The organism is Calditrichota bacterium (assembly GCA_013112635.1).
Classification (GTDB): Bacteria; Calditrichota; Calditrichia; order Calditrichales; family J004; genus JABFGF01.
The window spans coordinates 403701-461371 of record JABFGF010000003.1 but is presented as its reverse complement, the minus strand read 5'-3'; the positions used below and the strand labels follow the sequence as shown (position 1 = coordinate 461371).

Annotated in this window: 42 protein-coding genes and 1 pseudogene (2 of these 43 cut by a window edge); 25 read left to right on the top strand and 18 right to left on the bottom strand. The window is 38.3% G+C overall.

Annotation, left to right across the window (positions count from 1 at the left end):
* Together mfd and HND50_11145 are read right to left on the bottom strand one after the other, a co-directional pair.
* On the bottom strand, window positions 1–3236 hold the 5' portion of the coding sequence (gene mfd / locus HND50_11150) for a transcription-repair coupling factor (protein ID NOG45784.1). The gene continues 73 nt to the left of window position 1, outside the view; the window shows 3236 of its 3309 coding nt (coding positions 1–3236); its start codon is at window positions 3234–3236; the stop codon falls past the left edge of the window.
* Window positions 3237–4091 (bottom strand): hypothetical protein, encoded by an 855-nt coding sequence (locus tag HND50_11145; GenBank protein ID NOG45783.1) that lies wholly within the window; start codon window positions 4089–4091, stop codon window positions 3237–3239.
* A 345-nt stretch (window positions 4092–4436) separates the two neighbouring features.
* On the opposite strand from HND50_11145, the gene HND50_11140 reads away from it, so the two are divergent.
* The 7 genes and pseudogenes from HND50_11140 to HND50_11110 all read left to right on the top strand — a co-directional run bounded on the left by HND50_11140 (window position 4437) and on the right by HND50_11110 (window position 12441).
* A complete protein-coding gene (locus HND50_11140) occupies window positions 4437–6914 on the top strand; it encodes an ATP-dependent Clp protease ATP-binding subunit (protein NOG45782.1) in 2478 nt (825 codons plus the stop codon).
* A gap of 108 nt (window positions 6915–7022) precedes the next feature.
* Window positions 7023–8402, top strand: coding sequence for a glucose-6-phosphate isomerase (locus HND50_11135; GenBank protein NOG45781.1), 1380 nt, complete (start codon window positions 7023–7025; stop codon window positions 8400–8402).
* A gap of 66 nt (window positions 8403–8468) precedes the next feature.
* Window positions 8469–8867: a VOC family protein gene (locus HND50_11130; protein NOG45780.1), complete on the top strand. Its 399-nt coding sequence runs from the start codon at window positions 8469–8471 to the stop codon at window positions 8865–8867.
* A 158-nt stretch (window positions 8868–9025) separates the two neighbouring features.
* On the top strand, window positions 9026–10204 hold the full coding sequence (locus HND50_11125) for a trans-2-enoyl-CoA reductase family protein (protein ID NOG45779.1): 1179 nt from the start codon (window positions 9026–9028) through the stop codon (window positions 10202–10204).
* A 61-nt stretch (window positions 10205–10265) separates the two neighbouring features.
* Window positions 10266–10674: pseudogene (locus HND50_11120) on the top strand (hypothetical protein).
* Window positions 10675–10773: 99 nt separating this feature from the next.
* A complete protein-coding gene (locus HND50_11115) occupies window positions 10774–11805 on the top strand; it encodes a beta-lactamase family protein (GenBank protein NOG45778.1) in 1032 nt (343 codons plus the stop codon).
* 48 nt (window positions 11806–11853) lie between these two features.
* On the top strand, window positions 11854–12441 hold the full coding sequence (locus tag HND50_11110) for a hypothetical protein (protein NOG45777.1): 588 nt from the start codon (window positions 11854–11856) through the stop codon (window positions 12439–12441).
* A gap of 32 nt (window positions 12442–12473) precedes the next feature.
* Here the strand turns inward: HND50_11110 and HND50_11105 are convergent, their stop codons facing one another.
* Complete coding sequence (locus tag HND50_11105) at window positions 12474–13112, bottom strand: tyrosine-type recombinase/integrase (GenBank protein ID NOG45776.1); 639 nt, start codon at window positions 13110–13112, stop codon at window positions 12474–12476.
* A gap of 329 nt (window positions 13113–13441) precedes the next feature.
* On the opposite strand from HND50_11105, the gene HND50_11100 reads away from it, so the two are divergent.
* The 8 genes from HND50_11100 to HND50_11065 all read left to right on the top strand — a co-directional run bounded on the left by HND50_11100 (window position 13442) and on the right by HND50_11065 (window position 19369).
* Window positions 13442–14371, top strand: a complete 930-nt coding sequence (locus HND50_11100) for a hypothetical protein (GenBank protein ID NOG45775.1) — start codon at window positions 13442–13444, stop codon at window positions 14369–14371.
* Between the two features lie 178 nt (window positions 14372–14549).
* Window positions 14550–15194 (top strand): hypothetical protein, encoded by a 645-nt coding sequence (locus HND50_11095; protein NOG45774.1) that lies wholly within the window; start codon window positions 14550–14552, stop codon window positions 15192–15194.
* 110 nt (window positions 15195–15304) lie between these two features.
* Entirely contained in the window at window positions 15305–15718 is a 414-nt protein-coding gene (locus tag HND50_11090; GenBank protein ID NOG45773.1) for a hypothetical protein, read from the top strand.
* On the top strand, window positions 15715–16377 hold the full coding sequence (locus HND50_11085; GenBank protein NOG45772.1) for a DUF2867 domain-containing protein: 663 nt from the start codon (window positions 15715–15717) through the stop codon (window positions 16375–16377). The genes HND50_11090 and HND50_11085 overlap by 4 nt, the downstream gene beginning before the upstream one ends.
* 191 nt (window positions 16378–16568) lie before the next feature.
* Window positions 16569–17081, top strand: coding sequence for a phospholipase (locus tag HND50_11080; protein NOG45771.1), 513 nt, complete (start codon window positions 16569–16571; stop codon window positions 17079–17081).
* A gap of 26 nt (window positions 17082–17107) precedes the next feature.
* Entirely contained in the window at window positions 17108–17479 is a 372-nt protein-coding gene (locus HND50_11075) for a nuclear transport factor 2 family protein (protein NOG45770.1), read from the top strand.
* Window positions 17480–17489: 10 nt separating this feature from the next.
* The gene (locus HND50_11070) at window positions 17490–18398 is read left to right on the top strand and encodes a radical SAM protein (GenBank protein ID NOG45769.1); all 909 of its coding nucleotides are present in this window, start codon (window positions 17490–17492) and stop codon (window positions 18396–18398) included.
* Window positions 18395–19369 carry an NAD(P)-dependent alcohol dehydrogenase gene (locus tag HND50_11065; protein NOG45768.1) on the top strand — a complete coding sequence of 325 codons (975 nt, stop codon included), beginning with the start codon at window positions 18395–18397 and terminating at the stop codon, window positions 19367–19369. Before HND50_11070 ends, HND50_11065 begins: the two co-directional genes overlap by 4 nt.
* Window positions 19370–19390: 21 nt before the next feature.
* Here HND50_11065 and HND50_11060 read toward each other — a convergent pair whose 3' ends face one another.
* The 3 genes from HND50_11060 to HND50_11050 are packed head-to-tail and all read right to left on the bottom strand — an operon-like array spanning window position 19391 to window position 20904.
* On the bottom strand, window positions 19391–20311 hold the full coding sequence (locus tag HND50_11060) for a creatininase family protein (protein ID NOG45767.1): 921 nt from the start codon (window positions 20309–20311) through the stop codon (window positions 19391–19393).
* An 8-nt stretch (window positions 20312–20319) separates the two neighbouring features.
* On the bottom strand, window positions 20320–20613 hold the full coding sequence (locus HND50_11055; protein ID NOG45766.1) for a HigA family addiction module antidote protein: 294 nt from the start codon (window positions 20611–20613) through the stop codon (window positions 20320–20322).
* Between the two features lie 9 nt (window positions 20614–20622).
* A complete protein-coding gene (locus HND50_11050) occupies window positions 20623–20904 on the bottom strand; it encodes a type II toxin-antitoxin system RelE/ParE family toxin (GenBank protein ID NOG45765.1) in 282 nt (93 codons plus the stop codon).
* A gap of 113 nt (window positions 20905–21017) precedes the next feature.
* Between HND50_11050 and HND50_11045 the strand changes: the two genes are divergently transcribed.
* On the top strand, window positions 21018–22991 hold the full coding sequence (locus HND50_11045; GenBank protein NOG45764.1) for an ABC-F family ATP-binding cassette domain-containing protein: 1974 nt from the start codon (window positions 21018–21020) through the stop codon (window positions 22989–22991).
* Window positions 22992–23060: 69 nt separating this feature from the next.
* Here HND50_11045 and HND50_11040 read toward each other — a convergent pair whose 3' ends face one another.
* Both HND50_11040 and HND50_11035 read right to left on the bottom strand, forming a co-directional pair.
* Window positions 23061–25208 (bottom strand): glutamine synthetase type III, encoded by a 2148-nt coding sequence (locus tag HND50_11040; protein ID NOG45763.1) that lies wholly within the window; start codon window positions 25206–25208, stop codon window positions 23061–23063.
* Between the two features lie 17 nt (window positions 25209–25225).
* Window positions 25226–25714 carry an Lrp/AsnC family transcriptional regulator gene (locus HND50_11035; protein ID NOG45762.1) on the bottom strand — a complete coding sequence of 163 codons (489 nt, stop codon included), beginning with the start codon at window positions 25712–25714 and terminating at the stop codon, window positions 25226–25228.
* Between the two features lie 225 nt (window positions 25715–25939).
* Between HND50_11035 and HND50_11030 the strand changes: the two genes are divergently transcribed.
* Window positions 25940–26248, top strand: a complete 309-nt coding sequence (locus HND50_11030; protein NOG45761.1) for a thioredoxin family protein — start codon at window positions 25940–25942, stop codon at window positions 26246–26248.
* Between the two features lie 20 nt (window positions 26249–26268).
* Here the strand turns inward: HND50_11030 and HND50_11025 are convergent, their stop codons facing one another.
* The 4 genes from HND50_11025 to HND50_11010 all read right to left on the bottom strand — a co-directional run bounded on the left by HND50_11025 (window position 26269) and on the right by HND50_11010 (window position 30386).
* Complete coding sequence (locus HND50_11025) at window positions 26269–26694, bottom strand: acyl-CoA thioesterase (protein NOG45760.1); 426 nt, start codon at window positions 26692–26694, stop codon at window positions 26269–26271.
* A gap of 68 nt (window positions 26695–26762) precedes the next feature.
* Window positions 26763–29273, bottom strand: a complete 2511-nt coding sequence (locus HND50_11020; protein ID NOG45759.1) for a serine/threonine protein kinase — start codon at window positions 29271–29273, stop codon at window positions 26763–26765.
* A 109-nt stretch (window positions 29274–29382) separates the two neighbouring features.
* Complete coding sequence (locus HND50_11015; GenBank protein NOG45758.1) at window positions 29383–29700, bottom strand: GIY-YIG nuclease family protein; 318 nt, start codon at window positions 29698–29700, stop codon at window positions 29383–29385.
* 119 nt (window positions 29701–29819) lie between these two features.
* A complete protein-coding gene (locus HND50_11010) occupies window positions 29820–30386 on the bottom strand; it encodes a sigma-70 family RNA polymerase sigma factor (GenBank protein NOG45757.1) in 567 nt (188 codons plus the stop codon).
* A 142-nt stretch (window positions 30387–30528) separates the two neighbouring features.
* Between HND50_11010 and HND50_11005 the strand changes: the two genes are divergently transcribed.
* From HND50_11005 to HND50_10975, 7 genes are all read left to right on the top strand, one after another.
* Window positions 30529–31287 (top strand): hypothetical protein, encoded by a 759-nt coding sequence (locus HND50_11005; GenBank protein ID NOG45756.1) that lies wholly within the window; start codon window positions 30529–30531, stop codon window positions 31285–31287.
* 53 nt (window positions 31288–31340) lie between these two features.
* The gene (locus tag HND50_11000) at window positions 31341–32066 is read left to right on the top strand and encodes a hypothetical protein (protein NOG45755.1); all 726 of its coding nucleotides are present in this window, start codon (window positions 31341–31343) and stop codon (window positions 32064–32066) included.
* Between the two features lie 45 nt (window positions 32067–32111).
* Window positions 32112–33392 carry a T9SS type A sorting domain-containing protein gene (locus HND50_10995; GenBank protein ID NOG45754.1) on the top strand — a complete coding sequence of 427 codons (1281 nt, stop codon included), beginning with the start codon at window positions 32112–32114 and terminating at the stop codon, window positions 33390–33392.
* 22 nt (window positions 33393–33414) lie between these two features.
* Window positions 33415–35619: a T9SS type A sorting domain-containing protein gene (locus HND50_10990; protein NOG45753.1), complete on the top strand. Its 2205-nt coding sequence runs from the start codon at window positions 33415–33417 to the stop codon at window positions 35617–35619.
* Window positions 35620–35661: 42 nt separating this feature from the next.
* Entirely contained in the window at window positions 35662–37593 is a 1932-nt protein-coding gene (locus HND50_10985) for a S8 family serine peptidase (protein ID NOG45752.1), read from the top strand.
* A gap of 229 nt (window positions 37594–37822) precedes the next feature.
* On the top strand, window positions 37823–39718 hold the full coding sequence (locus HND50_10980; protein NOG45751.1) for a T9SS type A sorting domain-containing protein: 1896 nt from the start codon (window positions 37823–37825) through the stop codon (window positions 39716–39718).
* Window positions 39719–39875: 157 nt separating this feature from the next.
* Window positions 39876–40337, top strand: coding sequence for a hypothetical protein (locus HND50_10975; protein NOG45750.1), 462 nt, complete (start codon window positions 39876–39878; stop codon window positions 40335–40337).
* A gap of 19 nt (window positions 40338–40356) precedes the next feature.
* Here the strand turns inward: HND50_10975 and HND50_10970 are convergent, their stop codons facing one another.
* Window positions 40357–41358 (bottom strand): glycosyltransferase family 2 protein, encoded by a 1002-nt coding sequence (locus tag HND50_10970; GenBank protein ID NOG45749.1) that lies wholly within the window; start codon window positions 41356–41358, stop codon window positions 40357–40359.
* Between the two features lie 112 nt (window positions 41359–41470).
* On the opposite strand from HND50_10970, the gene HND50_10965 reads away from it, so the two are divergent.
* A complete protein-coding gene (locus HND50_10965) occupies window positions 41471–42241 on the top strand; it encodes a hypothetical protein (GenBank protein ID NOG45748.1) in 771 nt (256 codons plus the stop codon).
* Window positions 42242–42278: 37 nt separating this feature from the next.
* Here HND50_10965 and HND50_10960 read toward each other — a convergent pair whose 3' ends face one another.
* The 5 genes from HND50_10960 to HND50_10940 form a co-directional block, all read right to left on the bottom strand.
* On the bottom strand, window positions 42279–44792 hold the full coding sequence (locus HND50_10960) for a choice-of-anchor B family protein (protein NOG45747.1): 2514 nt from the start codon (window positions 44790–44792) through the stop codon (window positions 42279–42281).
* A 312-nt stretch (window positions 44793–45104) separates the two neighbouring features.
* A complete protein-coding gene (locus tag HND50_10955) occupies window positions 45105–53705 on the bottom strand; it encodes an FAD-binding protein (protein NOG45746.1) in 8601 nt (2866 codons plus the stop codon).
* 213 nt (window positions 53706–53918) lie between these two features.
* Window positions 53919–54920, bottom strand: coding sequence for a hypothetical protein (locus HND50_10950; protein ID NOG45745.1), 1002 nt, complete (start codon window positions 54918–54920; stop codon window positions 53919–53921).
* Between the two features lie 79 nt (window positions 54921–54999).
* Window positions 55000–55677, bottom strand: coding sequence for a hypothetical protein (locus tag HND50_10945; GenBank protein ID NOG45744.1), 678 nt, complete (start codon window positions 55675–55677; stop codon window positions 55000–55002).
* A 359-nt stretch (window positions 55678–56036) separates the two neighbouring features.
* On the bottom strand, window positions 56037–57671 hold the 3' portion of the coding sequence (locus HND50_10940) for a T9SS type A sorting domain-containing protein (protein NOG45743.1). It continues 660 nt past the right edge of the window; the window shows 1635 of its 2295 coding nt (coding positions 661–2295); its start codon lies beyond the right edge, outside the window; its stop codon occupies window positions 56037–56039.

Below are 57671 nucleotides of genomic sequence, written 5' to 3'. Positions count from 1 at the left end.
ATTTGAACGCCAAGATCTTTCTGGTTTAGAAAATTCACTTTAGTCAATTTATGATTCATAATTTCAGGGATGGTTTCATTAAAAAAGCGATCATCTTCCTGGGCTTGATCAGCAAATATTATTTTTAATTTAGGACCGTTCAGAATCAAACGCTTTGCATACATATATCCGGCAAGAACTTTTAACTTTATCGCTTCTAAAAAAGCACCTACTTCATCTGGCAACTCTCCAAACCTGTCACGCAACTCCAAACGCATCTGATCTACCGAATCTACTTCCCTGAAATTCACCAGTCGATGATAAATAGAAACCCTTTCCAGTTCATTGTGGATGTAATTTTCAGGAATGAGCAGGTCAAAATCTAAGTCCAGCTTTGGATCAGTAAATGTTTTTTCCGATAAATCAATTGTATCTTCCGCAACCGTATCAAGCCCTTTTCGTAATTCAGCAACAGCTTCGTCTAATATTTTACAATACAAATCAAAACCAACAGTTTGTACAAATCCACTTTGCTGTTTGCCGAGTAAATTCCCTGCTCCGCGTATTTCCAAATCACGCAAAGCAACTTTATATCCTGAGCCAAGCTCTGTAAAATCCTGGATTGTACGCAGCCGTTTACGAGAAAGTTCAGTAATTTTATCCATACCCGGAACCACGAGATAAGCATAGGCCTGTTTATCGGATCGGCCAACCCGACCACGCAGTTGATATAACTGGGAAAGCCCGAATTTATCAGCGCGGTTTATTAAAATTGTATTAACATTTGGGATATCCAGGCCATTTTCAATTATCATTGTTGCCACGAGGATATCGTATTTCTGATGCATAAAGTCGAGCATCACTTTTTCCAATTGTTTCTCAGGCAGTTGGCCATGGCCGACAGCAATTTTTGCCTCAGGCACAATTTCAGCTATAGCCTCTTTTATGGCTAAAATCGATTCAACACGATTATGCACAAAATATATTTGTCCACCTCGTTGCATTTCGCGTTTTATAACATGATGAATTTTTGCATCATTCCATTGAATAATTTCCGTATGTACCGGAATTCGGTTTCGAGGCGGCGTTTCAATTTGAGAAAAATCTCGTGCTCCCATTAAAGCCATATGCAATGTACGCGGGATTGGTGTGGCGGTCATTGAGAGTATATCCACCGAAAGACGGTACTTTTTTAATTTTTCTTTATGCTTAACCCCGAAACGCTGCTCTTCATCCACAACCAAAAGGCCAAGATCCTTAAATTGAATGTCATTGGAAAGAAGCCTGTGCGTAGCAATAATTATATCAACGCGGCCTGCTGCAAGCCCTTCCAAAATAAGGCGTTGTTGTTTGGCGCTTCGAAAGCGGTTTAACATTTCCACTTTTACGGGAAAGGCAGTAACACGTTTTTTAAAAGTCTCAAAATGTTGAAAAGCCAGGATGGTTGTCGGGACAAGAATGGCTACTTGTTTGCCGGCCATTACCGCTTTAAAAGCAGCACGCAAAGCAACTTCCGTTTTGCCAAAACCAACATCGCCGCATAATAGGCGATCCATTGGTTCAACATCTTCCATATCTTTTTTTACAGCCTGGATTGATGTGATTTGATCTTCTGTCTCTTCAAACTCAAATGAAGCTTCCAGCTCTTTTTGCCAATGATTGTCTTCTTCAAAGCTAAACCCACTTTGTGCTTTACGCCCGGCATAAATTTGGATCAGCTCCGCTGCAACCTTTTTAAGCGATTCTTTGGTTTTTGTTTTTGTGCGTTCCCATTCGGCAGTACCAAGTTTGCTTAACTTTGGTGTTCCACCTTCTTCTGTGCTAAACTTTTGTACTCGATTTAAACGGTCAACCGTTACAAACAAATTGTCCCCATCGCGGTAAACAATTTTGAGACACTCTTTTTTAACAGTGCCATAATTGATGACATCCAGACCCATATACTGGCCAATACCATAATCAATATGCACCACATAATCATACAGACTTAACCCGCCAAGCTGCCTGAGATATGCCCCGCTTTTGAAACTGCGATAAGCCTTGTGACGCTTAAATCTTTTAAAAATTTCATGATCGGTCAATATTTCAAAATCGAGCTCATCCAGAACAAAACCACCATGCAATGTACCAACAGCATATTTTGCATTGAGGACAATATCCTCTTCTTCGATAATCTCCTGCAGGCGGTTGGCCTGTTCCACACTGTGGGATTGGATAATAAATTGCCGGCCATTTTGTAATTCAACTTTTTTGGTCAGGTACTCCAGAAACAGCTTTATAGAACCATTAAAATCGGGGTGGGCTCCAGTTTTAAAATCAACCTTTTTGAATGAATCATTGGCAACAAGGTTTGTATTAAGCTGCTTAAAAGTATTGAGCTTCTCCTGCAAAAACTCCGGAGTGCAGTACATTTTTCCTGGTTCTTCAAAAGTTAGTTTTAGTGATTCATCCTGTTCAAAAGTATGAACAGCCTGATCATAAAAGCGACGTACCAGTTCATAAAATTGATCCGAGTCTTCAAAAAAGAGTGTTGTATTTTGAGGCAATAAATCGTGTAAAAAAACATCTGCGTTGTGTTCGGTCAAATGCGGCAGGATGGCAAATTCCTCAATATTGCCGGTAGTGCGTTGTGTTATTACATCAAATGTGCGGATCGATTCGATCACATTACCAAAATATTCCAGACGAACAGGCTCTTCATTATTCCAGGCAAAAATATCGATTATGCCACCTCGTACGCTAAACTCACCGACCTGTTCAACAATGTCTACACGTTCAAAACCGGCTGTATCAAGCTGAGAAATAAGATCGTCAAATGCGAGCGTTAAACCTATTTTTGTATAAACCTGGTTATCGACAAAAGTTTCGGGCAACGGCAGTTTTTCAAGAAGCGATTCATAAGTGCAAACTGCAATCCACTGATCAGCCTCCAAAAAAACCTGCATTGCTTCCAGACGCATGCTAACCAGCTCCGGTCTTGGATTGGAAGTTTCATACGGTTCAAGAAACAATCCCGGGAGAAAAGCAAGTTTATCGTGTGCTTTTAAAAACTCCAGGTCATCGTGCATTTTTTCTGCAGATTCCAGCGAATTTGCAATATAAAGCAACGGCGCCCCAGATTCCTTGGCGACAAACTCATTGACAAAAGCACCAAACGATCCTTGTACATTTTTTAAATGAATAAAAGAAGATTTTAGGGATGAGGCTAACTTTTGAAATCCTGAGATAGAGAAAATTTTAGATTTTATTGCATCCATCTAGTTGGCTTGAGGCGTTTCACCTGTTTTGGGGATTTTATTATACATTTTGGATAGCTCATCAAAATAGCGGCCGTTGGTGTAGCTTTTTTTCATTTGCTCATAATACAATTTAAAAACATCATAACGCCCTAAACTAAAAAAAGAAGCAGCCATTAAAAAACCAAGCGATTCCATATCAAAAAAATTGGGATTTAACTTAGTTACTTTTTCACAGATGTTTACAGTTTCCAGATAATCTTTCTTTTCAAAAGTTATATAAGCCAAACCATAATAACCGTTTGATTGTGTTATTGGGTCGTCTGAATTTTCAACCATCAAATTGAAGATCTTTTCGCTTTCCTCAATTTTCTGCTGATAATAATTATTGAAGCCTTTAAAGAAAAGAAGTGAAAGCCAGTAATCTTTAGCATTATTTAGAAAATAATCTTCAACCTGGTCAAGCTCTTTTTGCGATTCTGCATAATTCTGATTACGGAATTCCAGTTTGGCCAGCTCGTAATAAATATATTTTTGCTTGTCAGATTCGTTATCAATTTCTAAGGATTTCTTCAGAAACTCACGGCTTTTATCATCGTTTGCCAAATAGGAGTAACTAAATCCCATCAGGCGGTACAAATCTTCCCGCATGGCATACTGCACATCAAAGGAAAGAACGTTCTCAGCTGCATCAATAACCTGTTCAAATTTTTCAAGCTTATAAAAAGTCCAGCACAGTTCGGCCCAGATAAGCGCAGTTTCTTCCACGCTTTTTGTTTGTTTTAAACCTTCCAGATAAACCCGCGAAGCTTCTTCAAATTCGCCGGAATCGTATAATGTCCGGGCATTGGTAATTAATTTTTGTGTCTCGCTCATTTTGTTTTCTTTTTTTGTTAATAAAATAGGCGTGAAGTTTAGGGAAAGTTTACCGCAATGGCAAGTTGTTTTAAGGAATCCTCAAAGGTTTCTTCTGAGCTGCCGATAACAAGAATTATGATTAATAAAAATCAACGATTTATTGTTGTCCAAATCAAAGATATTTAAAAAGTTTACGAGATTTTATCCTATAAATAACAGTAACGGGAACTATTATTCGTTAATAAATTTTAATACTTAAAAGTGATACTTCCGGGATGGGTTCTCTATTGACACATGTCCCTAGCAACACTAAATTAAATTTGTGTTACCAGCACTATACCAAAAAGTAACCAGGAAAAAAGAATGGGAAACAATTTTACCAGCCGCGTTCAAAAAGTAATTCGCTATTCCAAAGAAGAAGCCATGCGCCTTGGGCATGATTATATCGGCACGGAGCATTTAACTTTGGGTGTTATAAAAGAAGGCGAAGGCATTGCCATAAAAATACTAAAGAACCTTGGCTGCGATCTTGAAAAATTAAAAAAGGCCATTGAAGACGCCACAGCTCCATCGGGCGGAACAATGACCATTGGCAATCTGCCGCTTTCTAAGCGCGCAGAAAAAGCCCTTAAAATGACATACATTGAAGCCAAAAACTTTAATAATGATGTGATTGGTACTGAGCACCTGATCCTTTCAATCTTAAAAGAAAAAGATTGTCTGGCTGCGCAAATTCTGCAAACCTTTAATGTAGATTATGCTGCCGTTTACAGCGAGCTTGAAAATATTCTTGCAGGAAAGCCATCTACTCCTCCTGCTCCAAAGCAAGCATCGGCAAAGAAAACCAAGACACCGGCACTTGATCATTTTGGCCGTGATTTAACCCAAATGGCCGTTGATGGAAAACTTGATCCGATTATTGGTCGTCAAAAAGAAATTCAACGTGTTGCCCAGGTTTTAAGCCGTCGCAAAAAAAATAATCCCGTTTTGATTGGTGAACCAGGCGTTGGTAAAACTGCCATTGCCGAAGGGCTTGCCATCCGTATTATAGAAAAGAAAGTATCCAGGGTTTTACATAATAAACGTGTTGTAGCATTGGATATGGGTTCAATTGTTGCCGGTACAAAATACCGCGGACAATTTGAAGAACGAATGAAAGCCTTGATGACTGAGCTTGAAAAAGCGCTCGATGTTATTCTGTTTATCGATGAGCTGCATACAATCGTTGGTGCAGGCGGCGCATCGGGTTCTCTGGATGCATCAAATATGTTTAAACCGGCCTTGGCCCGTGGCGAGCTGCAGTGTATTGGTGCCACAACTCTTGATGAATACCGTATGCATATCGAAAAAGATGGCGCTTTGGAACGTCGTTTCCAAAAGGTAATGGTTGAACCTACTTCTCCTGAAGAGACGCTTGAGATTTTACATACTGTAAAAGACCGCTACGAAAAGCATCATAATGTGACTTACAATGATTCTGCAGTTGAGTCTATCGTAAAATTAGCTGACCGTTATATCAGCGATAAAAACTTTCCTGATAAAGCGATTGATGTTTTGGATGAAGGCGGATCACGTGTTCATATGGAAAACATAATCGTGCCAAAAGAAATTTTAGAATATGAAGGTGAGATTGAAAGAATTCGCGGTGAAAAAGAATCGCTGGCAAAGCTTCAGGATTTTGAACGCGCTGCCAAACTGCGCGATATGGAACGCAATTTAACTGAGCAACTTGAAGCCGCCCGTCAAAGATGGGAAGTTGAAGAAGAAAGCCGCGTAGCTGCCGTAACAGAAGATGATATCGCAGCTGTTGTTGCCATGATGACCGGCGTACCAACTCAGCGAATCGCCTTGAACGAATCTGAAAAATTATTGGATATGAATGAAATCCTTAAAAAAGAAATCGTTGGCCAGGACGATGCTATTCATACAATTACAAAAGCAATCCGTAGGGCAAGAGCCGGTTTGCAAGATCCTAACAGGCCAATTGGTTCATTTATTTTTCTTGGCCCGACAGGTGTTGGAAAAACATATCTTGCAAAACAGCTTGCACAATTTTTATTTGAAAACTCAAACGCGCTTATCAGGATTGATATGAGCGAATACATGGAAAAATTTAATGTATCACGTCTTGTTGGATCTCCTCCGGGATATGTTGGTTATGAAGAAGGTGGATTACTGACAGAGAAAGTGCGTCGTCATCCTTATTCTGTTATTTTACTTGATGAAATTGAAAAAGCACATCCAGATGTATTTAATATTTTACTACAAGTTATGGATGAGGGACATTTAACAGATTCCTCCGGGCGCAAAGTTGATTTTAAAAATACGATATTAATCATGACATCGAATATTGGCGTGAAACACCTTAAAAATACCAGTGGTTATGGTTTTACCAATAATGATGATTCCAAATTTGAAAACATGAAAGGCAAAGTTACAGAAGAACTGAAGAATGCCTTTAATCCTGAGTTTTTAAATCGTGTCGATGATGCTGTTGTCTTTAAGCAACTTGATGAAAAAGAATCAATGACAATAATTGATATAACATTGAAAGAAGTTGTAGTTAAGCTTAAAGAAAAAAATCTTCAGTTTCAGCTTTCAGACGGTGCAAAGAAATTTCTTGTTGAGCAAGGCTTTGACCCAATGTATGGTGCACGTCCATTGAAAAGAGCTATCCAAAAGCATCTGGAAGATCCGATTGCTGATGAGCTGCTAAAAGGTACATTTAAGGAAGGCAGCACCATTCAGGTTAAAATGAAAGGTAAAACAGAACTGGCTTTTTCTGAAGTCGAATCTAAAGAAAAAAATGAAGAACCTGAAAGCGATATTCTGAAAAACTAAGAATAAAAAATATATAGAAAAGGCTGTTTCAAAAGCTGTTATTTTTAATCAAATATAATATGCTGGCTTTTGGAATAGCCTTTTTTTATGAGAAATTCAAGGAAAACAATGAACATAAAATTAGACTATTCAAACTTAATCAGCACAAATATTGGTGATGAACATGGAATCGACTTTGAAGTATTAAAGCAACTAGTAGAAACCGGTTCTGCAGCTGCTGCTGCTCTGGAAAAGAAAATTGAAGATGATACTCTGGGATTTTATAAGCTGCCGGATAACAGTGAACTTGTTGAAGAAATTGAAACTTATGCTTCCTCTGTGCGGGAACGTTTTACGCATTATGTCCATGTTGGCATTGGTGGCTCAGCGCTTGGGCCAATAGCTTTACAATCCTCGCTCAGAAACACATATTATAACAATCAGGATTCCCCTAAAATGTATTTCCCGGATAATGTTGATCCGGATTGGCTCGCTGAGTTGATGGAAGAGATTGATGTAAAAAAGACATTGTTTCATGTTGTTTCCAAATCTGGCGGAACGGCTGAAACGGCCGCAACAATGCTTTATATAATGAGTTTCTTAAAAGAGAAATTAGGCGAAAATTTCTACAAAAACCTTTTATTTACAACTGATCCGACCAAAGGCCTGTTAAACCAGATTGCCCTTGAAAACGCAATAAAATGTTTCCGAATTCCACCAAATGTTGGTGGCCGTTTTTCAGTTTTATCACCAGTAGGGCTTATACCTGCAGCCATAGCCGGAATTGACATCAAAAAATTAATGGCCGGTGCAGCAGAAATGTGCGACTTGTGCCGCGAGCAGGACGTATTAAAAAACCCGGCTTTCATTTTTGCTGCCACACACACAATTCTGATGAAAAAAAATAAAAACATCAGTGTGATGATGCCATACAGTAATAAGCTTAAGGATATTTCGGATTGGTATGGTCAGATTTGGGCAGAAAGCATCGGTAAACGTTTTGACAATCAAAACAATGTTGTGGAAGTTGGCCAGACACCCGTAAAAGCTCTCGGCGCGACAGATCAGCATTCCCAGGTGCAGCTATATGTAGAAGGCCCAAATGATAAGGTGGTAACTTTTCTTGAAGTTGAAAAATTTAAAAATAATCACCTGCTACAAAATCATTTTCCTTATATAAAAGATTTTGATTACCTGGCAGGAAAAAGTTTAGGCAATCTCTTAAACTCAGAAAAACACGCCACGGAAATCGCCCTTACAAACAACAACCGTCCAAATCTCACTATTAAAATTTCTGAAGTTTCCGAAGAAAATGTGGGTGCGCTTATTTTCTTTTTTCAGGCAGCAACTGCTTTTGCAGGTGAGCTGCTTAATATTAACGCTTTTGACCAACCCGGTGTAGAAGAAGGAAAAATCGCCACTTATGCGCTTATGGGACGTGAAGGCTACGCAAAGAAAAAAGAAGAAATTGAAACGGCAGCGGCTAAAAAAAAGCTATTCATAATTTAAAGAATTAAGTATTAACGATTCCATCGCTTGAAGTGATGGAATCGATTTTATCCTCAAATAAAATCCATGAAACAAAATCTTGCCCATATTGCCCTGGTTGTAAATGATTACGATGAGGCAATTCAATTCTATACTGAGAAACTGGACTTTGAACTTATCGAAGATTCCAGGTTAAGCGAAACAAAACGTTGGGTTGTTGTCAGCCCTCCTGGTTCTAACGGGTGTTCCCTTTTGCTGGCCAAAGCAGGTGATGAAAATCAGACAGCTTCAATTGGCAATCAAACCGGTGGACGGGTTTTCCTTTTTTTACACACAGATGATTTTTGGCGCGATTACAATAAAATGATCAAAAAAGATATTAATTTCGTTCGCGGACCAAATGACGAAGAATATGGCACCGTGGCGGTCTTTGAAGATCTCTATGGTAATCTGTGGGATTTGATTGAGCCTCGTAATTCAAAGTGACAGTCTTTTAGCACCATTCCCAATTATACATGGATGCTGAATCAAGTTAAGCATGACGGTAGTAATGTTTTAACTCCTCCTAAGTTTTTACTTTTTGGCATTTACAGCCGATTTTCCTATATTTCGCCTTTTTAAAATTTAACAAGGAATATTCTATTATGGTTATCAAACCGCGTATCAGGGGCTTTGTATGTTTAACAGCGCATCCGGTCGGATGTGAAGCCCATGTAAAAGAACAAATCAATCATGTCACTTCCAACGGGCCAATTAAAAATGGGCCTAAAAATGTACTGGTAATCGGTGCTTCTACCGGTTATGGATTGTCCTCGAGAATTACCGCAGCTTTTGGTTCCGGTGCCTCCACGCTGGGTGTATTTTTTGAAAAAGAGCCTAAAGATAAAAAAACAGCAACTGCAGGGTGGTATAATTCTGTTGCTTTTGAAAAACTTGCCAAAGAAAAGGGGTTAAAATCAGTCAGCGTAAATGGCGATGCTTTCTCCGACGAAATAAAAGACAAAGTTGTTGATATCTCTAAAAATGAATTTGAACCATTTGATCTTGTGGTTTACAGTATTGCTTCTCCACGACGGACACATCCTAAAACAGGTAAAGTATATTCGTCAGTTTTAAAACCAATCGATAAGGCATATGATGGGAGAACTCTCAACACAGATAAAGTTGAAATCCAGGATGTTCATTTGGAAGCGGCAACCGATGAAGAGATTGAGGGAACTGTTGCTGTTATGGGCGGCCAGGATTGGGAAATGTGGATGGAACGCCTAAAAGATGAAGGTTTGCTGGCTGAAGGATGCCAAACCGTCTCTTACACCTATATCGGCACAGAACTAACTTGGGCGATTTACTGGGAAGGTGCCATCGGCAAAGCAAAAGATGACCTTGATAAAACATCTGCCAGGCTAAATAAATGGCTGGAGCCGATGGGCGGCAAATCTTATGTTTCGGTGATGAAAGCTTTGGTTACACAGGCCAGTTCTGCTATTCCGGTTGTACCGTTGTATATTTCTGTTCTGTATAAAATTATGAAGGCCAAAGGAAATCATGAAGGCTGTATAGAGCAAATCGACCGCATGTACCGAGACAGGCTGTATTCCGGAAATCCGCAGGTTGATAAAGACGGCCGTTTAAGATTGGATGACTGGGAAATGGAAGATGATGTGCAGGCGAAAGTAAATGAAGTCTGGCCGCAAGTAAAAACCGAAAATATAAATGAACTGACCGATTTTGCAGGCTATAAAGAAGAATTTTTAAGATTGTTTGGATTTGGGTTTGATGGAGTTGACTATGACGAAGATGTAAATCCTAATGTAAAATTTTAATTATGTAAACATAATATCAAACAGACAAAATTTTACATAATAAATAAAAGAGTTTATTACAATGGAACTCTCTTCAAAAGCTAAAGACATTTATTCACAAATCAACCAGGAAACCACAAAACTTGGAGATTTGCGAAAAATTGCCAAGGACATTAAAAAAGGCCATGAATTAGCTTTGGAGCTGTGGTCTACAGGTGGATTCTCAGCTCGCCTGTTAGCAACCTTAATTATGGACAAAAAACTTATCACTAATAAGTTCATAGACCAAATCGATGAAGACATACAAAACCATAATTTGGATGAAAGGAATCAATTGGCCGATTGGCAAATGGCAAGAGGAATATCGTACCCGATGTATTGCCATAGGTGAAGAAACTGGCCTTTACAAAAACGAAATAGTTCTAAAAGGCTGTACGCCGAGTTATTTACCTAAATTTATTTCAATTGAAGTTGCGAAATTGAAAAAGTAATAGTATTAAAAAGATTCCAAAAAGATAAAACTAACACACCCTACATTTTCAGAAACCAAGTTAGGCAATTTAATAAAACCGCACACCACTCTGAAAAGCATGAAGAAGGAACAAACTAAATTACTATTTAGAATGGCATTGCTGATTGGAACCATAATTTCTATGTTTTATGTACCGTGGATTTTGGTGTGGGCATGGATAATACCGCTGCCGGAAACTATCCAAGAAGAAGTAAACGAAGCCATTGATCGTGGATTTGATGGAATTATTGTTTATGTTGACGAGGCCGGCAAAGCACCTGCCTTTTATGCAGCCGGCTGGCACGACCGAAAAAACAAAATACCTGCCGACCCGAAAGCCTTATTCAAAATTGCCAGTATTAACAAGTTATATGTTGCTGTTTCAATCACTAAATTGGCAAAAGACAAACGTTTGTCTTTAGATGAAACGTTAGCCAATTATCTTCCGGAACTTGTAGGTAGAATTGAAAATGCGGAAAAAATTACCTTGAAAATGATGGTTCAGCACCGGAGTGGTATTCCCAATTTTACAGATAATCCTGCTTTTTGGGAAAACGAACAGGAAAATAGCAAAAAAGCCCTTGAATTTGCCCTCGATTTACCGGCAAGTTTTGAACCTGATAATGGATATGAATATTCAAACACGAATTATTTGTTGCTTCGTAAGATTATTGACAATGTATTAGGATATAGCCATCAACTGTATATCAAGGAGAAAATATTGATACCACTCAAGCTGAATAACACTTTTTTTTCGCTTAACGAAGTCGATTTAGATGATGTAATGAGTGGATATTATGTTGGATATGATGAAGATTTTAAAGCAAATGAATACGGAATGTTAGCTACAGCAGAAGATGTTGGCATATTCTTGCGAGCCTTAAACGATGGTTCAGTATTTGATGAAGGAGAACAGGAAATCTATCCTTATGTCTACGACCATGGCGGTCTGGTCATTGGCTATCAAAGCCTTGCAGAATACCACAAAGATGTAGACGCTGTAGTCGTTCAGTTTATTAATACAACTGATTTTAATGGATATGAATGGAACTTATCGGAAATTATAATTAACCGTATAGTAAAAATATTGAGAAGTAAAAGAAACCCATAACTATGTAATCAAATCTATTAATCAAAAACAGAGTCAATAAGGAAACCAATGCACAGAAAACACCTTTTATTACTATTTCTTTTTAGCTGCAGCATAACTACTGGTTTTTGCCAGGAACACGAAACGGTCCTGACTTTACCGGAGAACTGGAAAAGTGAAATAATCCCCTTTCCATTGGGCTTTGCCCAAGATATTGATTTAGAAGGGTTTGAAGATTTACGTTTCGCACCAAATTGGTCTGACTCCACCAGCGAGAATTTTTGGACCTATATGTTTGTATGGTACATTGAAAAGGAAAGCGCAATGACCGAAAATAAACTTACTGCCTACTTTAATAGTTATTACGACGGTCTTATGGGGGTCAATTTTAAAAATAGAGAAGGCGTAATTAATCCTAATAACTTGGATAAAACCATCTGTCTGTTCATAAAAACGAATGAAGGCTTTACCGGAAAAATGAGAGTGTATGATAAATTCTTCAGCAAGGATTATATAACACTAAATGCAAAAGTTAGAGAATCCTTCTGCCCCAAAACCAATAAACAAATCATTTTATTTGAAATATCACCAAAAGAGTTTGGCCATGAAGTTTGGAATATATTTGAGGATGTCCAGCTAAAAGTAAAATGCAAATAAACAGATCCGTTGCGGTTTTAGAAAATTATTAATTAAAAGTCCAGCGAGTCTGCCGGGCTTTTAATTTTATTTATTGACCGTGAAGAAACATGTGTATAAATCTGAGTGGTTTCCAAACGCACATGGCCAAGCAGTTCCTGTATAAAACGTATGTCTGTTCCTTCATCTAGTAGATGAGTGGCAAAACTATGTCGAAGAGTATGCACCGTTGCCTTTTTGCGTATGCCTGCTTTCTTTAAAGCCTGTTTCATCACACTTTGTACACTTTTATCAGAATACCGCCCGCCCTTTGCCCCTGCAATCAAATAGTCCTTTGGTGCATATATCTTGTAATATTCCCGTAAAATGTTTAAAAGTTTTTCTGATAAAACCACATAGCGGTCCTTTTTTCCCTTTGCCTGGCGAATGTGTATTTTTAATCTTTTGGAATCAATATCACCTATTCTTAAATCTAACAGCTCTCCCAAACGCAGCCCAGCAGAATAAATTAAAAGTAAAATTGTTTTATGCTTCATATTTGAAGTTACTTTTATCAACCTGCCTACTTCCTCCTTGGAGAGGACAACCGGAAGGGTTTGCGGCTTTTTTATTTTTATATTCAGCGATTTTGGTACTGGCTTTTCTAAAACGTTTTGATATAAAAAACGAATCGATGCCAATACCTGTTTCATGGAAGAAAAGGAATAGTTTTTTTTGGTTTTGCAATAAAACAGGTATTCTTCAATAAATTGCTCTGATACTTCATCAACTTTTTTAGAAGCAACGAATTCCAGAAAAAGGACAAGTGCCGAAAGATAGTTTTTAATCGTTTGATTGGAATAATTTGCTATAGTAAGTTTTTTTTCAAACGTGCTAAGTATGATTTGTTTTTTCATTTTTGACAAGCTATATTTCTCGCTAAACGCAACTAAAACTAATACATATTCCCGCTATACGCAATACGTATAGCAAGATGTTGTACGCAAGCTAAAAAAACATACTACATATGAAAAGAACAATAATGATAATTCCAGTTTTCTTAATATTATTAAGCTGCTCATCAAATGGGCAAAAAGATAAGTTTGATACTAAAGCGCAGATTGAAAAACATAAGCATGATTCAAAACTTAATAGAGAGCCAATTACTAATGCAGATGGAATAACTCTTAAATGGAAACTTAAAACTGATGAAACCATTGGATATAAAACTGCGATGGAACAAGTTCAGAGTAGTGATTTTGAAATTGATTTTGGAGATAATGATATGCCCAAGGATGAAATTAAGAAGGTTTTCGAGGGACTAAGAAAAGAATTTGAGAAGACATCATTCATAACAACTATGCAGTGGAATGACCGAGGTAATATTGAGACTAAAATGTTTACCGAAGGATACAAGGAAAGTGAATCCAAACCACTTGACCTCAAAAGTTTCGAACCATCAAGCATGATGAAAGGTGTTATGTTAAGGGGAGAAATTAATGAGAATGGACAAATACAAAGCTTCTATCTAAAAAGTGCACAAAAGAATCTTATAGCTATGTTCTTTGAGTTGCCGAATAAACCAGTAGGATTAGGAGATACTTGGGCATTAGGAGTTAGTTACCTTCAATTTGACCAATCTTTTGTATGTAAATCGGCAAATAGTGATAACAGAGTTGAATTGATTGATATACTTGTGGAGCAAAATGATACTATTGTTGTTCTTAAATATGATATTTCTGAACATGCAGAAGGATTCATAAAAAATCCAATGACTAATAAAAAAGTCCAGACTTCACTATCAATGGATTTTAATGGTATTGCAGAATTTTCTGTCTCAGAAGGTCGTTGGACTAATTATAATGGGATTTTAGAGACTACTCAAAAAGGGATGATGACGGGTAGTAGCAAGCAGAAATTAGCATTGATACCATTGGCTGAATTAACTAAAGACATGATAAATGTAGAGTAGCAGCCAGCGTACAACAACGTATAAATCCAAGCCGGGGAAAGTGCTAAATTGCAACGAAATAGCTATATTTAACAGCTTAACGAATTGATAAGTTTTGGCTCCGAATTTCCGGCCAGTATTTATACAAATCGTTAGGCGGCATTATAAAAACCGAAAGTATGAACAAAAAGATTCTGATATGGAAAAGGAAAAAATATTTGATTCATTAATTCCAAAGGACAGAAACCTTGATAGAATAGCTACAGAAGCGGACAAAAACCCTGAGCTTGTTTCTTATTTGCTGGAAGGTGTTCAAAACAAGAATGTGAGAATTAAATACGGTTGTTTCAATACTCTTGTTTTAATTAGTGAGAAGAAACCCGAATTATTATATCCTCATTTTGACTTATTTGTTGAATACCTAAACTCTGACAACAACATTTTTAAACTCGGAAGCATAAAGATGATTTCAAACCTTTCAAAAGTTGATAGTCAGAAAAAATTTGACAAAATCTTTGACAAGTTTTATTCATTTATTCGTGATCCAGAAATGACACCAGCGGCTAATGTAAGTAAAGGTTCAATTATCATTGCAAAAGCAAAACCTCATTTAACCGAAAATATCACCAACCAACTTTTGACAGTTTCTCAAACTAAATACAAAACTAAAGAATGTAAAAATATTCTTATCGGACATGTAATTAGCTCGTTTGATAAAATGTTCAATAAATTGGAATATAAAGATATGGTAATGCAATTCGTTGAGAAAAATCTGAATAATCCTTGGAAAGGAACAAAAAGTAAGGCAGAAAAATTCTTGAAAAAAAGAAAATCGACCGCCTAACACGGTATATAGCAAATAGGGCTCTTGGTGATCTAAAGTTTAGTGCTTTCTACTGCCCTACGACACCATACACAAACGTTAGACCAAAACTGAAACGACAGAAGTAAATTATGAAAATAACAAATGGAAAGATTTTAATATTCTTTGGGATTATTCACCCACTTTTAGGTATTTCCCCTTTTGCTTTTGGAAAACAATTTTCTGGATTCGCAGACAAATTCTTTTTCAAAATAAGTGAAGGATTATTTGAGTTTCCACTGCTTAAAGGACAGATGAATTACGAAAATTTTGCTGCTTTTTGGTTTTTCTATTATGGACTTTTACTCATTCCGCTCGGAATTTTAGTTGGTTACATTGAGAGAACAAATGGTCTAATACCAAAAAACTTCATTTGGGCATATTTGATTATAGTTTTACTTGGTGTTTTTATGATACCATTTTCTGGAATGACATTTTTAATGTTACCGCACGCAATTTATATGCTAATTCAACGAAATAAGCAGAATAGCAAAGTAGAGAAATGAATTATCGAATTCCTAACAGAAAACATTTTGAAAATAATTTTATAATTCAAGATTTAGCGAAAGATTTTGAATTGCTAGATGTTTGGGAATATCCAATATGTTTTAAACCAACCGAAAATGATAGTTTATATAAGTTTAGAAAAACAGCAATTGAACCCACTTTAAAAAATGTTTTCAACTTTACGCCAACTGGATTATTGTTTTATTTTAGAGCTTTAGTTGGTAAAGTTTTTAGTTTAGATAAAAATGTTAATGAACTTTCGATACCTGATTGTAATGAAATTACTTTTGCGGAACGATTAACTGAAATACAAAAAGAAAAGCATTCGTCTGAACTAAACATTGACCTGCGAACAGAAAATTATTTTGACTTTAGGACAGTTTATTCAATGGAAAATGAAACGGTTAACGAAATTTCAAACGCAACAGAACACACTCTAATGCATTATGGTTGGGTAAAGACAAATAATGAATGCTATAAAGTACAAATGGCTTCTTATGTAAAGCATAGGACAAAGTATGGAAAATTCTATATTTGGTTAATCAAACCGTTCAAATATTGGATTGTTTATCCATACTTATTCAATGGGTATGTGAAAAAATGGAATAAATATAAAAATAACGAACGCACAACAATGTATAAAAATAATAAGGGTTAAGTGCCAAATTCAAAGTTGGTACATATTAACAAAGTCCGCCAAATTACAATTTGATGGTTTAAAGAAAGATAACGGTATAATTATAAATTTTGGCTAAGTGCTAAACCGAAAAGCAAGTACATTTCAGTCCGTTACTATCCTTATACCAACCGTTACCATGAAAAAACCTAAACATTCTCACCGGAAGTATGATCACCAAATTTATCATAAACGATGAGCTTTACAAAGAAGCCATTGAACCCATTGCACAAGCAAATAATTTTGTCTGGATCGCCACTGCTGACATTAAAGATATGCATGTGCGTCAGGGTAGTTCTGTTGTTTCATTTTTGGCTGTCCTTAACTCGCTGATAAAAAAAAATGTTGCCATCCGCATTCTACACGCAAAAGAGCCCGGCCCAAATTTTAGAAAAAGTTTTGATAAATATCCCAGATTGTGGGAAAGCATAGAAATGCAATTATGCCCCAGGGTTCATTTTAAACAAATTGTTATCGATGGAGAACTTGCTTATTCCGGATCAGCTAACCTTACCAGCGCGGGATTGGGGATGAAAAGTAAAGATAAGCGCAATTTTGAATCTGGAATTGTCACAACGGATCCTGCGTTTATTGATTCTATAATGAAGCAATTTGATGAAGTGTGGATGGGAGGTTTTTGCAAAGATTGTAAACGCAAAGAGTTCTGTCCCGATCCAATTTTGTAAAATCAAATTAACCTGGAAACATCTTCATGGGCAAAGAAACACAAAACCTTGTTAAAGTGTGGTTTGATAAATGGGAAGATGGCGATTTCCTCAACTTACCAGTGTCAGAAAAATTCAAGCACACTAGCCCTTTTGGGACCACAGAAGGCAAAGAGAATTATATTAGCCTGGTACAAGAAAATAAAGATAAATTTCTGGGTTATAGTTTTGAAATCCACGATGAGATCTATTCCGAAAAGAAGGCCTGTGTGCGCTACACGGCAAAACAAGGCGATTTTGCGTTGAATGTTAGTGAATGGTATTATATAAATAATGATTTGATTGAAGAAATAATTGCTCATTATCATATTGGTGAGATTCGTGAAGACCGAAAGCTTGATAATCCCTCCAAAGTTTAAGCAACCCCTTATGGCAAAAGAGATTCATGTTAAATCTGTACTCAACAAATCTAAAAAACGTGATAGCTGGTTTTTAGATGACTATACTTTTAATCCCTACAGCGCCTGCTCATTCAACTGCCTTTACTGCTACATCCGTGGAAGCAAGTATGGCAACAATCTTGAAAAAAGCCTTTCCGTTAAAATAAATGCGATTGAATTATTAGACAGGCAACTGGCAAATCGGGCTAAAAAAAATCAATATGGAATTATAGCTTTATCTTCGGCCACAGAACCCTATCTTCAAATGGAAGAGAAATACGAAATAACCCGGAATGCACTCAAAGTAATTCTCAAACACAAATTCCCAGTTCATATAATCACAAAATCAGATTTAATTGAACGTGATTTTGATTTACTAAATCAAATAGACAAGTCAGCGATTCTGCCTGACGATTTAAAGCATTTGGGAAGAGGCGCAATAATTAGTTTTTCTTTTTCTTCGATGAATGATGATGTAGCAGCCATTTTTGAGCCGGGTGCAACCAAGCCATCAGCAAGGTTAAGTATTCTCGACAAAACAGTACAGCGTGGATTTTTAAGCGGTGTAACCATGATGCCATTTTTCCCATATATTTCTGATACAACCAAACAATTATACTTACTTTTTTCAACTTTAAAAAAGAAAAAGGTTCACTATCTTTTGCCTGCCACAATTACACTTTTTGGTAATGAAAAATCCAGCAGTAAGGTTTTAATGTTAAATGCTATAAAAAAACATTACCCTGAATTGGAAGAAAAGTACAAAAAGTTTTTTTCTGACAATTCAGAAATGCCGTATTATTACAGAAATGCCTTTCACAAAAAAATGAAAGAGCTTAGTTTAGAGTATAATTTAAATGACAATATTTTAGCAGCTGCAATCAAAGGTCAGTTATGAAAGCCATCGTTTATAGCCAATATGGAAATCCGGAAGTTTTAAAATTAAAAGATATCGATAAACCTGTTCCAAAAAGTAATGAAGTTTTAATAAAAATATATGCCACATCGCTTAACGCATCCGATGGTGAGTTTCTAAAAGGACGTCCGTTTTATACTAGAATGTGGGGATTATTTAAGCCCGGAAAAACCATCCTTGGTTCCGATATTGCCGGCGTTGTTGAAGCTTGTGGAGAAGAAGTAAAAGAGTTTAAAAAGGGAGATGCTGTATTCGGTGATATCTTTGATTTCTGGGGAGGATTGGCTGAATATGTTTGTGTACCCGCAAACAGGCTTTTATTAAAACCGGGAAGTATATCATTTGAAAAAGCTTCCTCCATTCCGCAAGCTGCACTTGTGGCCCTTCAGGGACTTCGTGATAATGGAAAAGTGCAACCGGGGCAAAAGGTATTGATAAACGGTGCCGGTGGTGGGTCTGGCAGTTTTGCAGTTCAATTGGCAAAATTATTTGGTGCCCATGTTACCTGCGTCGATAGTTTACAGAAGTTTGAGCTGATGCGTTTACTTGGCGCTGATGAAGTTATAGATTATACCCAGGAAGATTTTACTGAGAACAGGCAAAAATATGATTTGATTCTCGATCTCATTGCAAGTCACTCAATTTTTCATTATAAACGCGCGCTTACAAAAAAAGGTGTCTACATAATGGTTGGTGGAAACATTCCTCATCTACTTCAAACTGCTGTTTTTGGATCAATAATTTCATTAACCGGGAAAAGGAAAATGGGCATCCTCGGCGCAAAACCAAACAAAGGATTAGCTGACATAATACAATTTATTGAATCCGGAAAAATTAAACCGGTTGTTGACAGAACATTCAAATTGGATGAGACGCCTGAAGCTTTTAAAGTACTTATTGAGGAAAATGTAAAAGGGAAAATTGTAATACGAATAAATCAGGAAGAAAAATAAAACTGATTTTTTCCAGGTCTCTTATCTAAATACAAAATAGCAGATAATGACAAAAATTATCAGCACAGAAAAAATAACGGTTCTATCAAAATTTGTTCTAAAAAAAAGCATATTATAAAGAGGTGACGATGCCTTTTTCTTCATATCCTTACCAGCCAGCCATTCATTCACAAGTTCCATTGTATGCTTCACCATTACATCCACAACGGCCTGCGCATATTCTTTTGTAGCCTTAGCAGGATAACCACGAAAGCCCTGGTCACCGGGATAGACTTTGTTGCGCATGCGCTGCCCCCGTGTTAAAACATAAGGCTCCAACTTCTTAAATGAATCCTTTACCAGGTGAGGTTTCATCAAAAGCATTACACTTGTTTCCCACCAGCCGGCATGGGAATCATTTTTTATATTTTCCTTCTCCTGCTCTGAAAACTCCGATCCCAAAATAGCTTCAATCTCATGGATATATTCCCCGGTCATCAGATTAAAGGCAACATTTCCACTCGGTGAAATAACGGACATATTGTATTTTCTGGAGCATTTTCGGGCAGCTTCTTCGAGGGCAACTACATGACCTAACCCGCCATGACCATTTGAAAGCAGCACATATTTAAAACCATGTTTCCCAAGATGTGAGCAATAGTCATAAACGATTTTACGCATCGTGCGCTGCTTGCTGTTAATTGTACCCAACCAGCGAATGCCACCACTGCCAACGTGAAGAGGCGGAAATTTTACAATTGTAAAATCATTATGATTTTCACTTATTTCATCCATTAGTTTTTCAGCCATAAACTCGGCAACAAATACATCTACGCCAAAAGGCAGATGCGGGCCATGCTCTTCCAGCAAGCTTACGGAAAGTAGAAAAACCGTTTTTTCACGATTGAGGGCATCAAGTTCAAGAGCAGTTAAATCTTCAAAAGCAAGGTAGTTTTTTTTCATTGAAATAATCAAATCGCTTGGAAATGGTTGATAGAATCAAGTTCGTTTTTTATTTGTGACCTACCCTCCCTCAAGTCAAATTCCATTTGTAAATTTAACCAGAATTCAGCCGAGTTGCTAAAAAACTTAGATAACCGGAGAGCTGTATCTGGGGTAATACGGCGTTTCTCGCGGACAATTTGAGAAATTCGTGTTGGAGGCATTTTGGTTTCTTTGGCTAACCGGTATGATGTTATCCCAAGTTCCCGTAAAAATTCTTCACGCAATATTTCTCCGGGATGGATGTTTGGTAATTTGCTCATTTCATTTCCTTAATGATAATCTACTATTTCTACTTGATATGCATCGGACTCTTTCCATATAAAACAAATGCGCCATTGATTGTTTATTCGAATGCTATATTGGCCTTTTCGGCTTCCTTTAAGTTTTTCCAAACAGTTTGCTGGTGGAATCTTTAAATCATTTAAATTTTTTGCCGCATGAATAATGAATAGTTTTCTTAAGGCTATTTTTTGTAGATTTAATGCATACTTTTTTGAAACTTTTTGATTCCAGATCAATTCGGTCTCTTTATCTCTAAACGATTTAATCATATTTGATATTAACGCCAAACGACAATAATTTCAAATAAATTTTATTTTGTTTTAACTTTCATCCAAATTGAGTACTGCTTACATTTTAGCCCCATTATAATTTCACGAAAAATATGCTGCAAATAAACAATCTTTCATTTTCCATTGGCGATTTAAATCTGCTAAGAAATATCACATGGACGATTAAACCAAACAGGCGAATAGGACTAATTGGGCCAAATGGTGCCGGTAAGACAACCTTTTTAAGAATCCTGACCAATGAATACGAGCCAACCGGCGGATCAATTTCTATACCCAAAAATTATTCCATTGGCTATCTGCCACAGGAAGAAATAATCTTTGAAGAAAAATCCATTCTTGATATTGTGATGACCGGAAATCCGGAACTGATTCAAATTGAACACGAACTTAAAAACACCCATAAACAGCTTGATGCCGATGATGGGAATCCGGCTTTGTTAAAAAAACTGGGCCTGTTGGAAGATCGCTTTTCCCTGCTCGGTGGATACCAGATTGAATCGGAAGCAAAAAAAATATTAAGCGGTTTAGGATTTAAAGATGGTGATTTTGACAGGATAATCAGCGAATTTAGCGGCGGCTGGCGAATGCGTGTTCATTTATGTCGTTTGCTGCTTCAGGCACCTGACCTGCTTTTAATGGATGAGCCGACAAACCATCTCGATTTAAGTTCTCTGGAATGGCTTGAAGATTATCTGCAAACATTTTCCGGAACAATAATAATTATTTCGCATGATCGTTTTTTTCTTGACAGGCTGGTAAATGAAATTGCCGAAATGGATAAAGGCAAGATTACAAGCTATTCCGGCAATTATCATTTTTATGAAGAAAAAAAAGAGCTGATGACTGAGCAGCTTATAAAAGCATGGCAAGCCCAACAGGAAGAACGGGCTCGAATCCAAAAGTTTATTGATCGTTTTCGCTATAAAAACACAAAAGCTGCTGCTGTTCAAAGCCGTGTAAAAATGCTGGAAAAAATGGAAATCATCGAACCACCGGAACAGACTTCCAGATTTTCATTCCAAATCCAGGCCGATGTAAAAAGCTTTAAAGAAGTATTGAGTATTTCTGATCTGGCTTTTAGTTATGGCGAAAACCAGGTTTTTAAAGATTTCGATTTAAATATTGTGCGTGGTGAAAAGTTGGCTCTGGTTGGCGATAATGGCCAGGGCAAAACAACACTAACCCGGTTGATCCACAAAGAATTGATTCCTCAACAAGGTCAGCTTCATGTTGGTGAGCGGGTAAACATAGGCTACTATGCGCAGCATCAGGTAGATGCATTAGATTTGAACAAAACCATTTATGAAGAAGTGGAAGAAACTGCAGCGCCTTCATTCAGACCAAAACTGCGCGACATTCTTGGCATTTTCCGTTTTACCGGCGATGATGTAAATAAAAAAACAGGCGTTCTTTCCGGAGGAGAAAAAGCACGTGTTTCATTAGCCAAAATATTGCTTTCGCCATGCAACTTTTTAATTATGGATGAGCCGACAAATCACCTGGATATGGCCTCCAAAGATGCACTTGAACATGCTCTGCGCGATTATGACGGAACTCTTTTGGTTATCTCACACGACCGTTATTTTCTGGATCGCCTGGTTAAGCGTGTAGTAGAAATTAAAGAAAGTAAATTGTATGATTATCCGGGGAATTATTCATATTATCTGAACAAACGAAAACAATATCACCCGGAAGAAATTGAAAATCAGGTTCCTTCAAATAAAAAAGTTGAGCCTGCCAATGTTACTGAAATAAAAGGTTCAAACAGCTCAAGAAAATCCAAGGAGCAAAAAAGAGAAGAAGCTGAAGCACGTAAGCTTGTTAGCAAACAGCGAAATGTTTTACAAAAACGGATTGATGAGATTGAAAATAAACTCGATCTGTTAACATCGCGAAAAGGTGAATTGGAAAATCAACTGGCCGATCCTGACACCTATAATGATCCGGTTAAAGGCAAAGAACTGAACAAGGAATACGGTCAAATCGATATTGAAATTCCTGCACTTGAAATTGAGTGGGAGCAAAAGCATTTGGAGTTGGAAGAATTGCTAAATTCATTACAATAAAAAAACCTCCCAGAATTTTTATTCCCGGAAGGTTTTTAATTATGATAATTAATAAAGCAGCATCGCAACCTACATTATAAAAAGCATTTCACGATATTTTGGCAAGGGCCATAAATCATCCGGTACAAGCTCCTCTAAGGCATCACTATGTGCACGAACTGCATCCATTGCAGGAATGACTTTCCCGGCAATAAAAGCCGCTTTCTCTTTTTCCGAATCAAGTGCCTCAGCTTTTTCTGTCAACTCATTTAATAAAGCTGATGTCTTTGACAACCCTGCTACCTGGCCTGCTACTTCTGTTAATAATTTTGCTTGCTCATCAATCACGGAAGCATCACCCAGTAAACTACTAACCTCATTTAATCCTTTTACTGCGCTGATCACATTATTTTGATAAGCTAAAGCCGAAGGTGTAACCATGGTTGAGACTATTGTTTTTAAAGTTTCGTACTCAATGGCTATGATGTTGCAATACCGTTCAAGTTTTGTGTTGTAGCGGGATTCGATTTCTGCCTCGGACAAAATCCCCATGCTGGTAAGCATTTTTATATTTTTATCAAAACGGTATGCCTCAAGTGAAGCAGGTGTATCTTTGAGATTTGGCAAGCCGCGTTTTTCAGCTTCAACTACCCATTCATCCGAGTAATTATTTCCTTCATAACGGATAGCTTTCGTTTTGGCAATATATTTTTTTAATGCTGCAAAACAAGCATCTGTTGTATCTTTTCCTGCCTTTTTTTCAGAATTGATTTCTTCAATAATTGAGTTGAGCGATTCTGCAACAGCCGCATTTAAAACAGTGGCAGGCATGGAAATACTGGCTGTACTGCCCAGTGCCCGAAACTCGAATTTATTCCCGGTAAAAGCGAAAGGTGAAGTCCTGTTACGATCTGTGTTATCCTGCAGAATTCTTGGAAGGTTTGAAATTCCCATATCAATAATTTTTTCTCTGCTAACATGTTCATCACCCTTCTCGATACTATCAAGAATATTACTTAGGGTAGACCCAAGAAATACAGACATAATTGCCGGTGGTGCTTCGTTTGCCCCAAGGCGATGATCATTTCCTGTGGAAGCAATTGTGGCACGCAAAATATCTGAATAGCTATAAACCGCATCTAAAATTGCAACAAGAAAAACAAGGAACTGTACATTTTCACTTGGTGTATGGCCAGGATCCAAAAGGTTATGTCCATCGCTGTCTGTCATAGACCAGTTAAGATGTTTGCCACTGCCATTTACACCGGCAAAGGGTTTTTCATGAAGAAGTAAAGCCAGATCCAATCGTGTAGCAACCTTTTTTAATATCTCCATTACCTGCTGGTTTCTGTCTGCAGAAATATTCGCTTCCGAAAAGATTGGCGCTAACTCAAACTGGTGTGGCGCCACTTCGTTATGACGTGTTTTAGCCGGGATTCCCAATTTATAAAGTTCTTTTTCGGCGAGCTGCATAAATTCCAAAACACGTTCTTTTATACTTCCAAAATAATGATCTTCCATTTCCTGGCCTTTTGGTGGCTGTGCGCCAATTAATGTGCGTCCTGCCAGGATCAAATCCGGACGGCTGTCGTAATAATCACTATCCACCAAAAAGTATTCCTGTTCCGGGCCAAGTGTTGTAGTTACTTTGGTAACTTCTCTGCCGAATATTTTTAGTGTGTCACAGGCTGCTTTATCCAGCACGCTCATCGATCGCAACAAAGGTGTTTTCTTATCCAGTGCCTCACCATTGTAAGAAATAAAAACTGAAGGGATACATAAAATACCACCACCGGGTCCTTCCATAATAAACGCCGGGCTTGATGGATCCCACATAGTGTAACCGCGAGCTTCGAATGTTGTACGCATTCCACCACTTGGAAAGCTGGAGGCATCAGGCTCACCCTGGATAAGCATATTTCCGCTAAAACGCTGAATCGGCTCACCATCACCATTTATATCCAGAAATGCATCATGTTTTTCAGCAGTCAATCCGGTCATCGGCTGAAACCAATGTGTAAAATGGGTGATTCCATTTTCCAGCGCCCATTCTTTCATGGCATGCGCTACTGTATCTGCTACTTCCTTATCAAGCTTAGCACCATTTTTGATTGTATTTTGCAAACTTTTATATGTCTCTTTTGGCAATTTTTCGCGCATAAGCGTATCATTAAAAGTATTTATACCAAAATAATCCATGAGGTTATCACGTTTTAAATCATTATTAGTAACCGGCATTTCTAATCCTTCCTCTATTATTTTTTATTTTCAATTTTAGTTTTTAAATGTTCCAGCGATAAAGCTGTAGTTTCTTTTGGGCTGGAAAGCACAATATCTGTTGTCGTATTTACAACGCCTTTCCACGATTGAATCCTCGCTAATAATTTTTCAAGACTTTCTGTATTGACTGTTCTAATCTTTAAAAGATGTGATCCACCACCGGTAATTGCGTGGCACTCCTGAATTTCCGGTTCTTTTTCTGACTGGTCGATAATTATCTGGTAGCTTTTTGATGATTCTGTCGCGATAAATACAAAAGCCATCATATCCAGGTTAAGTTTGCGGGCATCGGCAATACAGGCATAATTTCTTATTACACCCGATTCTTCCATTTTGCGCATTCGTTCACTTACAGCCGGAATAGTTAGCCCTACATGTTCAGCTATAACGCTTCTTTTCATGCGTCCTTTCTGTTGTAACATGTTTAGAATTTGAAAATCTGTTTTGTCTATTTTTAGCTCCATTCTTTTTAATCGTTAAACACGAGTGCGGTATATAATAAATTTATTTAAGCAAAGCAATATTTTTTCTTTAATTATTAAAGTTTTTCGGTAGAATCACTTGAAAGGTTTATATATTTACGGACGAATAGTTAAAAAAATTAAAAGAATATGAGTAGATGCTTAAAAATGTACCAATCAAATATTTTGTACATCAAAAAAACTAAAACAATATTTGGTGAGATATAAATGCAGTTAGATCAATTTGACGAATTCTTAAAGAACCATCCAATTGTAATAAGTTATTTTTCTACTCCACAATGCTCTGTTTGTAAAGTTCTAAGACCTAAAATTGAAAAATTGATAGAAAATTATAACGAAGTGGTTTTTAAATATATTGATACAACCAAGCAACCGGAACTGGCAGGACAGTATTCTATATTTGCTGTCCCATCGATTCTTATATTTGTAGAGGGTAAGGAAAGTAAAAGATTGAGCCGCAATTTTTCAGTATCTGAAGTACATCAATTTCTTGAACGTATGACTAGACTAATTTAATGAATTAAATTTTGGGTAATTTATTTTTCAAAAAATGATCTGAATTTTTGAGGCATCTCAACAATATTACCGGTTTCATAATTAAAAAAAACAAAGCCTGTTTGGGCGCGACATACTTCCTTGCCAGTTTTTGTATTTTCCAACAGATATTTAAAATCACAGCTCATTCGTCCTGGATTTTCCAGTGAAATCTTTATCGTCAATAAATCTCCATAAAAAACCTGCGCCTTATAAACCAAGGCGGCATTATTAACTACAGCCCCAACACCTTCAATATCAATTTCAGTATAACCGTGAGATTTTAAAAACTGTGCCCTTGCTTCGTGGATTATTGTAAGATAGACATCATTGCCAAGATGTCCTCCATAATTCATATCAGTAATACGAATAGGAATTTCAGTTTCGAAAATATAATTTTGAGGTAAATCTATTTTTATTGAAGACATCTCATTTCTACCAATCTTTATGAATGTTATAAATTCAGCATATAAATCCGGGAAATTAAAATATGTATTTATATATTTAACTTCTCAAGCAATACACGTGTTTTCTTTAGAGCATCTTTTTCTGCTTCACCATTGACTGAGTAAATTTGTTCGGCACTCTTAAGCATTTCCTTTGCTTTTCCTAAATCATTCTGACCAAACAAACTTTTACCCAACTCAAAATAAGCACTGGCAATTGCCGGATGATTTGCCCCCAATTTAGCTTGGCGTATTTTTAAAGAATTTCTGAGGAACTCTTCAGATTCAATAAATTTTTCCCGCGCATTTAATATCCTGCCCATCATAAAATAAGCGCTGCCAAGGTATGGGTGGCCTGCATCATAAATCTTTTGAAAAATCTTGACTACTTCTCGTTCTTTTTTTTCTGCAAGTGCATAATTCTTTTGATAAAAAGTTACAGCGGCAATATTGTGCTGGGTTGTTGCGACTTCAGGGTTATCATCGCCAACAAGTTTACGCCACATGGCCAGGGCCTGCTCATGAAGTTGCAATGAAGCCAGTGTATCGCCAACATTTAGTTTCACAAAAGCATAGTTATTTAATGTGTTTGCAATCTCCGGATGTTCATCCCCATAATTATGCCTAAAAACAGAAAGAGCCTTTGCATATATACTGTCTGCTTTGTCATAATCGCCTAAATCATCATAAGCATATGCCAGGTTATTATACACACTGCCTACCTGATAGTGATTCTCTCCAAAGAAACTATGCATTAGTTTTAAGCTTTCCTCGAACACAATAATTGCACTGTCGTAACGCGCTTCATCCAGTTCCATTGTTCCAAAATCATTTAAAGCAATGGCATAGTCTCCACTCGTAACCTCACCAATCTCCCGGTATAATTTAATTGCTTTTCTATATAAACTATCCGCTCTGGAATAATTTCCGGAGTAATGCTCAACAACAGCAAGTTCACGATAACCATTTGCAACTGCCGAGTTTTTGCTTCCATAAAAACTTTCTAATAACACAAGATTTTTTTTAAAATGCGTCCTGGCTTTTCCGTAGTGTCCAAGGCTTTGATATGCTTCCCCAACTATGGATCGTATTTCTGATTCAATTTGCGGTTGTTCATTTAATTCATTTGGAATACGTTTTGTTGCTTCATCTAAAAGTTGTTCCACAGTTAACTCTTTACCCGATTCTAACGGATTTGCAGCAGCAAGTGTTTTTTCGACAAATTTTAATGTCTGCCGTGCCTTTACTTCTTCCTCTTTGGCTATTTGAGCCTGCCAGGAAATTCCAACTATCCCGGAGAGCAAACTTAAAAAAATAATTATTACTGCCGCAAAGCTAACACGGTGACGTCTAATAAATTTTCCAACCCGGTAACTGGTAGAATCTTTACGCGCAGAAACAGGGAGTTCATTTTGGTATCTTCCAATATCTTCAGAAAATTGTTCAATGGACAAGTAGCGGCGTTGCGGTTCTTTCTGAATTGACTTTAAAATAATATTATCCAGGTCACCATTTAATTGCTTAATAAGCTTTTCTACAGAAGTTTTACGTAACCTACTTTGCTCATCGGGGTTTACATTTTCAGTTTTATTTTTTGTTGGATTATTAATGGATGGTTGTTTTAAAACAGAGCTGGGTTTAGCAGGTATTGTCTCTACAACTACCTTCTCAATTGCAGCTGGAGAGCGATCAAGAAAATGATATGGGCGATAACCTGTTAATAAGTTATACAGTAAAATGCCGAGTGAATAGACATCTGAAGCAGTACTGATTGGTTTTCCCTGAATCTGCTCCGGGCTGGCATATTCCGGTGTTGATATACGCGAACCCTCAATTGTTAACTCGTGTGATTCGCCTGTGTCAGGATCAAGCAGTTTTGCAATTCCAAAATCTAACAGCTTGGGTACACCTTCGCTTGTAACAATAATATTGTTTGGTTTAATATCGCGGTGAACAACCAGATTTTGGTGTGCATAGTTAATCGCCTGGCATATTTTTCGAAATATTTTCAGGCGTTGGTTAATTGTAAAATGTTCCTTGTCGCAATAATCCGTAATTGGCATTCCCTCAATATACTCCATAACCAGATAAGGCAATCCATCTTCAGTACTTCCACCATCCAGTAAACGTGCAATATTTGGATGGACCAAATTTGCAAGGATTTGCCTTTCCTGCCGGAACCGTTTTAACAAAGCATCTGTGTCCATCCCGCGTTTAATTATTTTAAGGGCAACCTTTTTATGAAAATCATCATCACGTTCGGCAAGGAAAACATTTCCCATGCCCCCTTCACCGATATGTTTTTCGATTTTATAAAGACCAATTTGCCTGCCAATATATCGTGCTGCACTTTCATCAGATTCAGAAAACATGTTCACTTCAAGACTATGCGTTTCTAAAAAATCCTCTGACTCAGAATGCGCCGATAACATTTGAGAAACTTTTTCGCGAACGTCATTATCATCACAATTTTTTGATAAATACGATTCCCGTTCCGTTTCCGGAAGGTCCAACATTTCCTGAAAAAGGGTTTTTATTAATTGCCACTGTTCAGATGTCATAATTGTCCTGATTTTTTATTGAGGTTATCCTTCGTCTTCGCTCAGGATGAAGTTGCAATTACTAGCCTTGATTTAAAACTGTTCTTCATGGTGAGCGGAGACGAACCATCTATTTTTTGTTTTTATAATGTGACTCATTCCTGCAAACAGATAATTCACATAATAGATCTATATCGCCATTGATCAAAGCTTCCTTCTTTGCCCGCGACCAACCTTTAATTTGACGCTCACACATAATTGCGTCTTTATATGTTTTAAATCCTGCGGACCACATAAGAGACACGGGTCTTCGGTTAAAAGTATAGCCTTTATATGTTCCTTGGTTATGTTGTTCAATTCTGACATCTATGTTTTGGGATTTTCCGGTGTAGTAGCTGTTATCCGAGCATTTTAAGATGTAAACCCAGGCTTTGTATAAATTTGACATTATTGATTTCCAAATATCCTTCGTCTTCGCTCAGGATGAAGTAAAAACAATATCTAATAAAATCAAACCCGCTCTTCATGGTGAGCGGAGACGAACCAACGAGTCACTTCTATTTCCCCCTAAAAAGACATCTCACTAGCAAGCCAGGCTTTGGCCGTAGTCCATTCACGTTTCACAGTCGCTGGAGAAATATCCATGGCTTTTGAGGTTTCATCAATAGTCAACCCTGCAAAATAACGCAATTCTACAATACGGCCTAAACGCTCATCGTAAACCTCTAACTGTGATAAGGCATCATCCAAAGCCAAAACTTGTAAAGACTTCTCTTCATTGGAGACTGCATTTTCATCCAAAGTAATATTAATCTGCGTACCACCTCGCTTTATAGCTTTTTGTTTTTTGGCATATGCAATCAGGAATTGTCGCATTGCCCGTGCTGCAATCGCAAAAAACTGAACGCGGTTTTCCCAGGAAAGATAAGCTTCATCAACAAGCCGGAGATAGGCTTCATGAACCAAATCTGTAGTTTGAAGTGTGTACTTACCAGATTCTTTTTTTAGATAACCCGAAGCAATTCTTCTCAGCTCCTGGTAAATAACCGGGGCTAACTCTGAAAGGGCCTTGTCATTCCCTTTATTCAATTGTTGTAGTAATTGGGTTACTTGTGTTTGTAGGTTCCGGGCCATGGCTTAAAATATTATTCCTTAGCGTCTCTTTCAATGCAAGATAATCACTAAATTATATTTTATTGTGAGCCAATTCATATTTCTTTTTTCCCTTTACAAATAGTAGCAAACGAAAACAATTATTAAAAAAGAGGCTCAAAAAATGAAAAAGCATTCATTAATTTCTATTTTACTTTTTTCAATGTTTTTAATATTGGCATGTTCAGATGACTCAACCAGCCCAATCGAAGATGATGATGATGGATTGCCAACAGGAACGCTGGGTACAGTTACAGATATTGACGGCAACGAATATCAAACTATAAAGATCGGCAAACAGTGGTGGATGACAGAAAACCTTAGGGTAACTCGCTATCGAAATGCGGATTCCATCAGGCATGTTCCTGATGACAATGAATGGACGACCTTAACAGAAGGTGGTTACTCAATATATGATCATCATGGCGCAAATATTATAACGTATGGATTATTATACAACGGGTATGCCGCACAGGATAGCCGAAATATTGCACCGGATGGATGGCGTGTTGCCACCGATGACGATTGGAAAGAATTAGAAGTTTTTCTCGGTATTCCGGAAAGCGAGTTAAATGACAATCAGTGGCGCGGTACAAATGAAGGTGATAAAATCAAAGAATCTGGTACACTTCATTGGGTCGCTCCAAATGCAAACGCAACGAACGAATATGGTTTTACAGCACAACCTAATGGGTTTCGCAGCAGCCTCAATGCCAATTTTATTGGCCTTGCCCATCAAGCTTATTTTTGGACATCCTCTGTATATAATAACGGATCAGATATTTATGGTTGGGCGCGCGGTCTACACCGGGACCATACAGAAATCAGCCGTGTCTATTATAATAATAACAATGGCTTTGGTGTACGTTGTATTAAGGATTGATATCTTTTACAAAAATGAATAGTAAATGAAACTCAAAAAGAAAGAAGACAAAAATGCATAAAACTTTCAATGTTTTGATTATTTCAATTTCAATATTTTTATTCTTCTCCTGCTCTGATAATTCAACAGGATCAGATAATGATCAGAACAATAATTCGGCCGGTACTGTGACCGATATTGATGGGAATACTTACAAAACCGTAAAAATCGGTGATCAATGGTGGATGGCAGAAAACCTGAAAGTTTCCCACTATCGCAATGGAGATGCAATATCATTCCCAACGGATAGTTTAGGCTGGGCAAGCAACACAAGCGGTGCATATGGTTTTTATGATAATGATAATGGCAACGCTAATTCCTATGGAAATTTATACAATTGGTATGCCGTTAACAATGTAAAAAATATTGCTCCAGAAGGTTGGCATATTGCAACAGATGAAGACTGGAAGCAACTGGAAATGGCATTGGGGATGAACCAGGCTGAAGCAGACAATATTGAGTGGCGTGGTTTGATTGCACCGAAGCTTAGGGAAACCGGAAACGATCACTGGAGTCTGGGACTTGACTCAGATAACGAAAGTGGTTTTACTGCTCTTCCCGGCGGAATAAGGCTTCAGGAGAATAAAGATTTGTTTCTGACATGGTTTGCATTTTTCTGGACATCATCAAGTGAAAACAACACACCGATTTACAGACAAATAAGTTATATCACCGACGGGGTTAAAAGGTTTTATGAAATCCCTCAATCCGGTATGAGTGTTCGGTGTGTAAAAGATTGATGAAAATAAGCTTGTAATAGAACCAATTAACAAACCGGAGGATTTATGAAGCTTAAAAAGCAATACAGCCAAATCTTGTTTTCAATAGTCATTTTTGCTTTTCAGAGCAGCTTTGCCCAAAGTAATTGGATAAGCCAAACCAGCAATACCACAAAAACATTAAAAGCGGTTTACTTTAGCGATGCAAACAATGGAGCAGCGGTTGGCAATAATTATTCCGTTTTTCATACAACCGATGGCGGGGCAAATTGGGTAGAACAGACGAGTTCATCATCAAATGAATCTATGGAGGATGTTTATTTTAGTGATGCAAGCAATGGGATTGCTATAGGAAGACAAGGGATAATTTTCAAAACATCTGATGGTGGAACAAATTGGTCACCCAGCTCTGTTGATGGTGTTACAAACCATCTTTACGGTTTATCGTTTAGTGATCCAAACAATGGCACAATTGTAACAAGCAACAGTGAAAAAATACTACGTACAACTGATGGTGGCGATAACTGGACAATCCAAGGTGTATCTTTTCAAGACAATTTGAATGATGTGTTTTTTAGCGATGCAAATAATGGAACGGCTGTTGGAGGAGGTGTTGGCGCTTCTGATGGGCTCATCCTAAGAACAACCGATGGCGGGACAAACTGGATTCAGCAAACAAGCGGAACAGATCTTCCCCTTTATGCTGTTGCATTTACAAGTACAAACAACGGCATTGCAGTTGGTGGTGGCGGACTTACACTGGGTTTAATACTTCGCACAACGGATGGCGGTGCCAATTGGACGGATGTTACCCCAAGCGCAATACCTGCGCTTAATGATGTTTCTTTTGGAGATGCCAATAACGGAGTTGCAACCGGGCTAAGCGGGACTATTTTACGAACAAACGATGGTGGAGCAACTTGGATTACAGAGCCCAGTGGAACCACAGAGTTTTTAATGGGTGTTCACCTTGTTGATGCAAACAGAGCATTCATAGTTGGTACAAATGGAACCATCCTAACATATTCTGCCCCGGTTGGTATTAAAGATAATGATGATTTTATTTTAGAAGATTTTTCACTCGGCCAGAACTACCCGAACCCATTTAACCCAACAACTACTATTTCTTTCAACATCCCAAAGTCGGAAAAGGTGATATTGACTGTTTATGATTCACTTGGGAAAGAAGTAATAGTTTTGGCAAATAGTTTTTATACATCCGGAAGCCACAAAATAGTATGGGCAGGAAATAATCGTTTTGGGATTCCCGTCAAAAGTGGACTATATGTCTATCAAATCAAAAGTGGGAAAGTTGTTATGCAAAAAAAGATGTTATTGCTAAAATAATTCACATAAAAAAGAAGCTGCCATGATAAATAACAACAAGAAGAACTATTCTTATTCAAAATCAAATCCTATTATTATCTGGATAATCACGATTTGTTTATGTCTTTTTCCCAAGCTTTCTGCGCAAACCGGATTTTCTTTAACACCGGTTTCCGGAGCTGATGGAGAATTTGAAACCATTGAACTGGATGGAGAGACCGTTTTTAGATCATCCGGTTCTCCGGGTACATACGCCATTTATATGTATTTCCAGGCAGGGGTCGCGATACAATCTTCCGATGCTTATGTAGAAGTTGTTTATCGGGATTTTGGCAAAGGAAACCTTGGGCTTCAATTCAACTCCGCTTCGAGCGACTATGAATTTGCCATAAACCATACAGCAGCAGATTTGCAAGATACACAGGGCGAAAGAATTGCAATATTCGAGCTGGCAGACATGGATCTTAGGCAGGCTCAAAACCTTGGTGCTGATTTACGGCTATTTTTAAATCCTCATGTACAAATGCATATCATTTCTGCTACATTATACCTTGGACCTTCTCCGAGCCAATTAACAGGTTTTCCTTCTTATTTAATGACAAGCCATATTGTGAGCACCTCTGTTTTTCACTGGTATGTTCCAACAGCAGGGCAGCTTGACGGACCATGGAGACCTGTCGAAGGTCGTGAAAATTGGACCGGACAACCTGATTGGTGGAAAACTCAGATCAAACAAATGATGGCTTCTAATATCGATGTTCTTTGGGTCCATTTGATGAAACAAAGTGAAAGTATCCGTATAAATCTTTTCCGGGCCCTGGCAGAAATGCGCGCCGAAGGATATGACGTCCCCAAAGTTGCACCATTTTTAGATCCATTGATTACCTGGCACGAAAAACCAAATATAGATTTGGCAACCAGCGCCGGGAAGGATTCACTGGCAGCGCAATATATCCGCTTTTTTAATCAATACTTTAGCGTCAACACAGACAAATACGCAGATGACTATCTGGCAAAAATTGACAACCGAATTATATTAGATACCTGGCATGTGCATCTGAACATGGACAATGTGGTATCGCTGGAACGAAACGATCTGGAAAGCCGTTTGCAAAATGCTTTTGCAGCAGAACATCCTGTTTTCAATAACGGTATTTACATGATTACAACGGCAGTCAGCCCGATTGTGTTTTCATTTGCTGATGAACGAACTGTACAATTTGAAATTAATGATTATTTTGTTGCAAACTCTTTTAATGATCTCAAAACAGTACAACTAAAGGGTGGTTATTGGGACCAAAACGTGCGCACACCCGGTGATTTTTTGGCGCGTGATGGTGGAGCGAACTACCAGGCGGCATGGAACCAGGTAGATACATCGGTGAACCGTATTTATATTGAAAGCTGGAATGAGTATGATGAAGGAACCGGCATTTATGCAGGTTATACCGGTGCTCCATTTATCCTGCCCGGAAGTGACAACCCCAATACAGATACCTGGTCCCAAACAGATGATCCTTATGAGTATATAAAAACAACAGCGCAGGGAGCAGCTACTTTTAATGATTTCCCTAATCTCAATTCAAAAATAATCAGCCATTCCTTTCCTGATACAATGAAGCCGGGAGAAATGGCAACTGTTCGGGTTACTATTCGAAATGAAGGAAACACATTTTGGAACAATGGAGCAGGGTTTAGCTTCGGCCAAATCGTTTTGGATGAAAGTGAACGTTTTATTGCAGAAAACAAAATGATAAACGATGACCACGATGATATCCCAATATTTGGTGGAATTTTCCGTGGTCGGCCAAAAATCTTCACCCTAAAAATAACTGCGCCGGATACGCCAGGGAACTACAATACAAAATGGTCTATGCTAGATGCTTCAAATTGGTTTGGTGAAGCACCGGATATACCAATCGAGGTGAGCACTGCAACAGCAATTCCTAATAAGAAAAATATTTTGCCAGAGGTTTTTAGTCTCAAGCAGAACTATCCAAATCCATTTAATCCGGCAACTTCAATTCGTTATAGTTTGCCATCTGTTCAAAAAGTGCTACTTACCGTTTATGATATTAAAGGGAAAAAAGTGGCAACTTTGGAGAATGGCCTGATGCAGGCAGGAAATCATAAAGTTATTTGGAATGGAAAAAATAGTGATGATGATCCTGTAAGCAGCGGAATTTACATTTATGAAATCAAGGCTGGTAAAAAAAATCTAATTAAAAAGATGATGTTAATAAGATAAGGAAATATTTCCTAAACGTAGATAGAAAAAACAAGGTGAAAAATGAAAATCCTATTATTGATTCTAACAATCTTATGTTTAGTAATTTTAAATTCTCATGCAAGTGAACTTCTTCTTTCGGAAACAAAAGTTGATAGTGTTCAAGCAACTTATGGGCTAAAAGGAAATGGAGTTATCATTGCCATTTTAGATCGTGGTATAGATTATGAACATCCTGATTTTACAAATGATGATGGTAGCAGCCGAATCCTGGCAATTTATGATATGCTCGATCCTGCCGGCGCAACTGCTTCAAATAATCCCTATGGAATAGGTACCATTTATAACCAGGCTGATATTGACACAGCTTTGTCGACAGGTATTCGTTTATCTACAAGAGATGCCGTTGGACATGGAACTGCAACAGCAGGAATTGCCGGTGGAAATGGAGCTGTCAGTGCCGGCAAATATCAGGGAATCGCCCCTGAAGCGTCCTTTATAATAGTAAAAATAACGTCTGAGGGAGCTCCTGCGCATAACGGTGAAGCAGCTGAAGCAGCGTTCTATAATCCAGACTATATCCAAACCGCGATTACTTTTGTAAAATCGAAAGCATCTGAAATGAACATGCCTTTTGTGATGCTTGCAAATTTTGGAAGTATTGGTGCACCTATGGATGGCAGCAGTTCTCTTTCCCGAATGATTGATTCTGAATTTGGACCCGGACACCCCGGACAGATATTTGTTTCAGGCAGCAGTGATGGCGGAGGAATGGATAACCACGCTTCCGGGACAATCAGCCAGGGTGATACAATTGAAATAAAAATAAATAAAACAACTTCTTTTTTAAGATTCGATTTGTGGTATGATGAAGAAGATCGGTTTGATGTGGAAATAATAACACCGACTGGAAATCTTGGACCTTTATCATCCCCATTCTTCAACAGTCAACGCGCGCAACATTTTTACAGTGAATTCAATTATTATCATAATGGAAGTGCGGTGGATTTTTACAATGCAGAAAACAATAAAAAAGAATTATTTATAGATTTTATTAAATCATTGGGCAGCTTTACAATTCGCTTAATCGGGACACAAGTTAATAACGGAACCTTCCATACATCCCTTAATCCTTCACGAATATTTCATGGTAATAATAATAGTTTTGAAAGTTTCGTGGTTCCGGGTTACACCATTTGGGATCTCGCTTCTGCTCATAATAATATCACGCCAAACTCATATGTTTTACGCCAAAATTGGATTGATATCGATGGCATAACCAGAACCGATATTGGAAATGAGGTTGGTGAGGGTGAGCTATGGCCAGGTAGTGGCGTTGGGCCAACCTACGATGGCAGGCTTGGAATTACAGTGAGTGTTCCTGGCAATACCAACATTTGCGCCTATGCGCCCAGATCATATTTTGCTTCACTCAACCACGTTTTGGTACAAGATGGAAATGGAATGTACGGCACACTTGGAGCAGTAAGCGGAGCAGCTCCGGCCCTTACCGGTATTATTGCCTTAATGCTAGAGGCCGATTCTTCCCTTGATGCAAGCCAGGTAAAAAGTATTCTTGAAAATACTGCCAGAAGTGACGCATTTACCGGAGAGGTTCCAAATAATAAATGGGGACACGGAAAAACAGATGCTTTCGCAGCCATATCGTCAATTTTAGGACCAACTAGCATTGTATCCGGAAATAAAGCCAAACCAGATAATTTCTTTCTTGCACAAAACTTTCCAAATCCTTTTAATCCATCTACTACAATCCATTATAATTTGCCAAAAGCCGAAACTGTAAAACTTGAAATCTTTGATATGCAGGGAAGGAGAGTATCAACTTTGGTAAATGAACGTCAATCTGCAGGAAGTTATAAAATTACCTGGAACGGAAATAATCTTAAGGGAAAACCTGCAAGCAGCGGTGTTTACATTTACCAAATCAGAGCTGGAAATTTAGTTTTAAACCGCAAGATGCTTTTGATGAAATGAAGAAATATTAGCTAACTTTTCAATTTAGGATTGGATCAGTTCCATTTGAATCTTTTAAATTCCAAAGGCCATTGGTAAAAAAGATCGAAATGATCCAATCCTTTTTTATACTTCTAAAAAATATATCAACATATTTGAGCTTTTTCCCCATTCTTTTTTCCCTTTATAATTAAGACCCAAACCAATTCCACATAAACATCGACCAAAACTAATTATCAGGGAGGATGAAATGAAAAACGGAAACCTTTTAATCTTGATTTTACTTTTTAGCTTTAGCTTTTTACTTGCAAGTGAAGTAAGAGTTGAAGCTCCGGATTCGGATATCCAGGAGTTTGCAGAACTTGGCTCTGCAGTTTCCATTAGTGGGGATTTTATTGTTGTCGGCGCTCCTTTTGGTATGATAGACTGTGGTGGTGCTGGATGTGACCAAACTGGCAAGGCTTATATTTTTGAAAGAAGCGGGCCGGGTAATGATGATTGGGATTTTAATGTTTGGGAACTCTGGGCTAATCCTTCAGTGGCAGATGATGAGTTCGGATATTCTGTCTCCATTGACGGATATGCTGTTGCCGGAAAAAACGCCATCGTTGGGGCTCCATTTGCGGATGAATTAAACACAGATGATGGCGCCGCTTATATTTTTGATCGCTTCCAGGGAGGATCCGAAACCTGGGGCGAAGCAAAAAAACTCTCGGTCAGTCCAGGTGCTTCAAATCTAAATTTTGGCTTTTCTGTAAGTATAAATGGTGACTATGCCCTTGTTGGGGCAATTGGCGATAACTCGAATGCAGGGGCAGCCTTTCTTTATGGCCGTAACTTTGGCGGTATAGATAATTGGGGGCTTGTAAAAAAACTTACTGCTTCTGGTGCTGCCAGCGATTCTGAGTTTGGTTCATCGGTCTCTATTAGCGGGGACCTTATTGTTGTTGGCGCAAGTGTTGATGACCATGGCGGTGGCAGTAGCAATGATCTAGGTGCAGCCTATATTTTCTCTCGTAATTTTGGTGGCGCAGAGAACTGGGGACAGGTTAAAAAACTTACTGCTTCGGATGCCCAAAATCTTGATCGTTTTGGAGGATCTGTTTCTATTAGCGGTAATAATGTCATTGTTGGAGCCGTTGGTGAAGATGCCGGTGGAGCTGGTGCCGGAGCTGCATACGTATTTAATCGTAACCAGGGTGGAACTGATAATTGGGGCCAGGTTAGCAAGCTGACCGCTTCCGATGCTGCAGCTTCAGATGAGTTTGGTTATTCTGTTTCCATTAACGGAGATTATGCGCTTGTTGGTGCACCTGGCGAAAATACGGAAACCGGTGCGGCTTACGCTTTTTTAAGAAGTGGTTCATCCTGGAGCCAAACAAGTAAATCAGTCTCGTTGTTCGACGGTGATAATTTTGACAGGTATGGCGAATCGGTCGCTATTAATGCCGATAATTCTGTTATGGGTTCTCCCGGCGATGACCCTTGGAGTGAAGATGAAGGTACTTTTTATGTCTATGAAAACATTGCAGATTTATCTTTACCGGTTGAACTCACTTCATTTACAGCAACTCCCGGTAATTCACAGATTCTCTTAAAATGGACTACTGCTTCAGAATTAAATAATGCCGCTTTTATTTTAGAACGAAGTGAAGACGGTAATATTTTTGAGACTGTTTCAAGAATAGATGGCCAGGGCTCAGTGAGCTATGAAACAAATTATTCATTTGTTGATGAAAATGTGCTTAATGGATTTACATATTATTACCGCCTTGCAGATTTGGACTACAGCGGTGTTTTAACATATCATTCTATTATTAGCGCTACACCAAATTCTGAAAAAGGATTTTTTAGTGAAAATGGTATGATCGAAAAATTTGCGCTACATGGGGCTTACCCAAATCCTTTTAATCCTCAAACAACCATAAGTTTTGATGTGCCTACTACCCATAGTGATCAGCATAATTTGAAATTGAATATTTATAATAATCTTGGAATGTTGGTTACAACCCTTCATGATGGTGCACTTTCCGGTGGACAATATAAAATGAAATGGAATGCTGAAGATCAGCCGTCAGGAGTTTATTATATTCACCTTCAATCGGATCAGTTTAGTCTAGCACACAAAATGATTCTTTTGCGTTAACAGATGGTTCCCCCAAAAAGAGAGGAAAATCCGGGTAACTGGGTTTTTCTTTCAAAATATGGATTTATTGATATTTGATCTGCGTCATCTTATTTTGGCCCATGCAAAAAAACACCATAAAATATTACTAAACTTCTCAAAATCTAATGGAGGCGACATGAAACTAATTAATTTTGTAATTCTCTTTTCTATGCTGGTTTTTTTTAGCTGTAGCGAAAGTACAGATAACTCGACAGAATCTGAAGGTGAAGGCAAACCGCTGACAGAAATGGTTGGTACTTGGATATTTAGTTCTGTAACGGTTGATGGTAATCAAGATAGTCTTGGTACAGTAATGGGATGGGATGAATACGCTGTTGAAGCACGCTTTCATATCTATGAAAACGGTGCCTATGCTTTTGAACAAGTTGACATAAGTGGCGGTCAACTCTGGTCAGAATCTGGTTTTATATATGTTGATGAAAATGAAAACGAAATGGATATCAATGTTCAGCAAGTAAATGGCACACCGGTTACCGAGACAGTTGCTGTAACTTATATTCTTATTGAGGACACATTTACGGTTACAGAAAATGAAGAAGGAACACTCATCACTTATACCCTTACGAGAAAAACCTGATAAAAAAGGTATAGATTGATTAAGAAATAAGTAAGTAGTTTTCGCCTTCAGTATAACCGCGGCTTTCTAAAAACTCCTGTATTTCAATCCGGGCATTGGCTTGACGGATATATGTTAAAATAAACATCTCTTTAGGCGATGGGATTTCTTTATAATTGATTACTTCTCTGTCCAATTTGCGTTTGCCGGTAATATCAATATAGCAGGATATGTGAACGCCATGTTTTTCCAGTATCCGGGCACGTAAACGGGAAATTCTGCTGGCACCCCAAACGGCCACATTCGGATGGTGCGGATTATTATCTTTCAACCAATCAGCCAGGTATTTTGTTTTAATTTCATAAAAAGCCTTGTCTGAATAACGCCTATCTGTTCTGGTAAGACGTCCATCCGAATCATGCCATTTTAAAACAGGCCTGGGAATTTTATGCATTTTAATTCCAGCTCCCAGCCAACGAAGCCACAGTTCATAATCCTCCGGGAATTTACCATCACGGTACATTCCCAGGTTATCGGCAACTTCTTTGCGCCACATAGCCGATGGATTGACAATGGGCGATTCAATAAATCTGCGATTTGAAATTTGAGAATAAGTTTGAATTGAATTAATCAAATCCACATAGCGGGAAAAACCTTGAGTATTTTCATGATGTCCAACATATTCTACCAAACCTGCCACAACGCCAAAATCCGGATTTTCCTCCAAAAATTGCACCTGCCTTTCCAGTCGGTCAGGATGCGACCAATCATCGGCATCCATGCGGCAAATATATTTTCCACTGGCTATCGCCGAGCCGGCATTAGAAGCAAAAACAACGCCCTGCTTCTTTTCTGAAATAAGAATAAACCTGGGGTCCTTCGTTACCTGGCTTTCTGAGATTGTTCTGCTTTTATCAGTTGAGTTATTATCAACCATGATAATTTCTATATCGCGAAGTGTTTGATCAGCTATGCTGGATATTGCTCTAAGCAAAGTTTTTTCGGCATTAAAAAAGGGGAGGATAATCGAGACTTGTGGCATATTAATTTTTAATATAAATAATCGGGTTTTTCAATATCAGGCTAATAAAGTTTGGAAACAAGGCGATGGAATACAAATACAATTTTAACAATTTTTTAATTCAGGAAATTAAATGTCTGAAATTATATTGATGACCGGGATGGAGCATTCCGGAACAACTTACTTATCCAATTTATTGAAATGCCATCCTAAAATTGCAGGAGGATTTGAAGGCGGGATGTTATTGGCAAATTCACCAAATGAGTTTCCTGGTATTGAGCCTTTTTATAAATGGACACTCAAAAAACCACCTGTCCAATGGGGTTTAAATCAAGAACAGCTAGATAATATCTGCAAGAGCAAAACCTGGGCTGACATGTATTCAAGCATCAAAAACTATTCGCCCCTTTTTGATAATGATCAGCTAATTTTAGATAAGACTCCGGCCTATATGCCTGTGCTTGATTCTGTAATGGAGAAAATTAATTCCAAATGCATCGTAATTTTTAAAAATTCACTTTATCAATATACATCCTACAAAAAACGCAATATCTCAATAAATGATTATCTTGGTCGCTATTTGAGTTACTTGAAAGGATTTTTAGCCGCATACAACAAATATCATGACCGGCTTTTTATTCTCAATCACAATTCGCTTGGCCAAAATCAGCAAAAAATTATCCATGGAATTATTTCATTCTTAGGGCTGGAATACGATCCTGAATATTTTTTAAAAGATATTTTTGATAAACCCTTACCACCAAATGTGTTACGGGAAAACTACTCGTATGATGTTGAACAAAAAGCGCAGAAAGAGCTATCTCTCCAAGAGATTGAACTATTAGAAAAATATTCGCAGGATGCCTTATTAAATAAAATTGTAACAAAGATTCACCAAAATTGAATTCAAAAAATCTGTCTTCTTTTCAGATTGCCCTACACTATTTTATTAAAATAAGTTTTTTTGAAAACCGGGTTTTATCATATACAATGGAGTAAAAATAAATTCCCGATGCCACAACTTCATTATTATTATTTTTACCATTCCAGGTATATGTATGATAACCTTTTTTTAATGAACCAAGGTTTATTGATCGAACCTTTTCTCCGGACACGGCAAAGATGGAAATAGAAATCCTATCCTTCTTTTTTGGTAAATAGAATCTAAAAACAGTTTCAATGTTAAATGGGTTTGGATAATTTTGAAGTAGTTGAAAATCTTGTGGTTTCTGATTATCAAGATTAACACTTAAAGGCCCAAATTCCTCAGTGCTTCCATTAAAATCAGTTTGCTGAAGCTTGTAAAAAAGAACTGAATTTGCATTTCCTGTATTATCAAAATATGAATACTCTTTTCCGTGCGAATTTGTACCAAGTCCTTTTAGCGATTTATTTGTAGAATAATCATCAATATGGCTGTATCCTTCACTTTTTTCATATGACTGTAGAATAGTAAAACCAACATTGTTTAATTCAGATTTCGTTTGCCAATTTAATTGAACCCCATTTTCTTTTTTAAGTGCTTTAAAAGAAATTAAAGAAACAGGCAAACTTTGATCACCATCTAATTTTCCCGGCGTGGCTCCTGTATAACTTGTAGTATTCCAATTTCCAACAGAAACCTGATAGCTTCGAAATCCTGATCCTGCAATAAAACTTTGACTGTCATCAATATAAACACCATCAGCTTTATTTGAGTTTGAGGACGATAGTAATACCCAGCGATAAGCATTGGTTTCACCAAAAAGTAAGTTATTGTTACCGGAATTATAATTTGCGTTTACAGGCAAGCTTCCCCACTCCGTTTCAAATCCAGACTGGTTAGCTCCCCTGGCAATTATAAGAAAACCATTTGCCGGAATGATTGTTGAAGATACGCCATTTTCATCCTGGCCAAAATCAAAAACATAAACAGATTTGTTATATCTCAAATCCGACCCGGCCTCAAATTGAACAAGTTTGAACCCATCAAGATCAATGGCATTGTTACTTAAATTATGAATTTCCAAAAATTCATTTTGCGTATTGGCCGCGTCAGACACTTCACTGATATAAACATCTTGCCCGATATTAAATGTTGAATTAAAAATTGAAGATGTATAATATTCTAAATGTGGTGCCATACCCGGAGCTTTTGTTTTCCTGCCATTTGTTCCTTTTACCTGTAAATAATATTCCAGAGTAGATGCTTGTCCTGGCAATGTTATTTCAAAAAAATACTGATCAGGTTGCCCGGAGGAATCAATGGCGGTTTGTTGCCAAGCTCCATTATGGGTTGTCCTCCAAAAAACAGAAGATGAGGCAACATCAACAGAAGTGCCATTCACCCTGTTAAATTCACCGCGGATACTATTTCCTCCCATTACCAAACTATCCAATGACCGGTGTTGTATTCCAGGCCCGTCATGATGATAATCAAGAATTATAAGGCCGAATTTGGCATCCGTCGAAAGTATATTACGAGATGGGTTATATGGATATGTTCCCCAAAAACCACGATACATTGTATCCGGGTTTGGATCAATTGTATCATAAACGGCTATTTCTAAAGGAAGCGCAGGGGTGCTCAAATCAATTAATCGAAAGCATTCAATCCAGTATGATGTATAAATAAAATCATTATAAAAACGTGTGTGGTGGAGTGTTGCTTCACCTATTTGATTTGTTGAAGTTTCAAACTCAGAAATTAATGTTGGTGTCGAACCATTTGTTGGAATATCCCATACCTTCATATGACCACCGGGCGTTTCGTGGTCTGTAGTTAAAATTGTGCCACCATCATTTAGCCAACCGCTGTGACTCTTTGATCCTGCTTCCCATGTTGTTATCAATGAAAAACTACCTGGGTCAGAAACGTCCACAAAATCCACTTCGCCACCCAAAACAAATCCAAACATAGTATCATTTCGGGTATAAACATGATGATAGGTTCTGCCCCATACACCAAGTTCTACCGGGTTCTCTGGATCGGATAAGTCCAGAATTATGTAACTAACCCCGGAACGAGAACTTTCCACATCATAGAGATGCGCTAAAGAATCTGATATAAATAAACCATAAACTTCATCAAAACCTGTGCTGTAGGTGGTTACCTCAAAAGCATTATAAGGATCAGTCATGTCAATTATTTGAAGCGGTCCCGGGCGCATTACAGCATAAAGATAATTTTTATATGGTTTTACATGATATAGACGACTTGCGCTTGGTGGAATGGGAATAACTGATGCCTCAACAGGATTATATGGATCCGTTACATCGACAATTGTGACGCCTGTTTCAGTCAATGCAATAACAGCAAACTCTCTGTCTTCTTTGGTAAAACCCCAAACATCTGCAATTGAACCACCATCATCAATATGATGTGTCAAATCGAACCGATTTAGAACATTTACATTTTGAACCCCTTGTCCCTGAGCTAATCCCCAAAAAACCAAAAAATATGGAAATAGAAACATCGGTTTCAAAAAATGGCGTACTGATCTAATCATATCCAGAAATTGATAAGAATGTAAAATAATATGTGAGTTCCGCGTAAGCCGGGTTATATAATAGTTGTAATAGAAAATGAGATGAAATGATTCCCAAAGAGGGTTAAAAATAGGGAGGAAATTAGATTTACTAAAAAAATGTCAAGTTATTTTAAACGTGATTATACATTTTCCATATTAATGCTTTATCTTTTTTTAATATTAGATGGCATGTAAAGCTTTTTTACTTTTATTGTATTGAAATTAATTTCAAATTCAAGACTTTGTTAAGCGATTAACCTAATGAGATTCATAGCCCTTTAAACCGCCTTTTGGGATTATCAGTTTAAACACATCCCGAGAAAACTCCACCATCTTGCCATCCACATTGATATATTCTCCTGAATTCTTTTTATAAACGGGGATATTAGACAGTTCAAAAACTTCGCGAATTTTCTCTTCAAAGTAGGCCCATTCTTCATCGCTGAACTCTTCAATCTTGCCATGAGTGTACTGCGCTTCAAGCAAACGATTTTCCGGATCGAAGAAAACAAACTTACCGCGAGAAGCGCCACCAAGCATTTTTGTTCCAAGATATGGCCGATCGTTTAAACACAGCTGACCCTTCTCATTAAAATGCATTCCGCCAAAAAAGAAGTTACCGCCCATCAGAGATTCACCGGCATATTTTGTTGCTGAACCAAGAATCAATACGTCCAATTGTTGTGTCCTGCTGTCGTTTACAGAATTTGTCCAGACACGATCAACAACATTACCCATAATAAATACTTTGCCACCTTTGGAACCATATCCGCATACTTTGCCTGCATTTCCATAAATGTAAAGGTTTCCATGGTGCATACACATGGCTGCAAAATTCTGAGCATTGCCATGCATTCGGATTGTACCGCCCTGCATAAAAGCTCCAAAATATTCGCCAGCACTGCCGTAAACATCCATTTCGACATCGTCTGTATCACCTTTGCCCATAACCGCTGTAGAAATAAGACGTTGGCCATGCACCCGATAGATTATAAATTGTCTCCAACCCAGATCATATGCCTGGTTTAAAAAAGCTGCCAAAACATGATCCGGATCGCTGCCTTCCGGTAAAAAACCTTCCGCATTAATGACCAATGTTACATTCTTTCCCGCATTTTCATCAAAAAGACCACCACGGTGCAGGCTGTAGTAATAATAATTTTTAAACTCACCTGTGCTTACACGGTCTAAAATCTTTTCAAGAAAATAATCAACCATGTCCGTCAGAGAACTAATCGCTTTAGTTCCAGGATTCAATGTCTTAATGGAATCCCGAAGCCAGGTTAAGATATCCAGATGTTTTTTGAAACGAAGCTGGGTATCCGCATTTTCAACCAGCTTAAAGAGCAGCCAATGAAAATCATTAAAACTAATTTTCTCCAATTCTTTGGTTATAAAAATTCTATACTTGCGTTCCCATCCGCTAAAATCTCTTTCCGGCTCCGTAAGTTTTGCATGGCGTACACTAAAATGCTGACCAAATTCCTGTAATTCGATCGATTGGCCATAACGGTCTTTAAAATCATAATCATATATTTTGGATTTTTCATCGTACATATAGCGGCTTATCATCCCGGAACTGGAAAGTGTCATATCTGCTGCTGCCCCTTCAATCAAACCTTCTTTATCAAGAAGTTTCAGCATTGTGTGAACTGCCTGCTCTTCCGAAGCTATCATCGAAAAAACACGCTTTTTATTTTTTGAATGGTCTTTCCAGAAAGCTGTGACATTGGGCCTTAAGTCTGCCGGGTCTTTTATATCAACACGCTCTGTTACGTTTTTATACGGATCGTGACGCAGGCACAGATATTGGTATGGCCCGTCCGGTGAAGAAGAAAACTCAACACGTTGAACACTTTCCAGTTGAGGACGCATTTTTTCATCCACAAGAGCAAGATCATCGCCTGTCGTTGGTGAAAGACTTTCAAAAACGGCCCAGTCAGGATAAGCCCATTCATCGGCAATAAGGTGAAATTTTAAAGCGGCCACTTCAGTATCCGTTGAAGCTAATGGAGAAAGATTAAATTGTTCAACGCGTTGTTTCAGCGCCTCAAAATTGGTGGTCTCGCCATTGTGTGTAAGCGCCGTATGCAGCTTGGCAAAAGGATGTGAATTCATTTGTTCCACCACGGAACCTGTAGCCAGGCGCACATGAATAATATTGTTTGGTGCATCGGGTGTTTGCCATGGAATAACCCGTCCTGCTGTTTTCCAGGTACCAAAATTTTTCCCACATGACATAACCGCAGCAATTTTCTGATCGCGGTCTTTATACAAATGTTTGTTCAATTCAAATGGATTCTCATTGGCATATTTACGGATTCGTAACAGGTCTTCCATCGAAACGGTATCTTTGGATTTTAAAGAATCAGGACGCGGATCATTAAACCCGGAATCAATAATTTCGGATGTATATAAAATGCGTGTCATATTTAATGAATGATCAAAAACATAAAGGTCTTCTGCTTTTTGTAAAAAGTCTTGAGAATCCATATAATTTTCTTTGGTGATTTGCGGAAACTGATGTTCCAGAAAATGGGACCAGTCATATTTGAGCAAAGTTTTATCGATATAATTATGAACCGCTTCCTTTTTGGCTTTTACAAAAAAGCGGAAAATATCCCCGGGATCAGTCTGGTCGTTGCCAAACTCCCGATAATCCATTTCATTACCTTGCTCATCTCGTTTATAGGAATCACGGACCAGCTCAATTCGTGTCTCCCCATGAAAATCAAAATAGGGATCAAGAAAAACTTTTTTAATTTTCTCAATAATTTGAGAGCGCATATAGATGGTCAGTTTACGTGCTTCCAGGCGTAACTCCGTTTCCGTATATTCATTACCGGTGGTTTGCCATTGCAGCCGCAGGTTTTCTTCAATCTCTTTTTGGAAAACGCCCTTCACCATAATGCTGTAAGCATAATGATTTGGATAATCCGGGAAACAAAGTGTTTTGGCAATACCAACACCATCCATACCACGGTTACGCATAGCATCAAGCGCGCTATCCAGAATATAGCCAGGAACAGGCTCCGTTCCATTCAAAGCGGCCACTCCACAATTACTTTGGCCTGTTGCATGTTCAGCCCGTTTTACAAATAATTCCTCGTCTTTTAAAATTTCCTTTTGTATTTCTTTGTCTATTCTGAATCGATGGTCAACACGTTCCTTTAAGCCAATCCAATGGATTTTGTCAAAGCGGCCACGCAGTTCGCGGATATCCTTCATACCCAAAGCAGCCAAAGCACGGATTACCTGCATCTGCATCATAATAAACGCATTAATCATCTGGCGGGTATTGTTTTCCACATCTCTTAATTTTTGCATGGTCAAGTTACTCGTGGCAATCCCTCGTGAGCAACCATCATGGCAATTACGGTTACGGTCGCAGCCAACTGTTACCAGGCAAGCCGTTCCCCAAATAACGCCATCCGCGCCAAGGGCAACAGATTTTACAACATCCTCATAAGTCCGGATACCGCCGGAAACCATAAATGTGACATTGTTGCGCAAGCCATCACGTACCAGCCGGTTATGGATCAACGGAATGGCATATTCGATATGCATACCCATTTGACCCTTAATAATATTTGGCGAAGCACCGGTACCGCCGCGCGGTCCATCCAGCCAGATTTCCATTTTCATGCCATGTTTTTTAGCATATTCACGTAACTCATCGCTGGGTTGGAGCAAAGCATCTTCACCATATTTAGCACGAATCATCTCGGTTGTATTATCGCGGGAAATACGTGCCAGCCCGGCGGCAATAAATTCAATATCGCTGGATGGCGAGACCTTTACAGAAACAACAGCCGTCGGATTAATCATATGAACAACATCAATAAATGCTTTTACATCTTCAATGGAGTAACAATTGTGAAATGGAAACGGCGATATAATACTGGAATAAGTGTGTTTTATAATTTCTTCGCAGGCTGAAATTATATTCTCAAAATCAATCTCATCCAGTTGGGAATCATTAAAAAGAGAATAGGCTTTTTCCTGGATTTTAAAGATCATGTCTTTTAGCTGATCTGTTATTTCGCCAGATGCAAGGGTATCATCAAACACCTTTAAACTATCTTTTGCAAGATCGGCCATTTGCGAATCTTCCGCTTTGGCAATGTGATTAAGACGGTCAATCAATTTTTCGAGAGGATTAGTTTGCAGCTCTTCCAGGCCTTCCACGCCACGTAAATATGAAACAAGCTTGTTAACTTTTTGGGCAAGAATGTGCCCGCCAATGCCCATTTTTGCGCCCTGCGAATAGGCAATTACAACCCGCCGTGCTTTACGGATGGTTTGTTTGGAAACCCCAAAAAGCCCTGTCTTAATTTCGGTAGAAACATACGGCTCATCTTCTTTGCCAATAATTACCATAAATGTGATCGGCTTTAAAGATGGGTATAATTTTATCTTTTCATAAATTCCTGGGTGGCTTTTTGTTGTGATTTTATTTTGGGTAAGAATTTTGCGCATATCCTCAACAGTATATTCATATCCATTTTCAAAAAATGGTACAATCAGCTCAATTTCATTTTCTTCAAAAAAGACCGGCTCACCTTTTGGATTTAGAAAGATACTTGTTGGGTAACCGCCTTCACCCGTATCAAATTGGATGCCCAATTCACGCGAGGCAACTACATGCGCTCGCCAGGTATCAAGTCCGATAGAACCAACGGATTTTCCACCGAACATCCAGGGTGCCTCGAGGGTCAGATTTTTATCCATCGGCAAAGCCGTTACAACTTTATCCAGCTCTTTTTCTGTAACATCCATCGGGTCTTTGTTGTACAAAATTTTCATGACATCAAAGCCATCACCCAACAAGCCGGTTTGCATATTTTTGCTGAAATCAAGCATTCCCAAATCTCCGGCGGCCATGCGCCCCATATTCTCGATCAAAGTTCCCGGCCAGACATAATCGCGTTTGTATAAAGTCTGGTTGGTATCTCCAAGCAAATAAAAATTATGCGGGATATCCAGCGGAACAATCTTTTCCTTTAGCTTGCTGTACCGGCGGATGGATTTAGCCGCAACTTTTTCATTAGCCATTTGTTCTTTGTTGATTTGCTCATACCTCTGCACAAGCTCACCATTTTCAAAAACTGTACGCTGCAGTTTATTTTCCAATTGATGAAAATCAATTAAGCGCCCTTCTTCACCCACTGTTTTTTTGATGTCTTTAAATCCGGATGCGCCCAACACTTCTAAAATTTGTACTTTGCGTGATTCTGCCTGATTGTTTAATCGTGAAATCGCTTTCTCTAAATCAAGGCTCAACAGCTTTTCGGTGGTCGCTTTATCCTCTTTTATGGCCTTGTAAGCACTTGGGTCCAAAGCCAGCAATGCCGCAAAATCAATTAGAGTTGCTTCAGCACCACGCTGAATTGTTTTTTGCGAATCGGATGCGAGGCGGATTCCACCGGATGCAACCAGGCTCACTTCATGCCTCCGGCCAATGCGCATCAAATAATGATGGATGGCACGCACTGCAACACTGGTAACAAAATAATCTTCTTTGTTACGCCGCCCATGGATATGCAAAACATCAATATTCTGGTTTAACAAAAAAGTAATTTTTTCTTTGATTTGGTTTGTTGGGCTAAGCGAACCGATGAGATCGTGTTCAGACACTTCCAAGTATCCGAAGATGAGCGGTTTTTTCCGGCCGCTGGCTTTAACCGAATCACGGATGTAGGAAATTGTACGGGAAAGATCCGGATGATATTCTACCTCAAAAGCGGGCATACGCCATAAGTCTGTCAACAGATCACGATTTGTGCGCGGATTGGTTTGTATCTGGTCGATCAGCTCTTCATCCACTTTCGGGATTAGCACTTCCGGTAAACGCTCATAGCCGCCTTCACGTAAAAAAGTATTATAATTTTGGAAGATGCGATTAAGCTCCACAACCACAAGGCTTTTCTGCTGCTCAGCCGTTTTTATCATTGCCAGCTCGGCAATGCCGTTACTTTCCAGACTCAGGGCATTATACAGAAGCGGCGTCATCAACTTTACATTTGTATGGTCATTTTCAATCAGCTTGCCTGTCTTATCAAAACGACAAAAGCTATCTCGCTTTCCAAGAATTACAGATAATTCTTCTTCAGGATCGCCTTCGTGCAAGCGATTTTGCGCCGGGCCAACAATATGAAAATGAGCAAATCGTTCAGCATCAAAACCAATCCCCATATGCCGATCGCCTTGTCCCATTCCCGAAACAGGGATCTGCCCGGACGAAGCTTCTTTATCAATCTCCATGATAATATCTTCGGTAACATAGCGATCGGCCATTTCGGTCAATTTTGTAGAGCGGTGAACAGTAGTGGTGTCATGAATGCGGTTCTGCCGGTTAAGCCAATACTTTTTCTCCTCCAAATCAGTGGCGTTGTAAATAAAATTATTAAGAACATCACGCTCTTCCTGGGCATTTTTATTTTGCGGACAATAATTGACACAGGCATTACACAAAGCGCAATTTAAATCAAGCAAATCAGGTATCTGACGCGGCTGGCCTTTTCGCGCACCATACATGCAGGCATTTTCATCGCTACACATGCCGCAATGAATACACGTTTTAGGATCAATAAAAAGCTGCCCATACTCAAATCCGCGCGGATAGACAATTTGCAAACCATGCTGCAAATGTGAACGGCCTTCCTTTTGGTCCGATTTTGTATAATCCGTATAAAGCGGGCTTTCCTTCATTATCTGCCAGAAGCGATCCACATATTCAGATTTTTCTTTCTCCTGCAGACCAAGCGCATTCTGGAAATTGTTGTCCTCCTCAACCAGGTCAAAAATCTTTGTAAGCGGCACATCCGTCGGGCAAACACGCACACAATTATCACAACGTGTACAGGCTAAAAAACCAAGGGCTTCACTTTGGCTGATTTGCTCGCCGGCAACCAGACGTTCTGCAGTTTTACGCCGCGTAATTGGCGTAGCCGGGCCGTACAAACCAAACACATCCGAAGTTGGGCAAACGTGTTCACAGCTATCACATTCCGCACAAGGGGCCAAAAGATGCTCCAGGGGTTTTTCTGTTTTCTTCAGATCCGATGGTACAATTTTGGGAAATAACCATGCGCTGGCATTCCAGGCAATGCGTTCTAAAGGATAAGAAATAGCCCATTTTTTTCCACGCTGCCGTTTGTGGGTTGTGTTTACTATCCAGCGGTTAAAACCCGGTGCAAGTGATGAAAACAATCTAAAAAAGAATTTTTGCCCACGGCTGTTTATAAATTTAGAACGATTGATCAAGCCACTTGGATCATGCTTCTTCTTATACTTTTCCAGTTTTTTAATTACTTTTTTATTACCCGATCGTAAGCGTTTAAAAAATGGTTGGTTCCAAATGCCAATCCCGTAAGGAATTGCCCCAAAATGCATTGCAACTTCTGTCATCAACGGTACCATGGCAAAATATATTTTATGGCGTAAAGTACGCGTATCTGCAAGTACAATCGACTGGATTAGCATTTTTCCATTTTGCAGAAGATGCGCTTCTGTTTTTAGCTCTACACCAAGTAACCTGTCCAGCATTGGTCGCAGCATTTTTTGATATTCGATAAAAGAATCAAACGGCAGAATGGTTTCACTGACAAGCATTGATGGTCCATTTTGCTTCATTTGTACAGGCAGGAAACGATGTTCCCAAAGTTTATGCGCCAGGTTTGTGGAAAGCTGTTTAAAAACAAGTTGTTCTATGCGGATGCGTTCGCCCGAGGCACTAAACAAACGCGTTTTCAGTGCCTCCTGAAAATCCTGATGTTCATCAAAATGCATAACCAGGATATGTTCACATTCGGCTAACTCATTGATTGTATTTTTATCTTCCTGTAGTTCAGGCAAGCGTTTCTGGTCATCCAGGTCCAGCACATCTTCCGATCTTCCGCGTGAATGATCCTGTTCAATTTTCCAGGTTTCATGAATATAATTTTGGTCAAAATAAATTACCGAGGTCGGTTTAATTTGGGCATCCTGAAGACGTTTCAGATATTCTTTTACATCCTGCGTTGTTTCAAATGAAAATGCGTAGGGCTTGGTTACGAATGATTCTTTGCGCACTTTTAAAGCACCGCCAACAACAATTCCGGCTTGTCCTTCGCTGCCAAAAAAGAGATCAAAATCCTCATCACCGGCTTGCAAAGAAACAAGCTCTCCCTGTGCATTTACAACCAACAGCATTTTTACGGATTCTTTGACATGTCCATATTTAAAGCTACCAAGGCCAAGCCCGCCGGTTACAATCCAGCCGGCAAGTGTTCCGCTGTTGGGGTTGGTGATTTCCTGTTTTAAAGTATAATCCTGCTCTTTTAAAAAGTCCCGCGCATCGGGGAAAAGGAATCCTGCCCCAAAAGCCAGAGTGTCCGTTTCACTAAAAAGTTTGTGAAAAGTGAGATGTGATAAATCGAGGACAATATCATCATTTAGAGGAACGGCGCCACCAAACGGCCAGGTGCCTGCTCCACGAATTGTGTAATTTTGATTGTGATCATTTGCCCATTTTACAAATCTTGAAACATCATCTATTGTGCCGGGCCGGACAACAAAAGCCAGGCTGATTTTTGTAAACAGTTTTTTTATAAATCCTGGAATAATATGCGTTCCGCTGTCATTCTGATAAACTTGCTTCTGCACCGCGTCGGGTAAAAAAACCTGCGAGGCCGCCGACAGCAATTCCACCAGCTTTTTCATTTTGGAGGTTTGAACTGTCTCCTGCTGTTTTTGAAGGAAATGTTCATCCAGCAATAAACCGCGGGCTTTACCTTGTTTGGCAATTCTATCTGCGGCAGATTGGTTTTGTAAGAAGAAGCTGACAGCGTCCATATCAGATTTTGAAAAAGAGGGCATATAGTTCCTTAAAAAGTAAAACTAATATTTGGGTTTTCAAAGAATCAGAAAAATAACAGATGGTTTATTTTCGAGGGATAAACTAAAATCTAAAGTGCGGGGTGGAAGAATATTTTATTTAATTAGTCGCAAGAATTCCGACAAACAAAAAAGCCTCACCCTTAAACATGCTCAGAGAGAGGCTTTGAAAATTTAGTTCAGGCTATTTGAATATTAAGATGCTTCTGTTAAAACCAGCTCATATTCTACTTTTAGGGTTTCATACAAATCTTTTACAACCGTCTGAGATTTTTTGCCAACCAATTCTTTTCTTACTTCTTCACGTGGGCGGTCTTCTTTTTGACGACCTTCAATTTTCAAAATATGATAGCCATAAGATGTTTCAACAATTCCGCTCAATTCACCAACCGGTACAGTGAATGCTGCTTCATCAAATGGAGGAACCATTTGCCCGCGTGGAAATTTTTCATACAAGCCACCTTTATTTTTAGAGCCTGGATCTTCAGAATATTGCTTGGCCAATTCTGCAAAATCTTCGCCATCCTGTGCGCGTTTTAACAAAGTTTCCATCTGGGTATAAAGTTGTTTTTTTACTTCTTCAGATTTGTTTTGAGTCAGCAATAAAATGTGGCGGACAGAAGCTGTTTTATCTTTAACGTAAGCAGAATCGATTTCTTCCTCGCTAATTTCTGTTGCCTCTTCGCGTACTTGTTTAAGGTAACGGCCCATTATTTCATTTTCCCTGAAATCGGAGCGTAACAGATCTGAGGAAACACCATTGTCTTCAAGTAACTGAAGGAATTTTTCTTCACCGCCGGCAGCAGCGTATTGTTTTTGCAGGGCGCTGTCAATATCCGCTTCAGAAACTGTAACACCATTGTTTTTTGCTTCAAGTAATAAAATCTTAATCATGGCAACACTTTCAGCATATTCCTTCATCAAACTCTTAATATTTTTTAACGGTTGTTTATCAAGATTATCAGCTTGTTTACCAAAACGCGAACGGATTTTAACAACTATATCACCTAGAGTTACTTCGTGCTTTGTGGTAGTGGCCAAAACTTTATTTTCAACCGGATTTAAACTGGAATCAATGGCGGCCAGCTTTGTAGCCAAGTCGTGATGCGGAGTTCCTTTCTCAAGGGTCATTCCCTTCTCGCGGGTAGAACAACTAATAATTGAAAACGCAATAAGCGCAACTAAAATAAATTTCATTTAAAGCTCCTGTGGATTGTTATTTACATTGTTTGAAGTCGCACAACTTAATCAAAATTGTTGCTGATTCATAATATTTTTACTGTGAAAGCATTTTGTTAAGGCTTGTAAAACACTCCAGTGGAATCTGATGGCCGGCATTATAAATCTGAATCTCGACAGATCGTGATTTTGTTTTTAATTTTTCTGCATTTTCGCGGATTTTTTTTGCCGGATAAATCATATCCTTTTTACAACCCACATAAAGAATATCTGTATTTGATGGTTTGTATTTTTCATTTTTATCCCAATCTCCCGGTAAGCCTCCACAGACAGCGACGAGGTTATTAATCTTATTGGGATTTGAAAAAACATATCGAAAATTAAGCGCTACAGATTGAGAGAAGCCCATCAAGATAATTTTTGAAATATTCATTTTGTTTTTATTCAATACGTCATCTATAACCTGGCCAACAGCCTGATGATGTAAGCGAATAGCCTCACCCGGATTAAAAGAAGTAATCCAGCCAAAACCATGTTTTATTGGCCTACCCGGAAGAACCGGCGGAACTATATGTGGAAACGGTGCCTGAAGGCTTGCAATATAACAAGGCTCAGTAAGGTTAGTTTTTAAGAGCTTCATCATTTTTTCTTTATTCTCTCCGTATCCATGGAGAGCAATTACTAAAGGTAGCGGCCCTTCAAAACCAGGAATGCACAAATCATAAAATACTGATATTTCAGTTTTGATTGTAGATGAGACAATGTCTTTACACATAAATATGTCATTCCTATTTAATTATCTATTTGAAATTAAATTCCAATCTAGTTAGAATAAAAAATAATATAAAACACTAAGTGTTGTATCTCCAACCAATTGAAATTTTTAGCATTGTTAGTATAATTCCATTGTTTTTGTATGCTTTCTTTTTAAAAAAAGGTGACCGGGTAAATAATATATTTTTAATGCTGCCCGACAAAAACAATTGTTTGGAATGGGCTGAATAAAGAGGGTTTACAAGTTCCAAGCGGTCCGTATTTTTATGAAATTATTGCCGGTGATTATAGGGAAACACGCAAAGCAATTCTTTTGAAATAGAATAAGATGCCATCGCCGGAAACGATGGCATTTTTTATTTATTTTATCAGCATCATTCTTTTAACCGCAAAATTTTTACCATTAATATTCAATCGAATAAAAAACACGCCACTGCTCAACTCGGATGCTTCAAAATTAGATTTATAAAATCCTGGTTGAATTTGGCCATTTACCAATGTACTGACTTTGCGTCCTGTTATGTCGTAAACTTCTAACAGGATATGTGATGTCTTTGCAACATTGTATTCAATAGTTGTACTTGGGTTAAATGGGTTTGGATAATTCTGTTTTAGATTAAATGATTCTGGCAATACCAATCTGTTTTCAATTTCTTCTAAGCTTGTTGGTGTTGGCCTGTTAATTAACAACATCCGGTTTACCCACTTTTCCTCAGCATTATCGGCATTTACTTTAACCGTATAGAAAAAGGCATCTTGACCTGATTCCTGATTATCAATGCCATTATAAACAACAGTTCCGTTTGGTAAACTATCAATCTTAACAGTCCAACATGTGTCAACTGTTGAATTTTCCACAATGCCGCCAAAATTAATTGAATCTGCCTGGTCTGTTGATAAACCAATGGGCAACATCAAAACAGAGTAAGAGTTTGTTGCCTGAACATCCCCGGTGTTAAAAAGATTTACACATATATCAAACTGGTTAAAATCTAAAGAATCTCCTTTAAGCTTCACACTCACAGGTGCATCCACAACAACAGATAGCGGTGGAAGTAAATCCTGATTTGGAACGATAAACCTAAAACTGCTGTTATTTGAACTGTTTGACTCAATTATAGAGCTGTTTTTATCAACAATTGCAAAAACTGAATGATACTCTGCTAAACCAGGTACAGTCCAGTCAGTGCTAAATAAGAAGCTTTCCCCTGCCGGAATTGAATCAGCGTACATCACCGAGCTTATTGTTAACCCACCACTTGGGTCGCCATCAAAAAACTGCAAAGGAACATTATAAGCAGTTTCATAGCCAAAATTATGAACCACGGCATTTATTGTAATTGGATCACCCATTATCCGGTCAACTGAGTCTGGAGCAAATGAAATGTCTGCTGAAGAAATTGAAAGATCCGGGAGGCCAACGGCAAAGTTTAAAGGAACAAAGTCACCACCAAACCCACCATTTGTTGAAGATATGATAGACAGGTTTTCAGTTCCTCTGACTTCGTACACCGTTTTTGTTGAAAAAAGATGATGATGTTCACCCATGTTTAAAATCGCATTATAAACCGTATCGTTATTGGCTTTGTTTACAACTGTAATATGGTTGTCATCATCAAAAGAGAAAATATCATAATCTCCCGTAATTACCGGAGTTAAAAAATGCGTTCCAATGCCATGTCCAGATTCATCAATTTGACGGGCCATATAATAATAGTTTTTGGACCAGGCAGCATAGGGAATATTTGCCGTTGTCACTGGTTTATCAGTTTGTACTTCCCAATACGTATCGTTATAAATACCCAGCTGAGTTGCTTCACCTACGGAGATGGTACCCTGCGAAATGGTATCACCTGTTTCAGAATTTAAAACCTGGTAATTTGTAGAATCATAATATGCTGTAACAACAATTCCATTGGCCCATCTACCTACATATCCAGAAAAACCATAAAAATGTTTCCCTGCAAATGTACCATTTGTAGCTGGAACAAAATA

Coding starts and splice junctions, on each gene's coding strand:
- HND50_11145 (NOG45783.1), bottom strand. CDS start 4,091: ATGAGCGAGACACAAAAATTAATTACCAATGCCCGGACATTATACGAT.
- HND50_11140 (NOG45782.1), top strand. CDS start 4,437: ATGGGAAACAATTTTACCAGCCGCGTTCAAAAAGTAATTCGCTATTCC.
- HND50_11135 (NOG45781.1), top strand. CDS start 7,023: ATGAACATAAAATTAGACTATTCAAACTTAATCAGCACAAATATTGGT.
- HND50_11130 (NOG45780.1), top strand. CDS start 8,469: ATGAAACAAAATCTTGCCCATATTGCCCTGGTTGTAAATGATTACGAT.
- HND50_11125 (NOG45779.1), top strand. CDS start 9,026: ATGGTTATCAAACCGCGTATCAGGGGCTTTGTATGTTTAACAGCGCAT.
- HND50_11115 (NOG45778.1), top strand. CDS start 10,774: ATGAAGAAGGAACAAACTAAATTACTATTTAGAATGGCATTGCTGATT.
- HND50_11110 (NOG45777.1), top strand. CDS start 11,854: ATGCACAGAAAACACCTTTTATTACTATTTCTTTTTAGCTGCAGCATA.
- HND50_11105 (NOG45776.1), bottom strand. CDS start 13,112: ATGAAACAGGTATTGGCATCGATTCGTTTTTTATATCAAAACGTTTTA.
- HND50_11100 (NOG45775.1), top strand. CDS start 13,442: ATGATAATTCCAGTTTTCTTAATATTATTAAGCTGCTCATCAAATGGG.
- HND50_11095 (NOG45774.1), top strand. CDS start 14,550: ATGGAAAAGGAAAAAATATTTGATTCATTAATTCCAAAGGACAGAAAC.
- HND50_11090 (NOG45773.1), top strand. CDS start 15,305: ATGAAAATAACAAATGGAAAGATTTTAATATTCTTTGGGATTATTCAC.
- HND50_11085 (NOG45772.1), top strand. CDS start 15,715: ATGAATTATCGAATTCCTAACAGAAAACATTTTGAAAATAATTTTATA.
- HND50_11075 (NOG45770.1), top strand. CDS start 17,108: ATGGGCAAAGAAACACAAAACCTTGTTAAAGTGTGGTTTGATAAATGG.
- HND50_11070 (NOG45769.1), top strand. CDS start 17,490: ATGGCAAAAGAGATTCATGTTAAATCTGTACTCAACAAATCTAAAAAA.
- HND50_11065 (NOG45768.1), top strand. CDS start 18,395: ATGAAAGCCATCGTTTATAGCCAATATGGAAATCCGGAAGTTTTAAAA.
- HND50_11060 (NOG45767.1), bottom strand. CDS start 20,311: ATGAAAAAAAACTACCTTGCTTTTGAAGATTTAACTGCTCTTGAACTT.
- HND50_11055 (NOG45766.1), bottom strand. CDS start 20,613: ATGAGCAAATTACCAAACATCCATCCCGGAGAAATATTGCGTGAAGAA.
- HND50_11050 (NOG45765.1), bottom strand. CDS start 20,904: ATGATTAAATCGTTTAGAGATAAAGAGACCGAATTGATCTGGAATCAA.
- HND50_11045 (NOG45764.1), top strand. CDS start 21,018: ATGCTGCAAATAAACAATCTTTCATTTTCCATTGGCGATTTAAATCTG.
- HND50_11040 (NOG45763.1), bottom strand. CDS start 25,208: ATGCCGGTTACTAATAATGATTTAAAACGTGATAACCTCATGGATTAT.
- HND50_11035 (NOG45762.1), bottom strand. CDS start 25,714: ATGGAGCTAAAAATAGACAAAACAGATTTTCAAATTCTAAACATGTTA.
- HND50_11030 (NOG45761.1), top strand. CDS start 25,940: ATGCAGTTAGATCAATTTGACGAATTCTTAAAGAACCATCCAATTGTA.
- HND50_11025 (NOG45760.1), bottom strand. CDS start 26,694: ATGTCTTCAATAAAAATAGATTTACCTCAAAATTATATTTTCGAAACT.
- HND50_11020 (NOG45759.1), bottom strand. CDS start 29,273: ATGACATCTGAACAGTGGCAATTAATAAAAACCCTTTTTCAGGAAATG.
- HND50_11015 (NOG45758.1), bottom strand. CDS start 29,700: ATGTCAAATTTATACAAAGCCTGGGTTTACATCTTAAAATGCTCGGAT.
- HND50_11010 (NOG45757.1), bottom strand. CDS start 30,386: ATGGCCCGGAACCTACAAACACAAGTAACCCAATTACTACAACAATTG.
- HND50_11005 (NOG45756.1), top strand. CDS start 30,529: ATGAAAAAGCATTCATTAATTTCTATTTTACTTTTTTCAATGTTTTTA.
- HND50_11000 (NOG45755.1), top strand. CDS start 31,341: ATGCATAAAACTTTCAATGTTTTGATTATTTCAATTTCAATATTTTTA.
- HND50_10995 (NOG45754.1), top strand. CDS start 32,112: ATGAAGCTTAAAAAGCAATACAGCCAAATCTTGTTTTCAATAGTCATT.
- HND50_10990 (NOG45753.1), top strand. CDS start 33,415: ATGATAAATAACAACAAGAAGAACTATTCTTATTCAAAATCAAATCCT.
- HND50_10985 (NOG45752.1), top strand. CDS start 35,662: ATGAAAATCCTATTATTGATTCTAACAATCTTATGTTTAGTAATTTTA.
- HND50_10980 (NOG45751.1), top strand. CDS start 37,823: ATGAAAAACGGAAACCTTTTAATCTTGATTTTACTTTTTAGCTTTAGC.
- HND50_10975 (NOG45750.1), top strand. CDS start 39,876: ATGAAACTAATTAATTTTGTAATTCTCTTTTCTATGCTGGTTTTTTTT.
- HND50_10970 (NOG45749.1), bottom strand. CDS start 41,358: ATGCCACAAGTCTCGATTATCCTCCCCTTTTTTAATGCCGAAAAAACT.
- HND50_10965 (NOG45748.1), top strand. CDS start 41,471: ATGTCTGAAATTATATTGATGACCGGGATGGAGCATTCCGGAACAACT.
- HND50_10960 (NOG45747.1), bottom strand. CDS start 44,792: ATGTTTCTATTTCCATATTTTTTGGTTTTTTGGGGATTAGCTCAGGGA.
- HND50_10955 (NOG45746.1), bottom strand. CDS start 53,705: ATGCCCTCTTTTTCAAAATCTGATATGGACGCTGTCAGCTTCTTCTTA.
- HND50_10950 (NOG45745.1), bottom strand. CDS start 54,920: ATGAAATTTATTTTAGTTGCGCTTATTGCGTTTTCAATTATTAGTTGT.
- HND50_10945 (NOG45744.1), bottom strand. CDS start 55,677: ATGTGTAAAGACATTGTCTCATCTACAATCAAAACTGAAATATCAGTA.